Source organism: Caballeronia sp. LZ033, assembly GCF_031451265.1.
GTDB lineage: Bacteria > Pseudomonadota > Gammaproteobacteria > Burkholderiales > Burkholderiaceae > Caballeronia.
In genome coordinates, this window is sequence record NZ_JARUXQ010000001.1 from 335,470 (window position 1) to 393,140 (window position 57,671).

At 63.4% G+C, this 57,671-nt stretch carries 46 protein-coding genes (2 of these 46 only partly in view); 34 read left to right on the forward strand and 12 right to left on the reverse strand.

The window, feature by feature from the left end:
- Nucleotides 1-2,048 carry the 5' portion of an excinuclease ABC subunit UvrA gene (gene uvrA / locus QCE62_RS01675; protein WP_309913566.1) on the reverse strand. Its footprint begins 826 nt before the window's first position, so 2,048 of the gene's 2,874 nt are visible here — the first part of the coding sequence; it begins with the start codon at nucleotides 2,046-2,048; the stop codon falls past the left edge of the window.
- Nucleotides 2,049-2,454: 406 nt separating this feature from the next.
- Here uvrA and QCE62_RS01680 point away from each other — a divergent pair, with 406 nt between their 5' ends.
- The 6 genes from QCE62_RS01680 to QCE62_RS01705 all read left to right on the forward strand — a co-directional run bounded on the left by QCE62_RS01680 (nucleotide 2,455) and on the right by QCE62_RS01705 (nucleotide 10,234).
- Nucleotides 2,455-3,657 carry an MFS transporter gene (locus tag QCE62_RS01680; RefSeq protein WP_309913569.1) on the forward strand — a complete coding sequence of 401 codons (1,203 nt, stop codon included), beginning with the start codon at nucleotides 2,455-2,457 and terminating at the stop codon, nucleotides 3,655-3,657.
- 122 nt (nucleotides 3,658-3,779) lie between these two features.
- Nucleotides 3,780-4,307 carry a single-stranded DNA-binding protein gene (locus tag QCE62_RS01685; protein WP_309913572.1) on the forward strand — a complete coding sequence of 176 codons (528 nt, stop codon included), beginning with the start codon at nucleotides 3,780-3,782 and terminating at the stop codon, nucleotides 4,305-4,307.
- Between the two features lie 571 nt (nucleotides 4,308-4,878).
- The gene (locus tag QCE62_RS01690) at nucleotides 4,879-5,526 is read left to right on the forward strand and encodes a response regulator transcription factor (protein ID WP_309899011.1); all 648 of its coding nucleotides are present in this window, start codon (nucleotides 4,879-4,881) and stop codon (nucleotides 5,524-5,526) included.
- Between the two features lie 67 nt (nucleotides 5,527-5,593).
- Nucleotides 5,594-6,370, forward strand: coding sequence for a response regulator transcription factor (locus QCE62_RS01695; RefSeq protein WP_309913575.1), 777 nt, complete (start codon nucleotides 5,594-5,596; stop codon nucleotides 6,368-6,370).
- Between the two features lie 87 nt (nucleotides 6,371-6,457).
- The gene (locus QCE62_RS01700) at nucleotides 6,458-7,108 is read left to right on the forward strand and encodes a response regulator transcription factor (RefSeq protein ID WP_309913578.1); all 651 of its coding nucleotides are present in this window, start codon (nucleotides 6,458-6,460) and stop codon (nucleotides 7,106-7,108) included.
- A 237-nt stretch (nucleotides 7,109-7,345) separates the two neighbouring features.
- Nucleotides 7,346-10,234: an ATP-binding protein gene (locus tag QCE62_RS01705; RefSeq protein ID WP_309913581.1), complete on the forward strand. Its 2,889-nt coding sequence runs from the start codon at nucleotides 7,346-7,348 to the stop codon at nucleotides 10,232-10,234.
- 29 nt (nucleotides 10,235-10,263) lie between these two features.
- On the opposite strand, the gene QCE62_RS01710 is transcribed toward QCE62_RS01705, so the two are convergent.
- Nucleotides 10,264-11,208, reverse strand: a complete 945-nt coding sequence (locus QCE62_RS01710) for a LysR family transcriptional regulator (protein WP_309913584.1) — start codon at nucleotides 11,206-11,208, stop codon at nucleotides 10,264-10,266.
- Between the two features lie 484 nt (nucleotides 11,209-11,692).
- On the opposite strand from QCE62_RS01710, the gene QCE62_RS01715 reads away from it, so the two are divergent.
- The 3 genes from QCE62_RS01715 to QCE62_RS01725 all read left to right on the forward strand — a co-directional run bounded on the left by QCE62_RS01715 (nucleotide 11,693) and on the right by QCE62_RS01725 (nucleotide 14,452).
- Nucleotides 11,693-12,865 (forward strand): porin, encoded by a 1,173-nt coding sequence (locus QCE62_RS01715; RefSeq protein ID WP_309913587.1) that lies wholly within the window; start codon nucleotides 11,693-11,695, stop codon nucleotides 12,863-12,865.
- 203 nt (nucleotides 12,866-13,068) lie between these two features.
- Nucleotides 13,069-13,515, forward strand: coding sequence for a CHRD domain-containing protein (locus QCE62_RS01720; protein WP_309913590.1), 447 nt, complete (start codon nucleotides 13,069-13,071; stop codon nucleotides 13,513-13,515).
- Between the two features lie 10 nt (nucleotides 13,516-13,525).
- Nucleotides 13,526-14,452, forward strand: a complete 927-nt coding sequence (locus QCE62_RS01725; RefSeq protein ID WP_309913594.1) for an alpha/beta hydrolase — start codon at nucleotides 13,526-13,528, stop codon at nucleotides 14,450-14,452.
- Here QCE62_RS01725 and QCE62_RS01730 read toward each other — a convergent pair.
- Entirely contained in the window at nucleotides 14,422-15,270 is an 849-nt protein-coding gene (locus QCE62_RS01730) for an EcsC family protein (protein WP_309913597.1), read from the reverse strand. The genes QCE62_RS01725 and QCE62_RS01730 overlap by 31 nt on opposite strands.
- Nucleotides 15,271-15,380: 110 nt before the next feature.
- Between QCE62_RS01730 and QCE62_RS01735 the strand changes: the two genes are divergently transcribed.
- On the forward strand, nucleotides 15,381-16,976 hold the full coding sequence (locus QCE62_RS01735; protein WP_309913600.1) for an MFS transporter: 1,596 nt from the start codon (nucleotides 15,381-15,383) through the stop codon (nucleotides 16,974-16,976).
- 16 nt (nucleotides 16,977-16,992) lie between these two features.
- Complete coding sequence (locus tag QCE62_RS01740; RefSeq protein WP_309913602.1) at nucleotides 16,993-17,463, forward strand: MarR family transcriptional regulator; 471 nt, start codon at nucleotides 16,993-16,995, stop codon at nucleotides 17,461-17,463.
- On the opposite strand, the gene QCE62_RS01745 is transcribed toward QCE62_RS01740, so the two are convergent.
- Entirely contained in the window at nucleotides 17,460-18,734 is a 1,275-nt protein-coding gene (locus QCE62_RS01745; protein ID WP_309913606.1) for an amino acid deaminase, read from the reverse strand. The genes QCE62_RS01740 and QCE62_RS01745 overlap by 4 nt on opposite strands.
- A gap of 141 nt (nucleotides 18,735-18,875) precedes the next feature.
- Here QCE62_RS01745 and QCE62_RS01750 point away from each other — a divergent pair, with 141 nt between their 5' ends.
- Genes QCE62_RS01750 through QCE62_RS01760 form a run of 3 tightly spaced genes read left to right on the forward strand, consistent with a single transcriptional unit; the run spans nucleotide 18,876 to nucleotide 21,659 of the window.
- On the forward strand, nucleotides 18,876-19,763 hold the full coding sequence (locus tag QCE62_RS01750; protein WP_309913609.1) for a MurR/RpiR family transcriptional regulator: 888 nt from the start codon (nucleotides 18,876-18,878) through the stop codon (nucleotides 19,761-19,763).
- Nucleotides 19,764-19,765: 2 nt separating this feature from the next.
- Nucleotides 19,766-21,244: a D-aminoacylase gene (locus tag QCE62_RS01755; protein WP_309919537.1), complete on the forward strand. Its 1,479-nt coding sequence runs from the start codon at nucleotides 19,766-19,768 to the stop codon at nucleotides 21,242-21,244.
- 28 nt (nucleotides 21,245-21,272) lie between these two features.
- Nucleotides 21,273-21,659, forward strand: a complete 387-nt coding sequence (locus QCE62_RS01760) for a RidA family protein (RefSeq protein ID WP_309807160.1) — start codon at nucleotides 21,273-21,275, stop codon at nucleotides 21,657-21,659.
- 116 nt (nucleotides 21,660-21,775) lie between these two features.
- Here QCE62_RS01760 and QCE62_RS01765 read toward each other — a convergent pair whose 3' ends face one another.
- The 7 genes from QCE62_RS01765 to ilvA form a co-directional block, all read right to left on the reverse strand.
- Entirely contained in the window at nucleotides 21,776-23,326 is a 1,551-nt protein-coding gene (locus tag QCE62_RS01765) for an FtsK/SpoIIIE domain-containing protein (RefSeq protein WP_309913612.1), read from the reverse strand.
- A complete protein-coding gene (dndD, locus tag QCE62_RS01770) occupies nucleotides 23,307-25,391 on the reverse strand; it encodes a DNA sulfur modification protein DndD (protein ID WP_309913615.1) in 2,085 nt (694 codons plus the stop codon). The genes QCE62_RS01765 and dndD overlap by 20 nt, the downstream gene beginning before the upstream one ends.
- Before the next feature lie 11 nt (nucleotides 25,392-25,402).
- Nucleotides 25,403-25,621, reverse strand: a complete 219-nt coding sequence (locus QCE62_RS01775; protein ID WP_309913618.1) for a DNA modification system-associated small protein — start codon at nucleotides 25,619-25,621, stop codon at nucleotides 25,403-25,405.
- The gene (dndC, locus tag QCE62_RS01780; protein ID WP_309913621.1) at nucleotides 25,608-26,753 is read right to left on the reverse strand and encodes a DNA phosphorothioation system sulfurtransferase DndC; all 1,146 of its coding nucleotides are present in this window, start codon (nucleotides 26,751-26,753) and stop codon (nucleotides 25,608-25,610) included. The genes QCE62_RS01775 and dndC overlap by 14 nt, the downstream gene beginning before the upstream one ends.
- A gap of 194 nt (nucleotides 26,754-26,947) precedes the next feature.
- Nucleotides 26,948-27,772 carry an NADPH-dependent 7-cyano-7-deazaguanine reductase QueF gene (gene queF, locus QCE62_RS01785; RefSeq protein WP_309807162.1) on the reverse strand — a complete coding sequence of 275 codons (825 nt, stop codon included), beginning with the start codon at nucleotides 27,770-27,772 and terminating at the stop codon, nucleotides 26,948-26,950.
- Nucleotides 27,769-28,704 (reverse strand): 5'-nucleotidase, encoded by a 936-nt coding sequence (locus tag QCE62_RS01790; RefSeq protein ID WP_309913624.1) that lies wholly within the window; start codon nucleotides 28,702-28,704, stop codon nucleotides 27,769-27,771. Before QCE62_RS01790 ends, queF begins: the two co-directional genes overlap by 4 nt.
- 5 nt (nucleotides 28,705-28,709) lie before the next feature.
- Complete coding sequence (ilvA, locus tag QCE62_RS01795; RefSeq protein WP_309919540.1) at nucleotides 28,710-30,233, reverse strand: threonine ammonia-lyase, biosynthetic; 1,524 nt, start codon at nucleotides 30,231-30,233, stop codon at nucleotides 28,710-28,712.
- Nucleotides 30,234-30,755: 522 nt separating this feature from the next.
- Between ilvA and QCE62_RS01800 the strand changes: the two genes are divergently transcribed.
- The 18 genes from QCE62_RS01800 to QCE62_RS01885 all read left to right on the forward strand — a co-directional run bounded on the left by QCE62_RS01800 (nucleotide 30,756) and on the right by QCE62_RS01885 (nucleotide 53,271).
- On the forward strand, nucleotides 30,756-34,862 hold the full coding sequence (locus tag QCE62_RS01800; RefSeq protein ID WP_309913627.1) for an FAD/FMN-binding oxidoreductase: 4,107 nt from the start codon (nucleotides 30,756-30,758) through the stop codon (nucleotides 34,860-34,862).
- A gap of 35 nt (nucleotides 34,863-34,897) precedes the next feature.
- On the forward strand, nucleotides 34,898-35,332 hold the full coding sequence (locus QCE62_RS01805) for an HIT family protein (RefSeq protein WP_309807165.1): 435 nt from the start codon (nucleotides 34,898-34,900) through the stop codon (nucleotides 35,330-35,332).
- Nucleotides 35,333-35,341: 9 nt separating this feature from the next.
- A complete protein-coding gene (locus tag QCE62_RS01810; RefSeq protein ID WP_309913630.1) occupies nucleotides 35,342-35,752 on the forward strand; it encodes a DUF971 domain-containing protein in 411 nt (136 codons plus the stop codon).
- A 91-nt stretch (nucleotides 35,753-35,843) separates the two neighbouring features.
- Nucleotides 35,844-36,575 carry a bifunctional demethylmenaquinone methyltransferase/2-methoxy-6-polyprenyl-1,4-benzoquinol methylase UbiE gene (ubiE, locus tag QCE62_RS01815; RefSeq protein ID WP_309913633.1) on the forward strand — a complete coding sequence of 244 codons (732 nt, stop codon included), beginning with the start codon at nucleotides 35,844-35,846 and terminating at the stop codon, nucleotides 36,573-36,575.
- 25 nt (nucleotides 36,576-36,600) lie between these two features.
- Entirely contained in the window at nucleotides 36,601-37,617 is a 1,017-nt protein-coding gene (locus QCE62_RS01820; RefSeq protein WP_309913636.1) for a Tim44-like domain-containing protein, read from the forward strand.
- Between the two features lie 149 nt (nucleotides 37,618-37,766).
- Nucleotides 37,767-38,483, forward strand: a complete 717-nt coding sequence (locus QCE62_RS01825) for an SCP2 domain-containing protein (RefSeq protein WP_409017769.1) — start codon at nucleotides 37,767-37,769, stop codon at nucleotides 38,481-38,483.
- 22 nt (nucleotides 38,484-38,505) lie between these two features.
- Nucleotides 38,506-40,083, forward strand: coding sequence for a ubiquinone biosynthesis regulatory protein kinase UbiB (ubiB, locus tag QCE62_RS01830; protein ID WP_309913640.1), 1,578 nt, complete (start codon nucleotides 38,506-38,508; stop codon nucleotides 40,081-40,083).
- 38 nt (nucleotides 40,084-40,121) lie between these two features.
- On the forward strand, nucleotides 40,122-40,739 hold the full coding sequence (locus tag QCE62_RS01835) for a methyltransferase domain-containing protein (protein ID WP_309913643.1): 618 nt from the start codon (nucleotides 40,122-40,124) through the stop codon (nucleotides 40,737-40,739).
- Between the two features lie 149 nt (nucleotides 40,740-40,888).
- Nucleotides 40,889-41,278, forward strand: coding sequence for a zinc ribbon domain-containing protein (locus QCE62_RS01840; protein ID WP_309919542.1), 390 nt, complete (start codon nucleotides 40,889-40,891; stop codon nucleotides 41,276-41,278).
- Nucleotides 41,279-41,456: 178 nt separating this feature from the next.
- Nucleotides 41,457-42,119, forward strand: a complete 663-nt coding sequence (locus tag QCE62_RS01845) for a DUF502 domain-containing protein (RefSeq protein ID WP_309913646.1) — start codon at nucleotides 41,457-41,459, stop codon at nucleotides 42,117-42,119.
- Between the two features lie 93 nt (nucleotides 42,120-42,212).
- On the forward strand, nucleotides 42,213-44,015 hold the full coding sequence (gene aspS / locus QCE62_RS01850; RefSeq protein ID WP_309913649.1) for an aspartate--tRNA ligase: 1,803 nt from the start codon (nucleotides 42,213-42,215) through the stop codon (nucleotides 44,013-44,015).
- Nucleotides 44,016-44,126: 111 nt separating this feature from the next.
- Nucleotides 44,127-44,603, forward strand: coding sequence for a dihydroneopterin triphosphate diphosphatase (nudB, locus tag QCE62_RS01855; protein WP_309913654.1), 477 nt, complete (start codon nucleotides 44,127-44,129; stop codon nucleotides 44,601-44,603).
- A 44-nt stretch (nucleotides 44,604-44,647) separates the two neighbouring features.
- Nucleotides 44,648-45,883, forward strand: coding sequence for a phospholipase D-like domain-containing protein (locus QCE62_RS01860; RefSeq protein ID WP_309811364.1), 1,236 nt, complete (start codon nucleotides 44,648-44,650; stop codon nucleotides 45,881-45,883).
- A gap of 269 nt (nucleotides 45,884-46,152) precedes the next feature.
- The gene (locus QCE62_RS01865; RefSeq protein ID WP_309913656.1) at nucleotides 46,153-46,824 is read left to right on the forward strand and encodes a TetR/AcrR family transcriptional regulator; all 672 of its coding nucleotides are present in this window, start codon (nucleotides 46,153-46,155) and stop codon (nucleotides 46,822-46,824) included.
- Between the two features lie 75 nt (nucleotides 46,825-46,899).
- Nucleotides 46,900-48,687, forward strand: coding sequence for an acyl-CoA dehydrogenase C-terminal domain-containing protein (locus QCE62_RS01870; RefSeq protein WP_309913659.1), 1,788 nt, complete (start codon nucleotides 46,900-46,902; stop codon nucleotides 48,685-48,687).
- 94 nt (nucleotides 48,688-48,781) lie between these two features.
- Entirely contained in the window at nucleotides 48,782-51,208 is a 2,427-nt protein-coding gene (locus tag QCE62_RS01875) for a 3-hydroxyacyl-CoA dehydrogenase/enoyl-CoA hydratase family protein (RefSeq protein ID WP_309913662.1), read from the forward strand.
- Between the two features lie 36 nt (nucleotides 51,209-51,244).
- Complete coding sequence (locus tag QCE62_RS01880) at nucleotides 51,245-52,444, forward strand: acetyl-CoA C-acyltransferase (RefSeq protein ID WP_309913665.1); 1,200 nt, start codon at nucleotides 51,245-51,247, stop codon at nucleotides 52,442-52,444.
- Nucleotides 52,445-52,506: 62 nt separating this feature from the next.
- Nucleotides 52,507-53,271, forward strand: a complete 765-nt coding sequence (locus QCE62_RS01885) for an enoyl-CoA hydratase (RefSeq protein WP_309913668.1) — start codon at nucleotides 52,507-52,509, stop codon at nucleotides 53,269-53,271.
- A gap of 6 nt (nucleotides 53,272-53,277) precedes the next feature.
- Here the strand turns inward: QCE62_RS01885 and fdhD are convergent, their stop codons facing one another.
- The gene (fdhD, locus tag QCE62_RS01890; protein WP_309913671.1) at nucleotides 53,278-54,105 is read right to left on the reverse strand and encodes a formate dehydrogenase accessory sulfurtransferase FdhD; all 828 of its coding nucleotides are present in this window, start codon (nucleotides 54,103-54,105) and stop codon (nucleotides 53,278-53,280) included.
- Nucleotides 54,106-54,293: 188 nt separating this feature from the next.
- Between fdhD and QCE62_RS01895 the strand changes: the two genes are divergently transcribed.
- Together QCE62_RS01895 and QCE62_RS01900 are read left to right on the forward strand one after the other, a co-directional pair.
- Entirely contained in the window at nucleotides 54,294-54,773 is a 480-nt protein-coding gene (locus QCE62_RS01895) for a nitrate reductase associated protein (RefSeq protein ID WP_309913675.1), read from the forward strand.
- Between the two features lie 194 nt (nucleotides 54,774-54,967).
- On the forward strand, nucleotides 54,968-57,671 hold the 5' portion of the coding sequence (locus tag QCE62_RS01900) for an EAL domain-containing protein (protein WP_309913679.1). It continues 410 nt past the right edge of the window; the window shows 2,704 of its 3,114 coding nt (coding positions 1-2,704); its start codon is at nucleotides 54,968-54,970; its stop codon lies beyond the right edge, outside the window.

The window sequence follows — 57,671 nt, forward strand, 5'->3', positions numbered from 1 at the left end:
TACGGCGCCGGCTCCGTCGCCGAACCGTACAGATGCTGCGCCACCGCATGCTGGAGCGTGTCGTTGATGAGCGTGGACTTGCCCGAGCCCGACACGCCGGTCACGCAGGTCAAAAGACCCACGGGCAGATCCAGCGTCACGCGTTTCAGATTGTTGCCATGCGCCTCGACGATGCGCAGCCGCCGTTCGTCCGGCACGGCGCGCTCGGCCGGATAGCCGATCGTCCGTTTGCCGGAGAGATACTGGCCGGTGATCGAGTTCGGATCCTTCTGCACCTGGACGGGCGTGCCCTGCGCGACCACCACGCCGCCGTGCACGCCGGCGCCCGGTCCCATGTCGACGACGTAGTCCGCCATGCGGATCATGTCCTCGTCGTGCTCGACGACGATCACCGAATTACCGATGTCGCGCAGATGCTTGAGCGTATGGATGAGGCGGTCGTTGTCGCGCTGATGCAGCCCGATGGACGGCTCATCGAGCACGTACATCACGCCGGTCAGTCCCGAGCCGATCTGCGAGGCCAGCCGGATGCGCTGGGCTTCGCCGCCGGACAGCGTTTCCGCGCTGCGCTCCAGCGACAGGTAATCCAGCCCGACGTTGTTCAGGAACGAAAGCCGCGCGACGATCTCCTTGACCACCTTGTCCGCGATCTCGCCCTTTGCGCCTTCGAGGCGCAGCGTCTGGAAATAGCCGAGCGTGTCGCGCAGCGGCCAGCCGCTGATTTCGTAGATGCCGCGCGCCTGATCGTCGGCGCCGACCTTGACGAAGCGCGCCTCGCGGCGCAGCCGGGTGCCGTCGCAGGCCGGGCAGGGCTGGTTGTTCTGGTACTTGGCGAGCTCCTCGCGCACGGCGGCCGAATCCGTTTCGCGGTAACGCCGTTCGAGGTTCGGGATGATGCCCTCGAACGCATGCTCGCGCACCGAGGCGCGCCCGCGTTCGTTGATGTACGAGAACGGAATCGACTGCTTGCCCGACCCGTACAGCAGGATCTTGCGCACTTTCTCGGGCAGATCCTCGAAGGGCGCGTCGATGTCGAACTCATAGAACGCCGCGAGACTCTGCAGCATCTGGAAGTAGAACTGGTTGCGCCGGTCCCAGCCCTTCACGGCCCCCGCCGCCAGCGACAGCGACGGATGCGCGACCACCCGCTTCGGATCGAAGAAGGTGATCTGGCCGAGGCCGTCGCATTCGGGGCACGCGCCCATCGGGTTGTTGAAGGAGAAGAGACGCGGTTCGAGTTCCGGCAGCGAGTACGAGCAGATCGGGCACGCGAATTTCGAGCTGAAGAGTTTCTCCTTCTCGGTGTCCATTTCGAGCGCGATGGCGCGGCCATCGGCCAGGCGCAGCGCGGTCTCGAACGATTCCGCGAGCCGCTGCTTCATGTCCGGCCGCACCTTCAGGCGGTCGATGACGACGTCGATGGTGTGCTTGTCGGTCTTCTTGAGCTTCGGCAGCGAATCGACTTCATGGATCTTCGCAACGCCTTCGTTCGCGGTGCCGCCGCCGGAGCGGATCCGGAAGCGGATGAAGCCCTGCGCCTGCATTTCCTCGAACAGCTCGACGTGCTCGCCCTTGCGGTCCGCCACGACGGGCGCGAGGATCATCAGCTTGGTTTCCTCGGGCAGCGCGAGCGCGGCGTCGACCATTTGCGAGACGCTTTGCGCTTCGAGCGGGATCAGGTGATCCGGGCAATACGGCGTGCCGACCCGCGCGTACAGCAGACGCAGGTAATCGTGGATTTCCGTGACCGTGCCGACCGTGGAGCGGGGATTGTGCGACGTTGCCTTCTGTTCGATGGAAATGGCGGGTGACAGACCTTCGATCAGATCGACGTCCGGCTTTTCCATCAGTTGCAGGAATTGCCGGGCGTAGGCCGACAGGCTCTCCACGTAGCGCCGCTGGCCTTCCGCGTAGAGCGTGTCGAACGCCAGCGACGACTTGCCGGACCCGGACAGCCCGGTGATCACGATCAGCTTGTGGCGCGGCAAGTCGAGACTGACATTCTTCAAATTGTGGGTGCGGGCCCCACGAATGCGAATTTCTTCCACGAGTATGTTCCGGGGTTCTTCGAGTGGTCCAGCAGCGGGTTCAGCGTTCTCCGGCGGCCCGGGGCAGGCATGCGGGCAAGCCCTGGAGGACAAGCTGCGCAGGCGGCGCCGAGCGGAAAGAGAGGGGGGCCAAACCTGCTACTATAACGACTTTTGACGGGCGCGGCCCGGGCTCCCGGAGTGGGAAACTCGGGGAAAAGCCCCCGCCGGAAGCCCGCCAGCAGGCCAGGCAGATCAAGCAGGCCGGCGCGGGGATCTGCCGGACTGCAGCGCTGTTCAGCGCCCGCGACGGCAAGCAAAGCAAGCAATGCATTCCATATAGTGCCGTTTCAAGCAAGAACAAGGCGGCCATGCGTGGCCGCGCCCCGGGCCAGGCCAGACCCGACTCCTCACCTTTCCGTTCCTGATGTCCAATCCGTCTGCCACGTCCACACGTCTCTCCGCGCCGGAGCTGCGCGCGACCGTGTCGCTCGCCGTCATCTTCGCGCTGCGCATGCTCGGACTCTTCATGATCATGCCGGTGTTTTCGATCTACGCGAAAACCATCCCCGGCGGCGACAACGTGCTGCTCGTCGGCATTGCGCTCGGCGCCTACGGCGTCACCCAGTCGATGCTCTACATCTTCTACGGCTGGGTCTCCGACAAGCTCGGCCGCAAGCCGGTCATCGCCTTCGGGCTGCTGGTGTTCGCGCTCGGCAGCTTCGTCGCGGCGGTGGGGCATTCGATGGCCTGGATCATCGCGGGACGGGTGATCCAGGGGATGGGCGCGGTGTCGTCGGCGGTGATCGCCTTCATTGCGGACCTCACGCATGAAGAGAACCGCACCAAGGCCATGGCGATGGTCGGCGGCAGCATCGGCGTGTCGTTCGCGGTGGCGATCGTCGGCGCGCCGATCGTGTTCCATTGGGTCGGCATGAGCGGGCTGTTCACGGTGATCGGCGCGCTGTCGATCGTCGCGGTCGGCGTGGTGCTGTGGATCGTGCCCGATCCGCCCGCGCACCCCGTCCACGTCAAGGCGCCGTTCGCGGAAGTGCTGCACAACGTCGAACTGCTGCGCCTCAACTTCGGCGTGCTGGTGCTGCACGCCACGCAGACCGCGCTGTTCCTGGTGGTGCCGCGCATTCTCGAAGCAGGCGGGCTGCCGGTCGCGTCGCACTGGAAAATCTACCTGCCGGTCATGGGGCTCGCCTTCGTCATGATGGTGCCCGCGATCATCGTCGCCGAGAAACGTGGAAAAATGAAAGCCGTCATGCTGAGCGCGATCAGTCTTATCCTGATCGGCCAATTGTTATTGGGCGTGGCTCCGCATACGCTGTGGTCAGTGGCCGCCATTCTGTTCGTGTACTTCCTCGGCTTCAACGTGCTGGAGGCCTCGCAGCCGTCGCTGGTGTCGAAGCTCGCGCCGGGCACGAGGAAAGGCGCGGCGGCGGGCGTGTACAACACCACGCAGTCCATCGGGCTCGCGCTGGGCGGCGTCATCGGCGGCTGGCTGCTGAAGCTGGACGGGCCGAGCGCGGTGTTCTTCGCGTGTTCCGCGCTGGTGTGCGCCTGGCTGCTGGTGGCGGCCTGGATGAAGCCGCCGCCGCGCCGGAACCAGCAGGCGGCCTGAGCGCAGTAACGTATCGAAGAATCATCGAATCTGGCCGGCGCGCGGCAACCGGATCCGCCTGAAGCGGAATTGCCCGGTGCAGTGCGCGGCCGACAGCAAGCAAGGTATCTACCGGAGAAATCATGGCATCAGTCAACAAGGTTATTCTCGTAGGCAATCTGGGCGCCGACCCCGAAACCCGCTACCTCCCGAGCGGCGACGCCGTGGCCAACATCCGTCTCGCCACGACGGATCGCTACAAGGACAAGACATCCGGCGAGTTCAAGGAATTGACGGAATGGCACCGCGTCGCGTTCTTCGGCCGGCTGGCGGAAATCGTCAACGAGTATCTGAAGAAGGGCTCATCGGTGTATATCGAAGGGCGCATCCGCACGCGCAAGTGGACCGATCAGGCGGGCCAGGAGCGCTATTCGACCGAGATCGTCGCCGACCAGATGCAGATGCTCGGCGGACGCGGCGGCGCGGGTGGCGGCGATGACGGCGGCTACAGCCGCAGCGCGCCGGCAGAGCGCTCCGGCGGTGGTGGTGGTGGCGGCGGACGTGCGCCTGCGGGCGGCCGCGCGGGCGGCGCCGGTGGCGGCGGCGCGGGCCGTTCGGGTGCGCCGGCCGGCGGCGGCTTCGACGACATGGACGACGACATCCCCTTCTGACATCGCGTCGCCCATCTGCAAAAACAAACCCCGCCTGGTGCGGGGTTTTCTTTTTTTAAACGCCGCTTCGCGCAAGCCGCAATGCGCCGCGGATACACGCGGTATGGCCGTTACCTGACGAATTCGCTTGAGAAATGGCAAGTCATTCGCTTGAGAAATGGCAAGTCGCCAGGGCGCGGCTTTTTGTATTTTTGCGCCGTCTTCTGAATTTAGGCCGGACTTCTCCCTTTTTTTATCGGGCCGTATTAATCTGTAACTCGTCGACGATCACGCGACACACATTGCGCCAATAGCGGAAAGTAAATGCGGTCAATCGGAATAATCTGATGGTCGTTGGGATATCCGCACTCTATCTTGAAAGCTGACACGCTGAAAGAACCGAAGAAATAGACATGCATGCTCTCAATGCGGCTATTCAGCGCTGTTTGCATGAAGAGCCGTGGCTAATAGTTTTTTTAACAGGCAATGACTTCGGATTGATTCCGAAAATCAGGTAAGGCATTGACTTTGATGCAATTCAAAAGCTCGTTCAGACATGAGCCGTTAATCAGATAAACAGTATGAGGGCCCTTTGAAACTTCGCGTAATGCTGGCCGACGATCATCCCTTCGTCCTTGTCGGGATGAAAGCGTTGCTTGATTCAGACGAGGCAATCGAAGTCGTCGGTCAGGCGAATAACGCGAGCACCTTATTGGCTGAACTCAAGCGTGTCGCGTGCGACGTGCTCGTCACCGACTTCGCCATGCCGGAACACGGCGCGGATGCCAAGGACGGGCTTCGTCTCATCCGCACCGTGCGGGACGACTTTCCGCAAGTCAATGTCGTCGTGCTGACGAGCGTCACGAACGTCGCCATTCTGCGTTCCATCCTGAACGCCGGCGCGATGGGCCTCGTGAACAAGGCCGAGCCTATCGAATACGTGGCGAGCGCCGTGCGTCATGCAAGCGTCGAACGGCGCTATGTGAGCGCCTCGTTTGCGGCGTCGCTTGCGGAAGCGGGAGCCGAGACGGACTTCCCTTCCGAAACCTTGCCGCTTTCGCCGCGGGAAATCGAAGTCGTGCGCCTGTTCGCGCAAGGTCATTCGATCACCGAGATCGCCCGGGAACTCGACCGCGACGTCCGCACGATCAGCCGGCAGAAGCGCGACGCCATGAACAAGCTCGGCGTGCGCAATGATCCCGGCCTGTTCGCCTTCGTGCGCGCACGCGGTTTGAACTGACCGCGCGGCTTTTCCGTTCGGCCTTCCCGTTCGGCCTTTCTGTTCGGCTCTCCCCCTGGAGGTTCAGATGCACTACTCCTATCACAATGCTCCGGCATCTGATGCAGGAATCCCGGCGCGTGCAGCGGAGGCGGACCTGCGCGATGCAAGGACGTCGGTCGCGAAGCATTTCGCGGAAGAAGCGCAGGTGTTCGCGCATGGCGGCCGCATCCGTCTCGCGATTGCAGACGACCATCCGCTCGTCATTCTCGCGGTCGAGCGGCTTGCCGGGCAATTCCCCAACGTGGAGGTGATGAGCCGCAACGCGAATTCCACCCAGCTCGACGAGTCGCTCGCACGCACCCGCTGCGACGTGGCGATCGTCGACTTCTACATGCCAGGGGGACGCTTTGGCGAGGGCGTCGAAATGATCCGGCATCTGGCGCAGCGCTATCCGGCGGTGCATCTCGTCGTCCTGTCGCGCAACGGGGACGCGGCGCTCGTCAAGCAGGCGCTGGAGGCCGGCGCGCACGCCTTCCTCAGCAAGGAAGACCGGCTCGACCTCATCTACCTGGCCATCGTGTCGGTGCTGGCCAACGAGACCTATCTCGGGCCCACGATCCGTCGCATGCTGACGCTCGCCGATACCGGGAAGCAGGCGCGCTTCATCCGGCAGCGCCTGACGAACCGCGAGCTCGACGTGATCGAGCGCTATGCGCGCGGCGCGAACATCACCGAGATCGCGAGAGATCTGGAGCGCAGCGTGAAGACGATCAGTGCGCAGAAATGCGCGGCCATGCGCAAACTGGATCTGTCTTCCGACGCCGCGCTGTTCCGCTTCATCGCGGACAGCGGCCTGATCTGAAGTCCGGCGCGCCTCAGTGACGCGCGCCGGGACAGGCATTCGTCCTCAAGGCGTGCGCCGGAGGTCCTCAAAATATCGCTGGAAACTATGGGAATCACCACGCCGATCCGAGCGATCGTTGCGGACGACCATCCGGTCGTCGTGAAGGGCGTTCAGGCATTTCTCGAACGGGATGGGCGATTCGAAGTCGTCGCGACCGCACATGACACGCAGGAGCTGGCGGAGCGGCTGGACGCAACGCCATGCGACTACGTGCTCTCGGACCTCGGCATGCGCGGGATCGCGGGGGAGAGCAATGCCATCGGCTTCCTGAAACATCTCTTCTGGCAGAAAGCACGGCCGAAGGTCATCGTGATGACCATGATTTCGCAACCACGCATGCTGGCAGGACTCCTCCATCTCGGCGTGGACGGCGTGGTCGACAAACGGGACGGGCTGCCGTGCCTGAGTCTGGCCATCGCCACGGCCGCGACGGGAAAGCGCTTTCTGTCGCCGGGCATCGAAGCCGCGCTGCGCGGCGTGCCGGTCGCCGCGCCCGCCCGCGCGGGCGTGCTGAGTTGCCGCGAATGGGAGGTCTTCCAGCTGGTTGCGCGCGGGCTGCTGGTACACGAAATCGCCGCACATTCCGGACGCAGCCGCAAAACCATCGCGACTCAGAAACGCAGCGGCATGCGCAAGCTCGGGCTGGAATCCGAAGCGGACCTCACCGCGTTTCTCCGTCAGGTGGGACTGGTCTGAATCCTTGAACAATGCATGCGCGGCGCATGCCGCACATCATTTGGGAGGGTTCTGATTCGGTGCATGGCGAATAGCCGTCAGACTAGAAGGGCATTGTTCCGACGCCGCGCCAACATCGAGCATCGGCGGGAAAAGTGCCTGGCCGTGGCGTGAACCAGCCGGCCTGTTTGAGAGAGGATTGAATTGAGAGTGCCGTCAGTGTCGTTTGCCCGTTGTTTGGTGCTCCTGTGTTCATTGATGCCGCTGGCCAGCCATGCCGCGGACGCCGGCCTGAGCATCACCGACCTGCGTCTGTTGCCCATGCTCATCGGCGTCGTGGCGGTGTTTTTCGTGACATTGCGTGCGCTCATCCTCCTGCAACGGGAAATGGCGAAGCGAATCGAAACCGAGCAGCGGCTCGGCACCCAGCTCAGCTTCCAGCAAACCATGATGGAAGTCGTGCCGTACCCGCTCGTCGTGAAGGACATGGAGAACCGCTACATCGCGGTGAACCGCGCTTTCGAGCAGGCCCTGGGCGTGCGGCGCGGAGACATTCTCGGTCACACCAGCCTGGAAGTCGCGGCGTGGGGACATGAACAAAGCAAGGTGCTGCATGAACTCACCAGCACCACGCTCGCCACGGGCCAGCGTCAGGAACTTGAGGCCCAGTTTTGCGACAACCTGAAGAATCCGCGCTGCGGCCTGTTCTGGGCGGGCGCCTTCGCGGCGTCGAACGGCGAATGGGCCGGCGTGATCGGCACCATGATCGACATCACGGACATCCGCAACGCCGAAACGCGCGCGCGGCAGACCGAGCGGCGCCTGCATGACGTCACGCGTTCGCTGCCGGCCGTCGTGTTCCAGCTGCGGCGCGCGAGCCGGGGCAAATACAGTCTTCCGTATATCGACGGCGACACGCGGCAACTGCTCGGTCTGGACGTCGCGGTGCTGGCCGACGAGCCCATTCACGCACTGACCCACGTGCATGCGGAAGACAGTGCGCGCCTGCTCGAGGAAATCGAGATGTCGGCGCGTACGCTCGAACCGCTGCATACCGAGTTCCGGTCCACCGTGCAGGGCGTCACGCGCTGGATTCGCGCCGACCTCGTCGCGCACCGCGAGGAAGACGGCGCGGTGGTGTGGAGCGGCTATTGGGCCGATGCCAGCGTGGAGCATGCGCGGGCCGAGGAGCTCGCGCGGGCGCGTGATATTGCCGAAGCGGCCTCGCGTGCGAAGGACGACTTCCTGGCCATGATGAGCCACGAAATCCGCACGCCGATGAACGGCGTGCTGGGGCTCGTAGAGGTGCTGGAAAACACGCCGATGAATTCGGACCAGTCGCAGATGCTCGGCATGATCCAGGACTCGGCGAGCGCGCTCCTGCACATTCTCGACGACCTGCTCGACTACTCGAAGATCGAAGCGGGACGCCTGTCGATCGAATCCACGCCCATCGACCTGCGCGAGCTCGTGGACAGCGCGGTCGGCCTGCTTGCCACCCGTGCGCATGAGAAAGGCTTGCGGGTGCGCGTGGACGTCGCGCCGGAGGTGGCGGCCATCGTCCGCGGCGACAGCGTGCGTCTGCGGCAGATTCTCTTCAACCTGATGAGCAACGCCATCAAGTTCACGATCAAGGGCGATGTCTCGCTGCATGTGTACACGGTCGAGCAGCGCGAGACGGAGCAGGTGATCGAGTTGTGCGTGAAGGACACCGGCATCGGCATTGCAGCCGAAGCGCAGGAAAGCCTGTTCGAGCCGTTCGTGCAGGCCGAGACTTCCACCACGCGGCGTTTCGGCGGAACCGGGCTCGGGCTCACCATCTGTAACCGGCTGGTCGAACTCATGGGCGGCACGATGACGCTCAAGAGCGCGGTCGGCGTGGGCACGGCCATGACGGTGCGCCTCGCCATGCCGGTCGACACCCGGCAGTATCAGGTAGGAGGGCTGCGCGGCAAGCGCGGGATCGTGGCCATCGACGACGACCGGCTGGCACAGGCGCTCCTCAACTATGGCCAGGCGCTCGGCCTGCAGTTGCAACGGCGCGCGCCGGCGGAACTCGTGGCGTCCGGGTTCGAGGCGTGCAGGAACACGGACATCGTCTTCCTCAGCGACGCGCACAGAACGGCCATGCCCCTGGGCGCCTGCGTGATCCACCTCACCGAGAAGCCCAAGCCCACCGGCTACCGCATTCTCGACGACGACATTCGCGTGAGCGTGAACCCCATCTCCTGGCACGGGCTCGGCGCGGCTTGTGTGGCGGCCTTCACGGGCATGCCGCAAGTCGCCGTGCGCGCCCAGGCGCATGCCGCTCACGCCGTGTTCGGCGGCGTGTCGAAGATGGCGGCCCCGGACCGCGCGGATGCGCTGCGCAGCGGCAAGCTCGTGCTCGTGGCCGAAGATCATCCGGTCAACCAGGAATTGATCCGGCATCAACTGGCGTTGCTGGGTTTCGCCTGCGACGTCGTGCATGACGGGGTGGAAGCCTTTGCGGCGCTCGCGGACACGCGCTATGGCTTCCTCATCACGGATTGCCACATGCCGAACATGACGGGCTACGAACTGGCGCGACGGGTTCGGTCGGCAGAGCGCGAGACGGCTTATCGCCTGCCTATCCTCGGCATCACGGCGAGCACCGCGCCCGACGAGTTGCGACGCTGTCGTGAAGCCGGCATGGACGACTGCCTCGTGAAGCCCACGCGGCTGGCCACGCTGCGTGAGCATCTGAATCGCTGGCGCGTGTCGGGCACCGTGATCACCGAGACACAGACGCTCGCGCCACCGAGCCGCGGCGTCCCGCTGGAAGACAAGGATGAACTGGATCTTGCCGCCATGGCGCAGGTATGGGGCAGCGAAGTCACCGTACGAGCGCTGCTCGATGCATTCGCTTCCTCATTCCGCGAAGATCTGCTCGCGCTGCGCAAGCTGCTGTTTCACGGCACGGTGGATGAACTGCGCGACTGGCATCATCGGGTTGTCGGCGCCGCCAGCGTATTGCAGTATCGGCCGCTGCTCGATGCGCTCGAAGTGTTCCGTCGCGACCTGCCTGCGCAGTCGGCCGAAATTCGTCAACGGGAAGGCCTTGCATTGATCGAACGATGCGAGCAACTCGTCGAGCGCATTCATACGCAGGGCGCAGCGCTGATCTGACGGTTCCGGTCCGCAACAGGCGCTGATGCTCAAGGACCGGACGGCAACACCTCGTCGCGCTTTTCACCCGATGCTTCATGGCTGCGAAAGTAGTCCAGCGCGAAATCGACGAAAGAACGTGTCTTGGCCGAAACGTGACGACGCCCGGGATAAACAATCGACACTTCCTTGTCGGCTTCCCTGATTGCGTAGTCCGGCAACAGGCGCAGCAGCGAACCGTCGCGCATGTCCTGTTTGACATGGCTCTCCGGCAGCACGGCGATGCCCATGCCGAACAGCGCCGCTTGTCGCAGCATGGTCATGCTGTTCACCGTGTAGGTAGGATCGAGCGCGACATTTTCCACTGCGCCCGAAGGGCCGGAAAACGACCAGGTCGAGCCGTGAATGTCCGCGGACGGCGCAAGGAACGCGTGCCGGCTCAACGCGGCCGGCCGGTCCGGAACGCCGGCCCTGCTCAGATAAGCCGGCGAAGCCACCAGCGTTGCGCCGATCCTGAACAACGGCCGGTTGATCAGCATGCCGCTATTGACCTGGTGCGCGGTCACGATGCCGACATCGAAACCTTCGGCGACGAGATCCACCGGACGATGCAGCAGGGTGAGCCGAAGCTTCACGCCCGGAAAGCGGTCGTGAAAATGTCCGAGCATCGGTGTGAGACCGAGCAGGGCGAACGAGGCCGATGCCACGAGCTTCAGCGTGCCCGACAGATCGGCGGAACTGTTCGTTACCGAAGCCTCGACGCCTTCCACCTGTTCGATGACCGCGCGGCATCCTTCCGCGTAGAGACGGCCAGCCTCGGTCAAGGACACGCTGCGCGTGGTCCGGTTCAACAGGCGCGTATTCAGATGCGTTTCCAGTAATGAAACATAACGGGTGACCACGGCATTGGAGAGATCCAGCGCGGCGGCGGCGCGTCCGAACGATTCGGTTTCCGCGACCTTCGAGAAAACGCGCATGGCGTGGAGAAGATTCATGACAGGAAGAGCAAGCGGTCGAACGCGGAACGAGTGTCGAATCAACGAGAAACCAGCGCGCTGATTGATTCGGTTCCGCGCTTACCGGCGTGATAAGCGTGCGCGATGTTATGAGCGTGATTCAGCGCGACGCAATCGGATCAATCCGAAGCTATGGCGGTGTGTCCTTATGACCACTGCGCAGCGAAAGCCCGACCACTGTCGCATGCGCGCAACTTCAAGACACCAAAGTGTCGTGGCGCTTCAGACAACGCCTTGGATAAGTGCGCGCAACCCAAGGGTTTTCCCATATCGAAAATGGGCTTTTCGAATTATTCGAAAAGCCTTTTGCGATTCCTTTGCCGGCTTCTCAAAAAAACCGGGCCATAAACTTTGCCGTGCCGAATTTCGGACAGAGGCTAAACGAGCAATGTGTTGATCCGCTCGACAAGCGTTCAACCGAAGCAACCCATCGGGTCCGCAGGACTCACACAAAGGAATACGCATGAAAAAGAATCTCATCGGAGCGGCCGTGGCGGCCATCGCTGCATCTTTTGCGACGGCGGCGAGCGCGCAAAGCAGCGTTACGCTGTACGGTGTGCTCGACGTGGGCATGACCTTCGTGAACAACGTCGCCACCGGCGCGCCTGCCGGCCAGCCGCAGAAGGGCAGCTTCCGCGGTCTCACCAGCGGCAACCTGCAGGAAAGCCGTTGGGGTTTGCGCGGCTCTGAAGATCTGGGCGGCGGCATGAAGGCCATCTTCACGGTGGAAAGCGGCTTCAGCGTCAACAACGGCCAGTCGAACGACAGCGGCGCGATCTTCGGCCGCCAGGCATGGGTCGGGATGCAGTCGGGCTTCGGCACCATCACGCTCGGCAAGCAGTTCGACTCCGTCGTCGACTATCTCGGCCCGCTGAGCGCGGCAGGCACGTGGGGCGGTACGTATTTCGGTCACGTCGGCGGCAACGACAACCTGAACAGCGACTTCAGCATCGCCAACTCCATCAAGTACCAGAGCCTGAACTACGCCGGCCTGACGTTCAGCGGCCTCTATGGCTTCTCGAACAACGCGAACGGCTTTGCTGACAACCGGGCCTACAGCTTCGGCGCCGGCTACACGAATGGTCCGCTGAAGCTCGGCGCGGCCTACATGCAGGCCAACGGCGTGAACTCCACGACCAATGGCGCCGTGACCGGCGAGCAGTTCACCAACACGTTCGGCTTCGGTCCGGCCACGGGTCAGCGTCAGCGCACGTTCGGCGCGGGCGCTGCGTACTCGATCGAAGCCATGACGTTCGGCGGCGTGTGGACGCAAAGCCGTCTCGACAACACGGCGCTGGAAAGCGGTTCGCTCGTCATCAACAACTACGAAGTGAACGGCCGCTATCTGCTGACCCCGGCGCTCGCGCTCGGCGCGGCCTATACGTTCTCGACGGCCAAGGCCAGCGGCTACGGCAAGAGCACGGACACGGTCAAGTACCATCAGTTCGGCGTGCAGCTTGACTACGCGCTGTCGAAGCGCACGGACTTCCACGTCGAAGGCGTGGCGCAGATCGGCTCGGGCGGTGCGGAAGGCTTCTACCCGACCGCGGCAATCGCCAACTACAACAACTCGTTCGGCGCGTCGTCGAGCAGCCGTCAGGTGCTCGTGAACACGGGCATCCGTCATCGCTTCTGATATCCGCGCGAAGTAACGCGGCGCGCCGCGAGCGCGGCGCATTGTCAAAAGGCACCTCGCGGTGCCTTTTGTTTTTGTCTTGCCTGGCATCGCGCCGCGTGGCCACCTGCGCCGTCAAGCCGAATTGCACTACCATGGCATGCACCGGGCGCAGGAGCGAAGATCATCGATGCGCCTCACGGGCCGCCACCAGGAGCGCAAACATGATTTCGACATGCCGATCCGCTGTCCGCTGGACCGCTGCATGGGTTTTGCTGTTGCTTGCATCGGGCGCGGCTCATGCCGATGCCGTCGCGCTGAAAGCCAACCTGCAACCCTCGAGCGAAGTTCCGCCGCGCGTGAGCAAGGGCCATGGCACGCTCGACGCGACCTTCGACACCGACACTCACGTCCTTGCCTGGACCGCGACCTACGCAGAGCTGTCAGGTCCGGCGACGATGGCGCATTTTCATGGCCCGGCGCCGGTCGGGCAGAACGCCAAGGTGCAGGTGCCGGTCGACAAGAAATCGCTTGCCAGTCCCATGAAGGGCCAGGCGACGCTCAACGAACAACAGGTCGCGGACCTGATGTCCGGACAGTGGTACTTCAACATTCACACGCAAGAGAACCCGACCGGTGAGATACGCGGTCAGGTCATGCCGTCGAACTGAGCGCACGCCGATGAGCTGGCAACGCGCGCTAGCCTGCTGGGCGTTGCGCACGCGGATCCGGCCGCATACCGCGCGGCCTGAACTCGACGTCGAACTGGCCCGGTCCTATGCGTCGCGTCGAGTGTGGACGCCGCGCGTGCCGAAGGGCTGGCGGCTCACAGTCAGCGCACCCGGTGACGAATGGCTCACGAAGGAGACGCACACGCCGCGGACGATTCTGTATCTGCACGGCGGCGGCTATTACTTCTGCTCGCCGCGCAGTCATCGTGCGATTACCTTCAGGCTCGCGTCGCAGGCGCGCGCCAACGTGCTGTCGCTCGATTACCGGCTGGCGCCCGAACATCGCTTTCCCGCTGCGATCGACGATAGCGTCGCGGCATATCGGCGCTTGCTCGACGAAGGTACGCCCGCGCAGGCGATCGTCCTTGCCGGCGACTCGGCGGGCGGCGGCCTGGCGCTCGCAACCTTGCTCGCGTTGCGTGACGCCGGCACGCCGCTGCCGGCAGCGGCGGTCCTGTTTTCTCCGTGGACGGACCTGACCTGCGGCGGCGCGTCGATGCGGACGAACGAAGGCCGCGATCCGATGTATCACGCCGCAGTGTTTCCGCGCGTCGCCGCGCAGTATCTCGGCGGCGCCGATGCGCGCCATCCGTATGCGTCGCCGCTGTTCGGCGAATTTGCCGGCCTGCCGCCGCTGCTGATCCAGGTCGGCGACACGGAACTGCTTCTGGACGACTCGACGCGCGTCGCCGGGCGGGCGCGCGCCGCAGGCGTCGCGGTGCAGCTGGATGTCTGGCGCAGCGTGCCGCACATCTTCCAGATCTGGGCGCCGTTCATGCCGGAGGCCAGCGAGGCGCTGGCCCGCGCGGCGGCGTTCATCGAACAGGCAACGGCTTCACGCGAAGCTCACCGGCCGCCCATCACCTCGATGGTCTGATACGCGCGCTCGACGGCCGCGCCGCCATAACGGCGTTCCAGTCTGCGCACGGTGAAGTGTCCGTGCGCCATCTGCTGGAAGTGATCGATGAACACGGTATTGACCATGGCGCCGAGTACCGCGCCGATCGCCGGGATCGACTTGGCGGCCACTTGCTCGCTGACCTGCACAGAGAAGCGCGACGCGATGGTCTGCAGGAACTTGAGGAGCGCCGTGGAGCCGTGGCTGCCCAGGCCCTTCGCCGCGATCTCGCTGGTCGCGCGCGAGACCGACTGCGCCAGTGCGCCGCGCACGATGAAGTAGCCGAGATCGGCGTTGTCGTCGCTGGCTTTCGTGCCGCCCATGCCGAGCACCATCAAGCATTGCAGCTGCGTCTCGACACGCTGCAGGTCCTCGCCCTCGCTGCGCGCGATGTCGCAGATCGAGCGGAACATCAGCGTCGTCGTGACGGGCAGTTCCACGGGCAGCGCGAACAGGCCGAACGCACCGCCAGCGGCGCCGGTCGTCGCGACGGCGAGCTTGTGCATCAGATTGTGCGGCTTGTCGGGCGGCGGCGCGAGCAGCGAACCAGAGGGCGTGCTCTTGCCGATCGTCCGCAATGCGAGTTGCAGGCACTTCCGGAGCGCGAGCTGCGTCGCTTCGTCGACTTTTTCCTGCGCGGCCCCCGGCAAGCGTCCGAGCAGCTTCTCGATCGGCGCGCCGACGACGCTCGCCAGTTTCATGGTGAGTGACGGACTCTCCAGCAGCTCCTTGGCGTGGGACAGAGCGGCGAAATCGTCGGTGGAAAGCGGGGAGGTGATGATCGGCGTCGGTTCCATTGGGATATGTTCGTTACGTAGCGTAAGCATTAGAGTGCCACGCGGATTGGATGATCACAGCATGCTATGATTCCCGTTCCGTTGACTAGTCAATCGTTGCGCTTACAAAGATGGCCGTACATACCGCCGCGCATCATTCCAGCGGACAGGTTCTGCCTTTCCGCGAATCGCTCATGGCGATGCTGGGCGTCTCTTTCGTCACCATGCTGGTGGCGCTCGATCAAACCGTGGTGGGCACCGCGCTGCCGACCATCGTCGCTGAACTCAAGGGCTTTGACCTCTACGCCTGGGTCGCCACCTCCTACTTGCTGACCTCCGTCATCACGGTGCCGATCTTCGGGCGGCTCGGTGACTATTACGGGCGCAAGCCGTTCGTGATTGCATCGATCGTCGTGTTCACGGTCGCCTCGGTCCTGTGCGGGCTCGCCAACAGCATGATGTTCCTGGTGCTCGCGCGCGGCCTGCAGGGGATCGGCGGCGGCATGCTGGTGGGCACCGCGTTCGCCTGCATCGCGGATCTGTTTCCGGACAACGTCGTGCGCTTGCGCTGGCAAGTGCTGATGAGTTCGGCGTTCGGCATCGCCAATGCGGTCGGGCCGTCGCTCGGCGGCTTCCTGACGCAGTACTACGGCTGGCGCTCGGTGTTCTACGTCAACCTGCCGGTGGGCGTGATCTCGCTGTTCTTCGTGTGGCGCTTTCTGCCGCATCTGCGTCACGTCGTCCACCAGGGCAAGATGCGGCTCGACTGGCCCGGTGCGCTGCTGATCGCGGCGTCGCTGGGCGCGCTGCAACTGTTCGTCGAGATGTTGCCCAAGCACGGCTTCGGCGTGGCAACGGCGGGCCTGCTGGTCATCGCCATCGCGGCGGGCTTTGGCTTGTGGCGCTGGGAAAAGCGCTGCGACTACGCGATCCTGCCGATCGACATGTTCCGCAACCCGGCGCTCGCCGCGCTCTTCACGCTGGCGATCCTCGGCGGCTTCACGATGTTCTCGCTGCTGTTCTACGCGCCGCTGCTGTTCCAGGGCGGCTTCGGCATGTCGCCGAAGGATGCGGGCGTGATGATCACGCCGCTCGTGGTGTTCATCACGATAGGCAGCATCGTGAACGGACGCATCGTGACGCGCCTGAAGAACGCCAACCTGATGCTGTATGCCGGCTTCTCCCTGCTGGCGCTGTCGTGCCTGGGTGTCGTCGTGGCCACGCACAACATGCCGCGCTCGCTGTTGCTGGTGGTCATGCTGCTCGGCGGCCTGGGCCTCGGCTTCGTGATGCCGAACCTCACCGTGTTCGCCCAGCAGACGGCCGGTCGCGCGCATCTCGGCATCGCAACCGCGCTGCTGCAATCGCTGCGCATGATCGGCGGGATGATCGGCACGGCGCTCACCGGTACGCTCGTGAGCCAGCTGTACGCAAGCGGCGTGAACCTCGCGCTCGACAAGGCGCATGCGCTGCGCTGGGCCGGCGATCTCTCGGATCCGCAGATCCTCATCAATCAGGACGGGCAACAGGCGCTGCTCGCGCAACTGAGCGCCGCGGGCCACGACGGCGCGATGCTGCTCGAGTCCGCGCGCGAGTCGCTGGTGGCGGCGATCCACATCGGGCTGGCGCTGGCGGCGCTGATCGCGGTGGTATCGGTATGGCAGTCGCGGCGTGTTCCTCCGGTGCGCCTGAAAGGGCCGCAGGAACCGGTCATCCTCGCCGAATGAGCACGGGAAACACAGCATGAACGAACAAGACCGTATCGCCGTCATCCAGCAGTTCGGACGCACCTATCGGGCGTTCATGTCGGCGTTCGAGACGGCCGTCGGTCAGCCGATGCCCCGCTGGCGCATCCTGCTCGCGCTGCACGAGCATGCGGGCGTGCTGTCGCAGAAGAAGCTCGTCGAGCACTTGAAGGTCGATCCCGGCGCGCTGACGCGACAGCTGAAGACGCTCGAAGGACTCGGCTGGATCATGCGCAGCGTGGATGCGCGCGACAATCGCGTGTCGAATGTCGCGCTGACGGCGCAAGGCCGGGCGATCGCGCAGGAAGGCCTGCCGCGCCGCAATGCGTTCCTGCATGACACGATGGCGTCGCTGCCCGACGAGGCCATCGAGGCGCTGTCGAGCGCTTTGCACATGTTCGAGGGACGCATCCAGGACGTGGCGGCCGCCAATGCATCGCAGGCGGCCGCGCTCGAGGCGAAGATTTAAAAGAACGTCTCGATGACTTCGGTGACGCGATACTTCGGATCGACGACGAGAATCTGACGCCACTTGTCGAAGGTCAGGCAGGGGTGCGAGATGTCGAACGCGATCATGTCGCCCACTTTCAGATCGTCGCCCGGACGGATGCGCAGATACGCGTGCTGATCCATCAAACCAAAAATTTCCCAGCCTTCTTCAGCCGCGATGTCGCGTGGCGCGTCGTTGCCCGGACGATAGTGCTTCGCCGGTTCCGGCATGCCGGCGTCGAAGGCCGAATCGCGCTTGCCGAGCCCGATGATCGCGCGGTCCGGCTCCGGAATCGACTGCACGTACGCCCACAGTTGCAGCGCCGGTTTCAGTCCCTGGCCCATTTTCTTCGCGATCGGATTGCGCGCGAAGATCTCGTTCTGGGCCTTCTTGTAGATGCCGACATCGTGCGTCAGATAGCAGCCCGGACGCAGCACGACTTCGATGGCGTCGCTATGGGCCTTGGCGAATTCGTCGGCGACCACGTCGTACCACGCGGAGCCCGCGCCGGAGAGGATCGCCGGCTGGCGTTTGATCTTGCCGTCGGCGATCAGCGCGCGCGTGACATCGACGGCGCTTTTCAGGAACTCGCGCACCCGCGCTTCGTCCTGCAGCACGCCTTCATACAACTCGATGCCCGCCAGTTCGATCGTGCCCGGCCAGCGCGCGATGGCGGCGAGCACGGCGTCGCGCTGGGCGTCGTCACGCACGCCGGTGCGCCCGCCCGGCACGCCGAGTTCGATCAGCACATTGAGCTTCTTGCGCACCGAGCTGAAGAATTCACCGAGCTGATCGACGCCGTCGGCTGAATCCACCAGGCAGAAGAATTCGAAATTCGGATCGGTGAGCAACTCGGCGATCATGCCCATGTTGCGCTTGCCGACCAGCTGGTTCGCCATCAGCACGCGATGCACGCCGCCGCGATACGCCGCGCGCACCTGATGCGCGGTGGCCAGCGTGATGCCCCACGCACCGGTTTCCAACTGACGGCGGAAGAGTTGCGGCGCCATCGTAGTCTTGCCATGCGGCGCGAGCTTCACGCCGTATTCGCCGACGAATGCCTGCATCCACTTCAGGTTGTGCTCGATGCGGTCCGCGTACAGCACGGCGGCGGGCAGGCTGACATCTTCCTCGAGCAGGTTCCATTGCAGGCGCGCCGCGTCCTGCAACTGGATGCCCGTGCCCGGCACCATGCCGAGGCCCTTGCCGAACGGGTCGATCGCGGGGCTTTGATAGTTTGTAACTTTCATGCGCTGCTGCTCCATCGTCCATTTAAATAGATTCGGGCGCCGTCTCACGTGCTCCGATGTTGACGCTACGATAGTAACCAAAGTAGCATCCGGGATGGAAATGTTATTTAGTAACATCATCGCGAGTCAACCGCGCACCTCATGAACGGCCCGTCTCATTCCATCGGTATCGACATCGTCGCACGCATTGCGGAGCGCGCGCCCGAACTGCGCGACGCGGAACGCAAGGTGGCGGCGCTGATCCTCGACGACATCGTGGCCGCGTCGCGCGCGAGCATTGGCGCGCTGGCGGACAAGGCGGCGGTGAGCGTCGCGACGGTCACGCGTTTCGCGAAGGCGGTCGGCTGCGAGGACGTGCGCGAATTGAAGCTGCGGCTTGCGCAGGCGGCGGGTGTCGGCCAGCGCTTCCTGACGCGCGATGCCGACGCCGTGCCGGCTTCGCTGGCGGCGCGCATCTTCGAGGAAGTGCAGGGCACGCTGGCGCAGAACCAGGGCGCGCTCGCGGCAGCGCCGGTGGCCGAGGCCGCCGACGCGCTTGCCGCCGCCGCGATGATCTACGTGTTCGGGATGGGCGGCGGCTCGACCGCGCTCGCCGATGAAATGCGCTTTCGCCTCGTGCGGCTCGGCCGGCCGGTGGCGTCGTATCAGGACGGCCTGCTGCAACGGATGGTGGCGTCGACCTTGTCGAAGGAACACGTCGTGGTTGCGCTCTCGGTGACCGGGCAGACGCCGGAGATGGTCGAAAGCTGCCGGCTCGCGAAGCAGTACGGCGCGCGCGTGATTGCGCTGACCGCGCCGGCGTCGCCGCTGGGCGTGCTGGCCGACTGGCTGATCCCGGTCATCGCAATGGAAAGCGACTTCATCTACAAGCCGTCGTCGTCGCGCTACGCGATGATGATGGCGCTCGACCTGCTCGTCACCGAACTGGCCGTCAAGCAGGCCGACACCAGCCGCGAACTGCTGCGCCGCATGAAGCATGCGCTCGACGCGCATCGCGGCGGCGGCGAGCGTCAACCCTTGGGAGACTGATGATGGAACTGGCCGATACGCTGATCGTCGGCGCGCGGGTGATCGACGGCACGGGTGCGCCCGCCGTGGCGCGCGATGTCGCGGTGCGCGACGGACGCATCGTCGCGATCACGGCGCCCGGCGGCTTGTCCGCCTGGCGCGCCGACGACACCTTCGATGCCGAGGGCAAGGTGCTCGCGCCGGGCTTCATCGACGTCCATACGCACGACGACACCCACGTGATCCGCGTGCCGCAGATGATGCCGAAGATCACCCAGGGCGTGACGACGGTGATCGTCGGCAATTGCGGGATCAGCGCGTCGCCGGTGACGCTGAAAGGCGCGCCGCCCGACCCGATGAACCTGCTCGGCGATGCCGCCGCGTTCCAGTATCCGACCTTTGCGGCCTATGTCGATGCAGTGAACGGCGCGCGCCCGGCGGTGAACGTCGGCGCGCTGATCGGCCACACGGCGCTGCGCAGCAATCACATGGACAGGCTCGACCGCGCCGCCACCGGCGACGAAATCGCCGGCATGCGCGCGCAGCTTGAAGAGGCGCTGGCGCATGGCGCGCTCGGTTTGTCGAGCGGTCTCGCCTATGGTTCGGCGTTCAGCGCGCCGCCCGAGGAAGTGCAGGCGCTCGCCGAACCGCTGGCGCAGGCGGGCGCGCTCTACACGACGCACATGCGCACCGAGTTCGACGCCATTCTCGATGCAATGGACGAGGCCTATCGCGTCGGGCGCCATGCGCGCGTGCCGGTGGTGATCTCGCATCTGAAGTGCGCGGGGCCGTCGAACTGGGGGCGCAGCACGGAAGTGCTGAAGTCGATCGACACCACGCGCGCGGGGCAGCCGGTCGCGTGCGACTGTTATCCGTACAACCGCAGTTCGTCGACGCTCGATCTCAAGCAGGTCACGGGCGACATCGACATCACGATCACCTGGTCGACGCCGCATCCGGAGATGGCGGGCAAGCTGATCCGCGAAGTGGCCGACGCGTGGCAGGTGACGCAGCAGGAAGCCGCGAAGCGCTTGCAGCCGGCGGGCGCGGTGTATCACAACATGTCGGAAGACGACGTGCGGCGCATCCTCTCGCATCCCGCGACGATGGTCGGCTCGGACGGTTTGCCGAACGATCCGTTGCCGCATCCGCGTCTGTGGGGCGCGTTTCCGCGCGTGCTCGGGCACTATGCGCGCGACACGTCGCTGATGCCGCTCGAGGAAGCGGTGCGCAAGATGACGGGTCTGACAGCGCGGCGCTTCGGTTTGACGGAGCGCGGTGAGGTGAAGGTGGGCCATCACGCGGATCTGGTGGTGTTCGATCCTGAACGCGTGCGCGATGCCGCGACGTTTGCGCAGCCGCAGCAGGCGGCGGACGGCATCGACGCGGTGTGGGTGAATGGGGTGCTGACGTATCGCGAGCGGGCCATGACCGGTGCGCGCGCGGGACATTTCGTTGCGCGCGGCGCGGCATCGAAGCTCGATGCGCGCGGTGCGTTCTAAACCTGTATTTGAATCAAGGAGTGAAGCGATGAAGCGTTATGGCGTGGAAGGCGGCAAGGGACAAGGCGGCGCGCATATGCCGTTCGCACGCGCGGTGGAGGCCGATGGCTGGCTGTTCGTGTCGGGCCAGACGCCGATGGAAAACGGCGAGGTGATCAACGGCGGCATCGTCGAGCAATCGCACAAGGCGATTCAGAACGTGCTTGCGATCCTGCAGGAAGCGGGCTACGGCACGGAGCACGTGGTGCGTTGCGGCGTGTGGCTGGACGATCCGCGCGACTTCGCGTCGTTCAACAAGGTGTTCAAGGAGTATTTCGGCGCGAACCCGCCGGCACGGGCGTGCGTGGTGTCGTCGATGGTGATCGACTGCAAGGTCGAGGTGGATTGCGTGGCTTATAAGAAGGCGGCTGCGTGAGTTGAGCCCATTGGTCGGTCACTTACGCGGAGAAGTGCGGCCTCATACGAATCTGAAGTGACGAGTCGAGCGGCTCGCCACTTCAAGTTCGAGTGCTTTCCGCGAGGCCGATCAGTTCAAGGCAACCGGCCCTGCACGACTGCGTTGATGTCCTGGGGTGAGATCATCGGTCCGTGCGCTCGAACAAGCGCTTTTCCAGGAAGTTTGACTAGCATGTCTCCTGCTCCCGTCAACGATTCCGCGCCAGCCTCGTCGATGACGATGATCGATTCCGACGTTTTCTGAACTGTGAGAGCGATTCGCGCTGGAACATTGCTGCGAATCAGACCGGAAAAAGTCTTCGCATCCGGGCGTTGTGTTGCGAGAATCAGATGAATTCCTGCTGCCCGAGCCTTCTGAGCGAGTCTTATGATAAGAGGCTCGATCTTCTTGCTCTGCAGAACGAGGTCCGCGAGTTCCTCAACCACGACAACGACGTACGGAAGCTCTGCGCCTTTTTTTAAAGCCTGAGCAATATCGGAAACTCCCAAGCCTGCGAATGTAGCGTAGCGCGTGTCCATTTCAACCACGAGACGTTGCAGGAGCTTCAGAGCTCCTGCAACGTCCGGCACAACTTCCCCGCCAAAGAGGTTGTCGAGAGCGGCATATGGTGCAAACTCGACCTGCTTCGGGTCGATGAGTGCCAGTTGCAACGTCTCTGCGGATCGACCGAGCAGAAGCGAGAGGACAAGCGTGTGCAGACACACGCTTTTGCCCATCCCCGTTGCCCCACCAACTAGCAGATGGGGTGCAGTGCGCAGATCGAACGAGACGTTCGCGCCGTCAAGATCAAGTCCGACGAAAACCGGTAGCGATCCAGAGCCCAAGCGGTTATCGCTCCAATGCTTCAGTTCTGAAAATCCGATTTGCGTCCACTGATCGCGTGGTCTGGCAATGTCGATCAACACGCTTTTCGCTTCCCGGCCGGGTGACATGCACGGAACGGAATCTCTTAGCCCCAGGCTGAGAGCAAGTTGGTTGAGGCTTTTCCTGAGCCGATCAAACTGACTCACGTCGAGTAAGCCGATTTCATGACGCGTCAGGCGGGGACCAACGAAAATGCCCCGAGCTTCTGCGGAAATGCCTATCTCTGAAAGAGCTTGTACGAGATCGATTTGATCTGAGCCGGCAATAGGCGGTGCGCCGAGATTATCGTTACGGTGAGGGGGCGCACAAGACGCAGGTCGCTCGGTCAATGAAGCTCTGCGCATGATCAGAACTTGTACGAATCGGTCGTAGTTCTGTTCACAGTCGTGCCAGTCTGCCATTAGCAACTGTGCACCTCTGTGCCAGTGAAAACGCACAGCAGCCTTGAATGCATCAAGATCTTCTATAACTTTGCCGTACAGGCGTGCATGCGTCACAACCAATCCGATCCATGCAGCGATGTCGTGGACGTTGAACAAGGTCTGACCTTGAACTTCAACACCTTTCGCATCGATCGAAGATTTGTGATCGTCGCTGATTTCACTGTTCGGAATCGACAGAGATCTTCCAATGGCTAACCGGGCTGCCGCTGCGCGCGTCGAAAGCTCAAGCGCCTCCATAATCACCGTATTGTGCCGGTCGGCCTGAGCGCTTGTGCGATATCTGGAACTCAATGCATGCTCAATGACTATGTTCGTCATCGCGAGCTCCTGAGAAATAGGAATCTTCTTTCGCGCTGGTCCGTCCAATGCCGTGGCCAACGTTCACATGTTCAAGCAAGTAGGACTTGCACACGCGACCCTCTAGTCGCTTGAAAAACTCAGGATCGATTTCTTCGTCTTGTGAAAGCAGGATGACCTGACGTCTGGGATCACTGGTCCAAAACCTCAATATGTTCTCCCGGTGTTTGCTGTCAAGACGACCCAAGGGCGTATCAACGACAAGGGGCGCCGCGATACGTGACACTCGCGCTAGACCCGCTATCAAGGCGGTGGCGAAGATCTGATTCTCGCCGGCCGAACGGTCAGCCATGATTTCTTTTCCTGAGCCATCCAGTAGTCGAGTTCTGCCGTCATCGTGGATATCGATTCGGTCGACGATGTCTTTATGCGCGAGTGCCTTATAGATTTTTGTCATCTCCCGGGCCAATTCTTGCACTTTGAGAGGAAACAGCTTTGGTATCACCTCGTTGATGACTCGACGAACCCGTTCTGATTTCTCAATGAGCGAACGCGCCGGGTTTGACTTGTCCGAGTTCTGTCGTTCACGTTGATAGGTCGGGCGCAGTGAACGGATTTGATGATCCAAGGCTCCCTGCCTGCGTTCGCTTGCACGCATGGCCTCTTGCAGTCTTTCCCAAGGCAGGCTCAAATCATCAATGCTCCGCTTCAGTGCCGCCAAGGTTCCATCACGGTCAAGGCCCTCGAGGCGATTTATCTGGCGCTCAAGGTCCTCAATGCGTCGCTGCAGCGACTCCTGCTCTTGCAAGAGTTCGTCTATATCTCTTCGACTAAGGTCGAGCGAATCCAGGAACTGCAGTGTTTCCTGTCGGGCTTCCTTTCTCAGATACTTATGCTCAATTTCCGACGCGGCGTCTGGCGGTGGCGGATGGAACAAGCTTGTCCAGGCGCGAGTGATGCCCTCGCGTACTTCGGCGCATTGAGACGCGGTGAGCGGAGGCCGAATTACCGTTGCAGTGGAACTGAAGAATGCTTCCTCGAATGCGGCGATTCGCGGCTCCAAAGCTCTCCTGTCTGCTTCCCACTCATACCAACGCGCTTCCCCGTGGATCTGGGTTCGATACTCGGAAAGCAGATCGGGACCGGTAAGATGAAACGGGAGCTTGCCAGCGAGCACGGCCTCAAGCTTCTGATGACATTTACCTAGTTCGTTTCGGAATTGCTGTCTTTCTTCGATGAGACTGCCCAGCGATGAGACGTCCGCGCTTCCTGCGCCAAGCGCCGTCATGCGGCTGATCAGATCTTCGCGCTCATTTCGAATCCTGTCGGCTTCAGACTGCATCGACTTCAGCTCGACTTGAGCTTCCTCAAGTTCTGTTTCCAAGCGACTCAGTTCAATTCGAGCGAGTTCCAGTTTGTCTTGGTCGACATTAATGACCCCGCTGCGCTTTATCGACTCAAAATTCTTGAGGCGGTCGGAGAGCGCTCGCAGCAGCACTACGCCGAGCAGGCCCTCAAGCCCTTGTTTGACTTGTTCCACACGAGACTGATCCGCGAGCTTCTTAACCTCCTCCCCATCGAAGAAGAAAAACGGCGCAATATGAGCAGGAAGGAAAAACTCGTCCAGCAACTCGGTAAGGCTGAAGTTGTTTTGCCCGTCTATACGTGGCGAACCTGGAATGTCGCGAGTGACCAAACGAGCGAGTGCCTCGTCTTCGGCCCAGCTTCCGTTAGGTTTGAAGAACCACTTTCGCGTTACATCCAGTGCTTGCAATTTTGTGCGATGGATTCTTACTCTCACGGACATGAAGCCCGCGCCAGCATGACGCGCCTCTCCGTTGAAGGCCCGTTCGAGAAAGGTTGGGTAGCCGAAACTATCGTCGGCTTTGAGGCCCGCGCGCGCAAGATGCACCAAAGCATCCTTGCCGTAAAGACAAAGATACAAAGCTTCCAGAATGGTTGTCTTGCCAAAGCCGTTGAGACCGCCAATGAGCACAAGATTGCGATCCTCAGAGGGGCTCGGAAACTCAAAGGTTTCGCGTCGGTAGGACTTGAAGTTGGTGAGCTCGATATTTGATATCCACATACTCTGTCGCTCTAAGCCTCCGTAACCCGACCGAGGATTTCTTCGATGCGCGCGTTAATGCCGTGAGCACGCTCTTGATGCTGGCGCTCTCGTTGCAGGACGACCAGTTCTGCAAGCACATCAGTTTCGATCCCATACTTGCTTCCGACCTCGCTTAGTACCTGCATTGCGTCCTCGTCGGCCCACAGCGGGAGGTCGGACAAATGGCGTTCCATTTCAGTGCGTTCCATCGGCTACTCCTCGTTGTTGTCTTAGTTCTTCGGCCCATATCTGGTGGATGAGGTCAATCTCGTCCATCGAGATCAGCGTTTCTCCGAACACTCGCTGGGTCTCAAGCAGACGCTCCAGAATCTCCATGCGCGCCTTGACAGTGAAAGGGCCGGGGATATGTCTCCCGTCTGTGCCGAAAGTGAGCCTTCCATTGCGTCGAAGCACCTGCCGCTTGGCGGGATCATTCCTGTTCGTGCGAAGCCAGTCGCGAAAGCGAATCAACGGAAGGTAGCGGTGATGTCCAGAGTCGACATAGCCTTGCAGGCTTTTGTCCTTTTCGACGACCGTGCATGTCCAGCAGCCGAAGCGGCTATTTGGTGTGCCACAACCGGGAGCCTCCTCACTACTCAGGACGACAGGACACTCACCGCCTTCCGCTTCACGGTAAAGCGTAAAGAGGTCCGAATGCGAACCTCCCCACGGGGCGTCAAATGTGCCGAGGGCTTCCCATACCTCGTCCGTCGATAGATCGACGATCGGGCGGTAGATGTAGGCCCCCTTGAGTTCGCTGTGTTCGTGCAGACGCGAGTTTGCTTGATTTTTATAGCCGTCGACGACACGTTGACGCGTGCTGCTTTCCAGACGTCTTACTCCCAATACGACGATTGCTGCGCCGAATTCCGAGATGTTGTTTTTTATGTACGCGCTAGTAGGCATGATTTTTAGTCTGTCCGTGCACCAGCGCATACTCTGATTGGGACTCGGATATCCCTTTCCAATGAGCAGCGTCCAAAATGTCTTGTCCAGCGGTGGTTGCGTGCGTGCCACGACAACGGGTAACCCCAAGTCACTTGCCGAAGCTGCAATTTTTTTGCATACCTTATTCAGATGCAGCATGACGAACGGACTTTCAACCAGAGTATCGTTTGAGACTACGTGTACAGGCCTGGTTCTTTGCGATGGAGGAATTGTCAGAAGCGCTTCGAACGCAAGGTGCGCAACCAAGGTGGAATCCTTACCGCCAGAGAATCCAATGATCCAAGGAAAATCTTGTGCAGGAGATAGATACTCCGATCTTATATCCCAGATAACTCTTTCCCAGAGTTCCTCAATCGAGTGGTGTTCGTCTCCCACTTGAAATATCTTGCTCATGCTCAACTTTCTTTGCAGCGGCGATACTTTAAAATCTTATACGGTTTGCTAATCAATGACCATGTGGAATGTGAAAATAAAAACCCGAAATAAATCGGATTTCTCTGATTTATTTCGGGTTGCCTTGGTGCTTAAGATGTGCGGCTTCAGCTCAGTAAGAAAATTCCATCGGCTTTCGTTGAGAAAATTCTTTATCACTGCCGCGCCAGCCGCGCATTATCCGGCATCGGCAGATTGAAGTTGGTGCGGAACGGGTTGATATCCAGCCCACCGCGCCGCGTATAACGCGCATACACCGCGAGCCGTTCCGGCTTGCACTCCCGCATGATGTCCATGAAGATGCGCTCGACGCATTGCTCATGAAACCCCGTGTGTCCGCGATAGGACACGATGTAACGCAGCAATCCCGCGTGATCGATCTGCGAGCCATAGTAGCGGATCTGCACGCTGCCCCAGTCCGGCTGGCCCGTCACTGGACAGTTCGATTTCAACAGGTTCGAGAACAGCGTCTCGTCGACGGGCGTCTCACCGTGCGCCGCGCTCAGCAATGACGGATCGGGCGAATACACGTTGCAATCGAGGTCGAGCCGGTCGAGCGACAGGCCATCGAACTCTTCCATCACGAGCTTGCCGAAATCCGCGGGCGCGCTGAGCTGCACGGACACCGTCGCCCCGCAGATCGCCGACACGTCGCGCTTGATGGCGGCGCGCACGTCGTCGATGGAATCGAACGGCGTCTGCGCGAACGATCCCAGATACAGCTTGAACGACTTCGACTCCACGATGTTCGGCGCATCCGCCGGCACGAAGAACGTGGCGACCGCAATCTGCGGCTTGCCGTTACGGTTCAGCCAAGAGAGTTCGTAGGCATTCCAGATGTCGGTGCCGAAGAACGGCAGCCGCGCAGGGACGCCGATCGCATCGCGCGCGCGCTTGCGGTCGATCGCGAACAGCAGCGACGCATCGTACTGTTCGGTGTAGTGGACGGGCTTGCCGAGCGGAGATTGATCGGGTGTCATGTGGCGTTCGCTATGCCGCTGAGAACGTGCCCCGTGACGGTGACGTCGCGGGCCGATTCGCAATGGCGAATTTGATCGTCGAAGAAAAAGTCGGGCTCGAATTCTCGCAGGAAGTCGCCCTTGTCGAGGCCGCCGAGGAACATCGCTTCGTCGATCTCGATGTTCCAGGCCATCAGCGTCCGGATCGCACGCTCGTGTGCAGGCGCGGAGCGGGCGGTGACCAGCGCGGTGCGGATGTGCATCGGCGGGCTGCCGTTCGCGGGCGTCGTTCCTTCGCGCTCGCCTTGCGCGGCAATGCGCTGGAGCTTGTGAAGGGCGGCGAGCAGCGGTTTGAGCGGTCCGCCCGGCAAGGGCGAATCCTTCTTGTCGAGTTCGTGGCCAATGAACGCCGGCAGGCCGCTCTCCTGAAAGACGCGCTCGGCTTCGTCGGAAAAGATCACGGCGTCGCCGTCGAAGGCGATGCGAATCTCATGGGCGTAATGGCTCGCCGCGACGACCGTTTCGGGCAGAACGCTGGCGGCGGGGAAGCCGGCGTCGAGCGCCGCACGCACATCCTCCGGATTCGCCGACAGAAACAGCGAAGCGCGCAGCGGCCGCAAATAGCGGAACGGCGAGCGCCCGCGCGTGAAGACGCCGCGCTCGATCGCCAGGCCATGCTCCTTGCACGAGCGAAACGCGCGCAGGCCGCTGATGGGATCGCTGCGCGACAGGATCACCACCTCGACACGCTGTTCCTGTGTGTTCAGCGCAAGCAGCTTGCGGATCAGGCTGAATGCCACGCCGGGTTTCGCGGGCGTATCGAGCCGCGAGCGCTGCAAGGCCTCGTAACGCGCGAGATCACCGGTTTCGAAGACGCCGTTCTCTTCTTCGAAATCGAACAGCGCACGCGACGAAATCGCGACGACGAGCTTGTCTTCGAGCGTGAAAGACATCTTGGTCAGCCGAGGAACAGGCGGTACACCGGATTCGCGCCTTCGTCCCACCACGGATAGCCGAGCGTCGCGAGGAAACGCTCGAACTCCGCGTTGTCCGTCTGCGGCACCTGGATGCCGACCAGAATCGAGCTATAGTCCGCGCCCTGGTTACGGTAATGGAACAGGCTGATGTTCCAGTCCGGCGCCATCGACGACAGGAACTTCATCAGCGCGCCCGGCCGCTCCGGGAATTCGAAGCGCAACAGGCGTTCGTCGCGCGCGAGCGGCGAGCGGCCGCCCACCATGTAGCGGATGTGCTGCTTCGAGAGTTCATCGTGCGACAGATCCACGGTCGCGAAACCATGTTCGACGAAGGCCGTCATCATCTGCGCCGTTTCCTTGCGCGACTTGATCTGCACGCCGACGAAGATGTGCGCGGCTTTTTCGTCCGCGATGCGATAGTTGAACTCGGTCACACTCCGGGTGCCGACCAGTTCGCAGAAGCGCCTGAAACTGCCGCGCTCCTCGGGAATCGTCACGGCGAACACCGCCTCGCGCGCCTCGCCCACTTCGGCGCGTTCGGCGACGAAGCGCATGCGGTCGAAGTTCATGTTCGCGCCCGAGGTCACCGCGATCAGCGTCTTGCCCTCGATGCTTTCGCGCTCCGCATACAGCTTCGCGCCCGCCACCGCGAGCGAGCCCGCCGGTTCGAGCACCGAGCGCGTGTCCTGGAACACGTCCTTGATGGCGGCGCAGAGGGCGTCGGTGTCGACGGTGATGATGTCATCGAGCAGTTCCCGGCACAGGCGGAAGGTTTCCTCGCCGACCAGCTTCACCGCGGTGCCGTCCGAGAACAGGCCGACCTCGCTCAACGTGATGCGCTCGCCCGCCTTGACCGACTTCGCCATCGCGCAGGAATCCTCGGTCTGCACGCCGATCACCTTGATCTCCGGACGCACCGCCTTGATGTAGGCCGCCACGCCCGCCGCCAGACCGCCGCCGCCGATCGGGCAGAAGATCGCGTGGATCGGGCCCTGATGCTGGCGCAGGATTTCCATCGCGACGGTGCCTTGCCCGGCGATCACGTCGGGATCGTCGAACGGATGCACGAAGGTCAGGCCGCGTTCTTCCTGAAGCTGCACGGCGCGCGTGTAGGCGTCGCTATAGGATTCGCCCGCCAGCACGATTTCGACCGTCGGGCCGCCATGCGTGCGGATCGCGTCGATCTTGACCTGCGGCGTAGTGGTCGGCACCGCGATCACCGCGCGGCAGCCGAGCCGCGCCGCCGACAGCGCCACGCCCTGCGCATGATTGCCCGCCGAGGCCGTAATCACGCCGCGCGCGAGTTCGTCGGCGGAGAGGTTCGCCATCTTGTTATAGGCGCCGCGAATCTTGAAGGAGAACACCGGCTGGTTGTCCTCGCGCTTCAGGAACACGGCATTGCGCAGGCGCGCCGACAGATTGTTCGCGGGTTCGAGCTCGCTTTCCCGCGCGACGTCGTACACACGCGCGGTCAGCACTTTCTTCAGGTAGTCGGGATGTGTCATGCGGAAAATCGTCACGCGGCACGCATGCGTGCGGGTTTTGAGGGCGAAAGCATCCATGATAGCGCCTGTCGCGCTCGTCGCCGCACCCCCATATGTTCCGACCGTCCGGACGGTCGTGCAAAAAAGCGTCGAAAATGCCATGAACGCGTCGCGAATGTACTAGCAAAAAGCCCTTCCGCCTGCTAGCGCCCGGCAACGCGCGTCATGATCCTGGGTTAGAATTTCCTTTTACGTATCAGCAATCAGGATCGGCAGATGCACCGGCAGCTTCGGATCGATTTTCTGGCGCATGTCCCCCGCGCGTCGCACGCGGCGGCCGAGCGGCATGCGCGTCACGCGCGATCGTGGCGTTGATCCCGGGCACACCGAAGGCGTCTTGATGACGTCCGCCTCGCAGCGCGTTGCGCAGGGCGGTTCCGGCGGCCTTCGCCAAGATAAGTCTCACTCGAAAATTTGCGCCCCCACGCGCATCGCCGGCGTTCCGCTTAGCAGAGCGCCCGCCGGCACACCGAACCGTCGAACATGAACGCACCTCAAGCCTTCGATCCGAACGGCGCCCATGCCGCCTTGGCGCTCGATATTGAACCCCGTCTGCGCGAAATTCCCTATAACTACACGTCGTTTTCCGATCGTGAAATCGTGATGCGGCTCCTGGGCGACGAAGCCTGGGCCGTCCTCGACGAACTCCGCAACGAGCGCCGCACCGGCCGCTCGGCGCGCATGCTGTACGAAGTGCTCGGCGACATCTGGGTCGTGCGCCGCAATCCGTATCTCCAGGACGACCTGCTCGACAACCCGAAGCGCCGCGGCATGCTGGTCGACGCGCTGAATCACCGTCTCGCCGAAATCGAGAAGCGCCGCAGCGCGGACCTGTCCGCTCACCATGACGAAGCCGGCAGCCAGGAACGCGCCGGGCGCGTGCAGTTGCTGGTGGCCGCAGCACGCCGCGCCGTCGACGACTTCGCCGCCGAATTCGCCCGCATGGCCGACCTGCGCCGCCGCGCGTCGCGCGTGCTGGGCCGGCAGACGCAGAAGGACAACATCAAGTTCGACGGCCTGTCGCGCGTCGCGCACGTCACCGACGCCACCGACTGGCGCGTCGAGTATCCGTTCGTCGTGCTCACGCCGGACACCGAAGCCGAGATCGCCGGTCTCATCAAGGCGTGCTTCGAACTCGGGCTCACGGTGATTCCGCGCGGCGGCGGCACCGGCTACACCGGCGGCGCGATTCCGCTGACGCCGTTCTCGGCCGTCATCAACACGGAAAAGCTCGAACAGCTGGGGCCGGTCGAGATGACCAGCCTGCCGGGCGTCGAGCACAAGGTCGCGACCATTTTCTCGGGCGCGGGCGTCGTCACGCGGCGCGTGACCGAAGCGGCGGAACAGGCGGGCTTCGTGTTCGCAGTCGATCCCACTTCGCTGGACGCGTCCTGCGTCGGCGGCAATGTGGCGATGAACGCGGGCGGCAAGAAGGCGGTGCTGTGGGGCACGGCGCTGGACAATCTCGCGTGGTGGCGCATGGTCGATCCGGAAGGCAACTGGCTCGAAGTCACGCGCCTGGATCACAACTGCGGCAAGATCCACGACATCGAAGTGGCGCGTTTCCGGCTCGACTGGTTCGACGGCAATCGTGCGCCGGGCGAGAAGCTGATCCGCACCGAGAATCTCGACATTGCCGGCCGCACGTTCCGCAAGGAAGGACTCGGCAAGGACGTCACCGACAAATTCCTCGCCGGCCTGCCCGGCGTGCAGAAGGAAGGCTGCGACGGCCTCATTACGTCGGCGCGCTGGATCCTGCACAAGATGCCCGCGCACACGCGCACCGTCTGCCTCGAATTCTTTGGCCAGGCGCGCGATGCGATTCCGAGCATCGTCGAGATCAAGGACTATCTGTTCGAAACGTCGAAGCAGGGCGGCGCGATCCTCGCCGGCCTCGAGCACCTGGACGAACGCTACCTGCGCGCGGTCGGCTATGCCACCAAGAGCAAGCGCAACGCGTTCCCGAAGATGGTGCTGATCGGCGACATCGTCGGCGACGACGCCGATGCCGTTGCCGCCGCCACGTCCGAAGTCGTGCGCATGGCGAACGGCAAGAGCGGCGAAGGCTTCGTCGCGGTCAACGCCGAGGCGCGCAAGCGCTTCTGGCTCGACCGCTCGCGCACGGCCGCCATCGCCAAGCATACGAACGCGTTCAAGATCAACGAAGACGTCGTGATTCCGCTCAATCGCATGGGCGAATACACGGACGGCATCGAGCGCATCAATATCGAGCTGTCGATCAAGAACAAGCTGGAACTCGTCAATGCGCTCGAAGCGTTCTTCCGCACCGGCAAGCTGCCGCTCGGCAAGACCGACGACGCCAATGAAATCCCCAGCGCCGAGCTGCTCGAAGACCGCGTGCAACAGGCGCTGGATCTGCTGAAGCGCGTGCGCGAGCGCTGGACTTTCGTCGGCGAGCACCTCGACATGCCGCTGCGCGAGGCCCAGCACCAGTTGCTTCAGCTCGGCTACGAAGCGCTCGCGGAGAAGTTCGCGGACCGCGTCGACGTGCAACCGGATGCCAACGTGTTTCACGTCGCGCAAGACCGCACGGTGCGCATCTCGTGGAAGCAGGAGATCCGCGCCGAGTTGCGCCAGATCTTCAACGGCGGCGAATTCAAGCCGATCCTCGACGAAGCGCAAGCCATCCACAAGCAAGTGCTGCGCGGCCGTGTGTTCGTCGCGCTGCACATGCATGCCGGCGACGGCAACGTGCACACCAACATCCCCGTCAACTCCGACAACTACGCGATGCTGCAGGACGCGCATCACGCGGTGGCGCGCATCATGAAGCTGGCGCGTTCGCTCGACGGCGTGATCTCGGGCGAGCACGGCATCGGCATTACGAAGCTGGAGTTTCTGACGGAAGAGGAAATCGGCGATTTCCGCGCCTACAAGCAGCGCGTCGATCCGCACGGCCGCTTCAACAAGGGCAAGCTGTTCGACGGTGCCGATTTGCGCAACGCCTATACGCCGTCCTTCGGGCTGATGGGCTACGAGTCGCTCATCATGCAGCAGTCGGATATCGGCGCGATTTCCGAGTCCATCAAGGACTGCCTGCGCTGCGGCAAGTGCAAGCCGGTATGCGCGACCCACGTGCCGCGCGCGAACCTGCTCTACAGCCCGCGCAACAAGATTCTCGCCACGTCGCTGCTGGTCGAGGCGTTCCTGTACGAAGAGCAGACACGTCGCGGCGTGTCGATCAAGCACTGGGACGAGTTCAACGACGTCGCCGACCACTGCACCGTCTGTCACAAGTGCGTGACGCCGTGCCCGGTGAAGATCGACTTCGGCGACGTCACGATGAACATGCGCAACCTGCTGCGCAAGATGGGCAAGAAGAAGTTCAACGCGGGCAATGCGGCGGGCATGTTCTTCCTGAACGCGACCAATCCGCAGACCATCAATCTCGCGCGCACCGCGATGATGGGCGTCGGCTACAGGGCGCAGCGCCTCGGCAACGACGTGCTGAAGAAGTTCGTCAGGAAGCAGACGGCGAAGCCGCCCGCAACCGTCGGCAAGCCGCCGGTCGTCACGCAGGTGATCCACTTCGTCAACAAGAAGATGCCGGGCAACTTGCCGAAGAAGACGGCGCGCGCGCTGCTGGATATCGAGGACAACAAGATCGTCCCGATCATCCGCAATCCGCAGACAACCACGGTCGATTCCGAAGCGGTGTTCTACTTCCCGGGCTGCGGCTCGGAGCGGCTGTTCTCGCAGGTCGGCCTCGCCACGCAGGCCATGCTGTGGGAAGCGGGCGTACAGACCGTGCTGCCGCCGGGCTATCTGTGCTGCGGCTATCCGCAACGCGGTTCCGGCCAGTTCGACAAGGCCGAGAAGATCGTCACCGACAATCGCGTCCTGTTCCACCGCGTCGCGAATACGCTGAACTATCTCGACATCAAGACCGTGGTGGTATCGTGCGGCACCTGCTACGACCAGCTCGCGGGCTATGAATTCGAGAAGATCTTCCCGGGCTGCCGGATCATCGACATTCACGAGTTCCTGCTCGAGAAGAACATCAAGCTCGACGGCGTGAGCGGCACGCGCTACATGTATCACGACCCGTGTCACTCGCCGATCAAGACCATGGATCCGGTCAAGCTGGTCAACCAGCTGATGGGTTCCGAGAACGACGGCTACAAGATCGAGAAGAATGACCGCTGCTGCGGCGAGTCGGGCACGCTCGCGGTGACGCGGCCGGACGTCTCCACGCAGGTGCGCTTCCGCAAGGAAGAAGAGATCCGCAAGGGCGCGGCCAAGCTGCGCGGCATTCCGCTCGTCGCGGAAGCGGGCGCGAACGCGATCAACATCGCGAACGCGTCGGCGGGTGCAGCGGGCGCGCAGCCCGGCTCCGTGCTCAAGGCCGGCGACGGCCCGCAGCCGGTCAACGGCGCCGCGCCGCAGGACGTCAAGATCCTGACGAGCTGCCCGTCGTGCCTGCAAGGCTTGTCGCGCTACAACGAGGACGCCAACGTCGAGGCGGACTATATCGTCGTGGAAATCGCGCGCAAGGTGCTCGGCGAGAACTGGATGGAACAGTACGTCGAACGCGCGAACAATGGCGGTATCGAGCGCGTGCTGGTGTAATAGCGACATCGAGGACGATTCGCCAGAGGTTCGAGATGGACTGTGTGTTTTGCCGTGAAGACGGCGGCGAAGTACTGTGGCAGGACGGCGCGTTGCGCGTCGTCCTTGCCGATGAGCCCGACTGGCCCGGCCTGTGCCGCGTGATCTGGGGGGCGCATGTCGCCGAGATGTCGGATTTGCCGGACCCGGATCGCGTGCGTGTGATGGCCGCCGTGAATGGCGTCGAGCGCGTGATGCGCCGCGTGCTGGTGCCCGAGAAGATCAATCTCGCGAGCCTCGGCAACCAGGTGCCGCATGTTCACTGGCACGTCATCCCGCGCTTCTCCAACGACTCGCGCTTTCCGCTGCCGATCTGGGCGCCGCGCCAGCGCACCGTGTCCGAATCGCAGCTGTCGAAGCGGCGCGCGCAGGCAACGCTCCTGCGCGAGCAGGTACGCAACGAACTGAACCAGCAGTTTGGTCATCCATAAGACGAGATCATGAGCGGACTCACTTCAACGACGCCGATTCCCACCGGCGTCGTCGTGCATTCGAAATCACACGTGCTGGAACTGCAATACGTCGACGCGTCGTATCGTGTGCCGTTCGAGCTGCTGCGCGTGTATTCGCCATCGGCGGAAGTGCAGGGCCACGGGCCGGGACAGGAAACGCTGCAGACCGGCAAGCGCGAGGTGACGATCATCGGCATCGATCCGGTTGGGCACTACGCGCTGCAACTCAATTTTTCAGACGGCCACAACACGGGTATCTACTCCTGGGACATCCTTCATGATCTCGCGACGCGCCAGGACGAACACTGGCGCGACTATCTGGCGAGACTGGAGGCGGCGGGCGTCGACCGCGACACGCCGATGGCCGTCAAGACCTCCGGTGGCGGCCATTGCCACTGAAATCAGTCGATATGCAGCTGCGGCATATCGCCGCGCACCCGGCGCGGCAATTGCGCGGCTTGGAAAGAACAACAGGTGAGGAAAGAGCGCGATGAGCAAGACCCACTTCGGATACGAAACGGTCGACGAGCAGGACAAGGCGAAGAAAGTGGCGGGCGTGTTTCACTCTGTCGCGAGCAACTACGACTTGATGAACGACCTGATGTCCGGCGGACTGCATCGGATCTGGAAGCATTTCACGATCGGGCAGGCGAAGGTGCGGCCGGGCTACAAGGTGCTGGACATCGCGGGCGGGACCGGCGACCTGGCGATGGCGTTTGCCCGACAAGCCGGCGAAACGGGTGAAGTCTGGCACACGGACATCAACGAATCGATGCTGCGTGTGGGCCGGGATCGCCTGGTGGACAAGGGCGTCATGACGCCAACGCTGCTGTGCGATGCCGAGAAGATTCCGTTCCCGGACAATTATTTCAACATCATTACTGTTGCCTTCGGTCTTCGTAACATGACCCACAAGGACCGCGCGCTCGCCGAGATGACGCGCGTGCTGAAGCCGGGCGGGCGCTTGCTGGTGCTGGAATTCTCGAAGGTGTGGGATCCGCTCAAAAAGCCGTACGATCTATACAGTTTCAAGATTTTGCCTTGGCTGGGCGAGAAAGTGGCCAAGGACGCGGAGAGCTATCGGTACCTGGCAGAGTCCATCCGGATGCATCCCGACCAGGAAACTTTGAAAACAATGATGGAACAAGCGGGCTTGGATCGAGTCGAATATTACAATTTGTCAGGTGGCGTGGTAGCGTTACACGTCGGGACCAAATTTTAGTGTTCCACTCTTCAAAGGATTCGAAATGTCCGATTCGCGCATACCCCAACCCCGGGGTTTCCTGAACGTCTTCTTCAGGAAGGCCGGAATACTGGCGCTCGCTGGCGTTATTGCGGCCGGCGCACTCTTCGCGGAAACGGCGGACGCCAAGCGCATGGGCGGCGGCCGCAGCATGGGCCGTCAGTCGGCCACCGCCACGCAGCAACATCAGGCGACGCCGCCGTCGCAATCCATGCAGCAGGGCCAGGCCGCGCAGGCACAACGGGCGCAACCCGCGCCCGCCACGCCGGCCGCCGCCGCGCAACCGGCGCGCAACCGCTGGCTCGGACCCATCGCCGGTCTGGCGGCGGGTCTCGGCATCGCGGCGCTCCTGTCGCATTTCGGCCTGGGCGAAGCCTTCGCCGGCGCCATGGCGAACATGATCATCATCGCGCTCATCGTGCTGGCCGCGGTCATGCTGTTCCGCTTCATCATGCGCAAGCGTCAGGGCGCCCAGGGCGGCAACACGCCGGCTTACGCCGGTGCAGGCTCGTCCTCGGGTTCGCCGTACGGCGCAAGCGCGCGCACGGGTCTGGACCCGGCGCCGGCGCAAGTGCCGCAGCAATCGGGCGGTTACGGCGCGACGTACATCGAATCGGCGCCGCAGCAGCAAGCGGTCAATCCGAACGTGCCGGCGGGCTTCGATACCGAAGCGTTCGTGCGTAACGCAAAGGTCTACTTCGTGCGCCTGCAGGACGCCTGGGATCGTGGCAACACGAACGACATCCGCGAATTCACCACGCCCGAAATGTTCGCGGAAGTGAAGCTCGACGTCGAAGCGCGCGGCAGTGCGCCGAATCGTACCGATGTCGTGCAGCTCAACGCCGACGTCCTCGGCGTGGAAGACCGCCCGCAGGAATATCTGGCGAGCGTGCGCTTCCATGGTCTGATTCGCGAGTCGGAAGGATCGGCGGCCGAGCCATTTGTCGAGGTGTGGAACCTGTCCAAGCAGAAGTCCGGCAACGAAGGCTGGCTGCTGGCCGGCATCCAGCAGGTCAGCTGAGCGCCACCGCGCGCCGGACGCGTCCAGCGCGTCGCGGCGCCGGCGCACCCGCCGGAAACCGGCAAGCGTCAGTGTGATCGCCGGTGGCGGCGGTAGAATATGAACCCGCGCGAGAAGCGTCTCGCGCGGGTTTTTTCATCTCACAGCCGATGACGAACGCAGACGAATTCGCCCGTCCCGCAGCAAACCCTGCCTTGAAGACCGCCTCCGGCGCATTCGCGGCCGCCGTGAATCATCTGCTCGTGCGCGAGCCGTGGGCGCTCGAGCGCCTGAAACCCTATGCCGCCAAACGCGTGAAACTGTCGTGCGCGCCGGTTTCCATCGCCCTCTTGGTGCAACCGGACGGCCTCTTCGCCGCGACCACCGAAGCCGAAGCCGCCCAGTTCGACGTCACCATCGCCGTGCCGCTCGACGCGCTGCCGGCCTTCGTGCAGGGCGGCCAGGCGGCCGTGATGAAGCATGTGCGGATCGAGGGCGACGCCGAATTCGCCACCACGCTGGCGAAACTTGCCGAACATCTGCGCTGGGATCCGGAGGAAGACCTGGCGCGCGTGATCGGCGACGCGCCCGCGCATCGGCTGGGCATCGTCGCGCGGTCGGTGCAGGAGCAGGCGCAGCGCACCGGGCGCAACCTGCTGGACACCTTCAGCGAATTTTTCCTCGACGAACGTCCGCAGCTCGTGCGTCGCAGCGCGCTCGCGGCCTTCGACGCCGAGTTGTCGCAAGCGCGCGATGCGCTGGCGCGTGTGGAGAAGCGCATCGAAAGAATCGAACGTGCCGGCGTGAACGCAGGCGAACCCAAGCATCCGGCAAGCGGCGCTTCAGCGCGACCCGGCGGCGAGTCAGTGCGCGACTCGCACGAATAACGAGCTGAAGCGAATCCGAACCATGCGTTTTCTGCGTTTTCTCAAGATATTTTTCACGATCGTCCGCTTCGGGCTCGACGAGCTCGTCATGAGTGGCATCAACGATCGTCGCGTGCGCTACCTGATGCGCATCACGACGTTCGGCCGCCGTTTCGATATCGAACGCGGCATCCGCCTGCGTCTCGCGCTGGAAAGTCTCGGGCCGATTTTCGTGAAGTTCGGCCAGGTGCTCTCGACGCGCCGCGATCTGCTGCCCGTCGATGTTGCCGACGAACTCGCCAAGCTCCAGGATCAGGTGCCGCCGTTCGATTCGGCGCTCGCGGTGGCGATCATCGAGAAATCGCTCGGCGCGCCCATCGACGCGTTGTTCGACGATTTCGAGCGCGTGCCGGTGGCGAGCGCGTCGATTGCGCAGGTTCATTTTGCCAAGATCAAAAATGGCGAGCACGCGGGCAAGGCGGTGGCGGTGAAGGTGCTGCGCCCGGGCATGTTGCCGGTGATCGATTCGGACCTCGCGTTGCTGCGTGACGTCGCGATCTGGGCCGAACGGCTGTGGCCGGACGGCCGGCGCCTGAAGCCGCGCGAGGTGGTGGCCGAGTTCGACAAATACCTGCACGACGAGCTCGACCTGATGCGCGAGGCCGCCAACGGCAGCCAGTTGCGCCGCAATTTCCAGGGCCTCGATCTGCTGCTGGTGCCGGAAATGTACTGGGACCTGTCCGCGCCGACCGTGCTGGTCATGGAGCGCATGGTCGGCGTGCCGATCAGCCAGGTCGAGACGCTGCGCGCGGCGGGCGTGGACATTCCGAAGCTGGCGCGCGAAGGCGTCGAGATCTTTTTCACGCAGGTGTTCCGTGACGGCTTCTTTCACGCCGACATGCATCCGGGCAACATCCAGGTGAGCCTCGATCCGGCAACGTTCGGCCGCTATATCGCGCTGGATTTTGGCATCGTCGGGGCGCTGTCGGACTTCGACAAGAATTACCTCGCGCAGAACTTCCTCGCGTTCTTCAAGCGCGATTACCACCGCGTCGCCACGCTGCACCTCGAGTCCGGGTGGGTGCCGCCGAGCACGCGCGTCGAGGAGCTGGAGAGCGCGATCCGCGCCGTCTGCGAACCGTATTTCGATCGCGCGCTGAAGGACATCTCGCTCGGCCAGGTGCTGATGCGGCTGTTCTCCACCTCGCGCCGCTTCAACGTCGAAATCCAGCCGCAGCTCGTGCTGCTGCAAAAGACGATGCTGAATGTCGAAGGGCTCGGGCGTTCGCTCGACCCGGAACTCGACCTGTGGAAAACCGCCAAGCCGTATCTGGAACGCTGGATGAACGAGCAGATCGGCTGGCGCGGCTGGTACGAGCGCCTGCAGATGGAGGCGCCGCAGTGGAGCAAGACGATTCCGCAACTGCCCCGCCTGATCCATCATCTGCTGGCGGAACATCACGACGCGCCCAAGGGCGGCAATGAAGAAACGATGCGCCAGCTGCTGGCCGAGCAGAAGCGCACCAATCGTCTGCTGATGACGCTTCTGGGCGTCGGACTGATCGCGATTGCGGGTGCGGGCATCGTGATCGCGCAAATGTTGTGGCTCGGCCATCCCTGATCGATTCTCCGGCGCACCCTTTTCAGCGAGCCCCCAACATGAGCGATCCGACCCAGCCCGCCGTCCCGGACTTCGACAACCGCGATCCGAATTCGCCCGGTTTCTGGGACGAGCGTTTCGCCGAGCGCTTCATGCCGTGGGACCAGTCCGGCGTCCCTGAGGCGTTCAAGACTTTCGTCGCGGCGCGCGATGCGCAGAACGTGCTGATTCCGGGCTGCGGCAGCGCGTATGAAGTGCTGTACCTCGCGGAACGCGGCTGGCCGGTCCGGGCGATCGATTTCGCACCGGGCGCGGTCGAGGCCGCGCGCAAGCAACTTGGCGCGCACGCGGCGGTGGTGGAACAGGCGGACTTCTTCGCGTATCAGCCGCCATTTGCCATCGACTGGATGTACGAGCGCGCCTTTCTCTGTGCCTTGCCGCGCGATCGCTGGCGGGATTACGCCGAACGGATGGCAACGCTGCTGACGCCCGGTGCGCTGCTCGCCGGCTTCTTCTTCATTGGCGCGACGCCGAAAGGGCCGCCGTTCGGCATCGAGCGCGGCGATCTGGATGCGCTGCTTTCGCCGCACTTCGAGCTGATCGAGGAGCGCGAGGTCGGCGACTCGATTCCCGTATTCGCGGGCCGCGAACGCTGGATGACCTGGCGGCGTTCCTGATCCTCGCCCCTTGAATTCACCGTAACGGCCCAGACCTATGAGCCAGTTCACGTCGCGTCCCGGGTTCCTGAAAATCGCGGGGCAATATTGGTTTGCGGCTATAATTCAAGGCTTTGCAAGCGTCGAAAGATCATTGTAGGAACAGTGCCATGCCGATTTACGCCTACCGCTGCGCAGACTGCGGCCACGAAAAAGATGTGTTGCGCAAACTGAGCGATCCGCCGCTCACGCAATGTCCCGCGTGCGGAAAGGAATCGTTTTCGAAACAAGTGACTGCCGCCGGTTTCCAGCTGAAGGGCTCGGGCTGGTACGTCACCGATTTCCGCGGCGGAAACAGCAACGGCAATGGCAATAACGGCAAGGCCGGCAACGCTGAATCGAACGCTGCGGGTGCGAACGGATCGGATGCTGCGGCGTCGAAAGCGGAAGGCGGCACGGTATCCGGCGGCGGCACGACGGCTCCGGCGAGCGCCGCTCCGGCATCGGAAGCGGCCAAGCCTGCGGCGGGCACGTCCGCTTCGTCGGGCAGCGCCGCCTGAGAACGCTACCTGATAACGCTACCTGAGAACGCCGTCTGCACCGCCCGAGCGGCCCGAACGGCCCGAACCTGATGGGCCTTGCAGTGACCTCGCCGAGCGCGCTCCATCGGGCGCGGCTCGCCCGCCAAGCCGAATCTCCCCTGTTTTCGAGAGCCGGCGCAGCCTTCGCCCCGTGTAAATGACGACGAAAAAGACTACGCTGAAATCCGTGTTCCTCACCGGCCTCCTGGTGCTGGTCCCGCTCGCCATTACGCTCTGGGTGCTGGGCCTCGTCATCGGCACCATGGACCAGACGCTGTTGCTGCTGCCGCAGGCCTGGCAGCCGGAGCGCATCGTCGGGTTCCATCTGCCGGGCGTGGGCGCGGTGCTGACGCTGGCCTTCATCTTCATCGTCGGGCTGCTGACGCAGAACTTCGTCGGGCAGAAGCTCGTCGGATGGTGGGACGCGGTCCTGCGGCACATTCCCGTGGTCGGCCCGCTGTACACCAGCGTGAAGCAGGTGTCGGACACGCTGCTGTCGTCGAGCGGCAATGCGTTCCGCAAGGCGCTGCTGATCGAGTATCCGCGCAAGGGCTCGTACACCATCGGTTTTCTTACCGGGATTCCGGGCGGCGACGTGCTGAATCATCTCGATGAAGAACACGTGAGCGTCTATGTCCCGACCACGCCGAACCCGACATCCGGCTTCTTCCTGATGATGCCGAAAAGCGAGGTCGTCGAACTGGACATGACTGTCGACGCCGCACTGAAGTACATCGTCTCGATGGGCGTGGTGGCCCCCGCGCCGAGCGCGTCGGCGCAGGTAGCGCCAGCCCGCCGCCCCACCGAGCCGCCGATGTAATGCCGGCGCGCGCGTCCCGTGAGTCCGCCGAGCGAAAGAGCGAGACCCGAACGCGCGAGCCGTTGATCAACGAACAACGAAAGACACAACATCATGTCGATGCGATCTGAATACTGCGGTCTGGTGACCGAGGCCCGTCTGGGTCAAACCGTCTCGCTGTGCGGCTGGGTGCATCGCCGTCGCGATCACGGCGGCGTTATCTTCATCGACTTGCGCGATCGCGAAGGGCTCGTCCAGGTCGTCTGCGACCCGGACCGCGCCGACATGTTCAAGGTCGCCGAAGGCGTGCGCAACGAGTTCTGCGTGCAGGTCAAGGGCGTCGTGCGCAACCGTCCCGAGGGCACGGTCAACGCGAACCTGACGAGCGGCAAGATCGAAGTGCTGTGTCATGAGCTGACGGTGCTGAACGCGTCGGTGACGCCGCCGTTCCAGCTCGATGACGACAATTTGTCGGAAACCACGCGCCTCACGCATCGCGTGCTCGACCTGCGCCGTCCGCAGATGCAGAAGAACCTGCGCCTGCGCTATCGCGTCGCGATGGAAGTGCGCAAGTATCTCGACGAGCAAGGCTTCATCGACATCGAAACGCCGATGCTCACCAAGAGCACGCCGGAAGGCGCACGCGACTACCTGGTGCCGTCGCGCGTGAACGCGGGCCAGTTCTTCGCCCTGCCGCAGTCGCCGCAGCTGTTCAAGCAGCTGCTGATGGTCGCCAACTTCGACCGTTACTACCAGATCACCAAGTGCTTCCGCGACGAAGACCTGCGCGCCGACCGTCAGCCGGAATTCACGCAGATCGATTGCGAAACGTCGTTCCTTTCGGAACAGGAAATCCGCGATCTGTTCGAGAACATGATCCGCCACGTCTTCAAGGAGACGATGGACGTCGCGCTGCCGGAGCAGTTCCCGGTCATGCTGTACTCGGAAGCGATGCGCCGCTTCGGCTCGGACAAGCCCGACCTGCGTGTGAAGCTCGAATTCGCGGACCTCACGGATGCCGTGAAGGACGTGGATTTCAAGGTGTTCAGCATGCCGGCCAACTCGAAGGACGGCCGCGTCGCGGCGCTGCGCGTGCCGAAGGGCGGCGAGCTGTCGCGTGGCGATATCGACGGTTATACGGAGTTCGTGCGCATCTACGGCGCGAAGGGTCTCGCGTGGATCAAGGTCAACGACACGACGCGTGGCCGCGACGGCCTGCAAAGCCCGATCGTCAAGAACCTGCATGACGCGGCGCTGGCCGCCATCATGGAGCGCACGGGCGCGCAGGACGGCGACATCATTTTCTTCGCGGCGGATCGCGCGAAGGTCGTGAACGACAGCCTCGGCGCGCTGCGCCTGAAGATCGGTCATTCGGAATTCGGCCGCACGACGGGCCTGCTCGAAACCGGCTGGAAGCCGCTGTGGGTCATCGACTTCCCGATGTTCGAATACGACGAGGAAGAGAACCGCTACGTGGCCGCGCATCACCCGTTCACGAGCCCGAAGGACGAGCATCTCGAGTATCTGGAAACGGATCCGGGCCGCTGCCTTGCGAAGGCCTACGACATGGTGCTGAACGGCTGGGAAATCGGCGGCGGTTCGGTGCGGATCTTCCAGGAAGACGTGCAGAGCAAGGTGTTCCGCGCGCTGAAGATCAGCGCTGAAGAAGCGCGCCTGAAGTTCGGCTTCCTGCTCGACGCGCTGCAGTACGGCGCGCCGCCGCATGGCGGTATCGCGTTCGGTCTGGATCGTGTGGTCACGCTGATGTCCGGCGCCGATTCGATCCGCGACACCATCGCCTTCCCGAAGACGCAGCGCGCGCAGGATCTGCTCACGCAGGCGCCGAGCGAAGTCGACGAGCGCCAGCTGCGCGAGTTGCACATCCGTCTGCGTCAGCCCGAGCAGAAGACGCACTAAGCACATCGGCTTGTCGGTGTGATGAAAAAGGCGCTCAATGCGCCTTTTTCGCTTTTTGCGTTACAGTCTTTGGGCCAAAGACAAAACAGAGCAACACGCGTTCACACCGACATGCAGAAGCCGCCCAAAATCCCCGAATCCGTGTTGGTCGTCATTCATACACCGGAGCTCGATGTGCTCGTCATCGAGCGCGCGGATCACAAGGGTTTCTGGCAATCGGTGACGGGCTCGAAGGACCGCATCGACGAACCGATCGCGGAGACCGCCGCGCGCGAAGTGGCGGAAGAGACGGGCATCGTGATCGGTGGAAGTCTCGTGCCGGAGCAGGCGCTGCTCGACTGGCATCACAGCATCCAGTACGACATCTATCCGCAGTGGCGGCATCGCTATGCGGACGGTGTCGTGCGCAACACCGAGCATCAGTTCAGCCTGCTCGTGCCGCATTGTCTCGAAGTGATCCTCGCCCCGCGCGAACACACCGCGCACCGCTGGCTGCCATTGCGCGAGGCCGCCGACGCCTGCTTCTCGTGGTCGAACCGGGAAGCGATCCTGCAATTGCCCGAACGCCTCGCGGCGCATAACCGATGATCGGCATGCGTCCCACGCGCAGTTTCAAACGGCTGCGCCAGGCCATGTTCTCCGGCCGTCGTCCGCCGCGCTTCTGCTTCACCGCCGGCAACCACGTGCGCATCTTCAAGGGCGGCGTGCAGTTCTTTCCGGCGCTGATCGAACGGATCGATGCGGCGCGCCAGTCGGTCTCGCTCGAAACCTACATCTTCGCCAACGACGACATGGGCCGCGCCGTGTCCGACGCGCTCATCCGCGCCGCGGACCGCGGCGTCAAGGTGCGCGTGATCACGGACGGCATCGGCACCGAAAGCAAGCTGCCGATGTTCACGCTGTGGCAGGAACGGAGCGTCGAGCATCGCATCTACAACCCGCATCTGCTGTTCGGGCCGCAGGGCTGGTCGCGTACCCATCGCAAGCTCGCGCTGATCGACGACACCTACGCGTATTGCGGCGGCATCAACATCGTCGACGATTACGACCAGAACGGCACGCAACTGGAACGTCCGCGCTGGGACTTCGCGATGGAAGCGCAAGGGCCGGTGGTGAAGGACGTGCGCGAGGCCTTCGAGACGCAATGGCAGCGTATCCGGCTCGGCGTGAAGCCGCCGCAAAAGGAAACGCCGCCGGGCTGCGAACCCGAGGCGCAGCCGACCCGCTGGAGCGCGAAGCGCGCGATGGTGGCGCGCCGGCGGGCGCGTCTCGGCGAAATCCACGCGGTGGACCGGCCATGCGTGGCGTTCGTCGCGCGCGACAACCTGCTGAACCGGCGCGCCATCGAAAAGGCTTATCTGCGCGCCATCGCCCATGCCGAACGCGAAGTGTTGCTTGCGAATCCTTATTTCATGCCGGGCCGCCGGCTGCGCCGCGCGCTCGTGTATGCGGCCAGGCGCGGCGTGCGCGTGTCGCTGGTGATCGGGCGCAAGGAATTCGTCGCGCTGGACTACGCAACGCCGTTTCTCTACGGCAATCTGCTGAAGCACGGCGTGCGGATCGCCGAATACGAGAAGACCATGCTCCATGGCAAGGTGGCCGTGGTCGATGCGGACTGGGCGACCATCGGCTCATCCAATCTCGATGCGCTCTCGCTCGTGCTCAACAACGAGGCCAACATGGTGCTCGTCAATCATCCTGAAATTGCCGGATTGCACGATGCCATTCTGAAAGCCTTCGATGAAGGCCGGCGCATCGATGAAAAGCATTATGTGGCGCGTCCCGTTACGGAGCGGGTGCTTAATTGGTTTGCGTATAACACGTATCGTCTGATGATGAAGGTCATCACCATTGGGCAGTACGATTAATCTGTCATTTCGCAACGATTGCGCAAGAATAACCATTTTAGACACGCGCACGTGGCTCCCACGAACTGGGAAGTCGGGCAGTCACTTACAGGCAGTCCGTAATTAAAACGCGACAATGTGCGCGGGCAATGTTGAGACTTATCCTAAAGACATTGTTCGACTATTTTTAGATACGCGTTTCTAAAAAATTGCTTGTTTCACCTTGGTCCGGCCATAATAATAGAACGGCCGTTCGATTTCACGGGTCACATAAGAACGGTAGGGACATCATGCGAAAAGGCGAACAGACGCGGGCCGCGATTCTCGACGCAGCGCTGGACTTGGCAAGTCGGGACGGTCTGGAAGGGCTGACCATCGGCCTTCTGGCCGAGCGGATGCAGATGAGCAAGAGCGGTGTGTTTGCGCATTTCGGGTCGCGCGAGGATTTGCAGGTGGAGGTGGTGCGCGAGTACCACCGGCGCTTCGAGGACGAGGTGTTCTTTCCGAGCCTGCGCGAAGCACGCGGCCTGCCGCGCTTGCGCGCGATGATGAATCGCTGGATGGAGAAGCGCATCCAGGAAGTGACCACGGGTTGTATCTATATCAGCGGGGCGGTCGAGTACGACGACCGCGCCGCGAGCGCGGTGCGCGAGCAGCTGGTGCACAGCGTGAGCATGTGGCGCGAGGCGTTGCTGCGCGCGATCCGCCAGTCGAAGGACGAGGGGCATCTGAAAGCGGAGACTGATCCGCAGCTGATGCTTTTCGAGCTGTACAGCTTTACGCTCGGCCTGCATCACGACGCGCGCTTCCTGCATCTTCCGGAAGCCGTGCAACTGACGCGGGACGCGCTGGAAAAGACGATCGTCTCGTATCAGTTGCCGCGTACGGCCGTCGAAACCGGCGTGTCGCCGGTCGCGAATGGGACGGTCAATCTGACTTCGCAACATACCGACACGCGTTAGCGGCGCCGCCCAAAAGTCACAGGCTGGAGCGGTCAGGCGGCGCGCAACGAGAAGCCTGGAAACCTGGAGAGACTCATGGGACAGTACGCCGCCCCCCTTCGCGACATGCAATTCGTCCTGCACGAGGTGCTGAACGTCGAAGCCGAACTGAAAAGCATGCCCAGCCATGCGGACCTCGACGCCGACACCATCAACCAGGTGCTCGAGGAAGCCGGCAAGTTCTGTTCGGAAGTGGTGTTTCCGCTCAACCAGAGCGGCGATCGCGAAGGCTGCACCTACGAGGGCGACGGCGTCGTGAAGACGCCGTCCGGCTTCAAGGAAGCTTACCGGCAGTATGTGGAGGCCGGCTGGCCGGCACTGGGCTGCGATCCCGAGTACGGCGGCCAGGGCCTGCCCGCGTTCGTCAATAACGCGCTCTACGAGATGCTCAACTCCGCGAATCAGGCCTGGACGATGTACCCAGGCCTGTCGCACGGCGCGTATGAATGCCTGCACGCGCACGGCACGCCGGAGCAGAAATCGGTGTATCTGGCGAAGCTCGTCTCGGGCGTGTGGACCGGCACGATGTGCCTGACCGAACCGCAATGCGGAACGGACCTCGGCATTCTGCGCACGAAGGCCGAGCCGAACGCCGACGGCTCCTACGCCCTCACCGGCACGAAGATCTTCATTTCGAGCGGCGAGCACGACATGGCCGAGAACATCGTCCATCTGGTGCTGGCGCGTCTGCCGGGCGCGCCGACGGGCACCAAGGGCATCTCGCTCTTCATCGTGCCGAAGTTCGTGCCGGATGCGCACGGCGCGCCGGGCGCACGCAACGGCATCAAGTGCGGCTCGATCGAGCACAAGATGGGCATTCACGGCAACGCGACCTGCGTGATGAATCTCGACGGCGCGCATGGCTGGCTCGTCGGAGAAGCAAACAAAGGCTTGAACGCGATGTTCGTGATGATGAACGCCGCGCGTCTGGGTGTCGGCATGCAGGGGCTCGGTCTCACCGAAGTCGCGTATCAGAACTCGCTCGTGTACGCGAGGGAGCGTCTGCAGATGCGCTCGCTGACCGGGCCGAAGGCGCCGGACAAGCCCGCCGATCCGATCATCGTGCATCCCGACGTGCGCCGCATGCTGCTCACGCAAAAGGCCTATGCCGAAGCGGGCCGCGCGTTCAGCTACTGGGCGGCGCTGAACATCGACAAGGAGCTCTCCCATTCGGACGAAGCCGTGCGCCGCGAGGCCGCGGATTTCGTCGCGCTGCTGACGCCGGTCATCAAGGCCTTCCTGACCGACAACGCCTTCGAAGGCACGAACATGGGCATGCAGATCTACGGCGGCCACGGCTTCATTTCCGAGTGGGGCATGGAGCAATACGTGCGAGACGCGCGCATCAACATGATCTACGAGGGCACGAATTCGATCCAGGCGCTGGACCTGCTGGGCCGCAAGATCTTGGGCGACATGGGCGCGAAGCTCAAGCGCTTCGGCAAGCTGGTGGCGGACTTCGTCGAGCAGGAAGGCGTGAAGCCGGAGATGCAGGAGTTCATCAACCCGCTCGCGGATATCGGCGAGAAGGTGCAGAAGCTGACGATGGAAATCGGCATGAAGGCGATGCAGAACCCCGACGAAGTGGGCGCGGCCGCGGTGCCGTATCTGCGCACGGTCGGCCATCTGGTGTTCTCGTACTTCTGGGCGCGCATGGCGCGCGTCGCGCTGGACAACGCCGCATCAGGCGATGCCTTCTACAAGGCCAAGCTCGCCACTGCGCGCTTCTATTTCGCCAAGCTCCTGCCGGAAACGGCTTCGACCATCCGCGCCGCGCGCGCCGGCGCCAAGCCGATGATGGACTACGACGAAGCGCTGTTCTGAGCGAGTCTCACGCACGCTGCGAGATCCATGATGGAACGCGGCGTGCGCCACGCCTTTCATTTCGAAGCAAACCCGTAATCCCGGAGGCTTACCCGTGAGCACCCTCAACATTCGCAAAGTCGCCGTGCTCGGCGCGGGCGTGATGGGCGCGCAGATTGCCGCGCACCTGATCAACGCGCGCGTGCCCGTCCTGCTCTTCGATCTTCCCGCGAAGGAAGGCCCGAAGAACGGCATTGCACTGAAGGCCATCGAGAACCTGAAGAAGCTGTCGCCGGCGCCGTTCGGCATCAAGGAAGACGCGCACTACATCGAGCCGGCGAATTACGACGACGACATCGCCAAGCTCGCCGAATGCGATCTCGTGATCGAGGCGATTGCCGAGCGCATGGACTGGAAGCACGATCTCTACAAGAAGGTGTCGCCGCACATCGCGCCGCACGCGATCTTCGCGAGCAACACCTCGGGCCTGTCGATCACGGCACTGTCGGAGGGCTTTTCGGACGAGCTGAAGGCGCGCTTCTGCGGCGTGCATTTCTTCAATCCGCCGCGCTACATGCATCTGGTTGAACTGATCCCGACCGCGGCGACGCAACCCGTCATTCTCGACCAGCTCGAAACCTTCCTGACGAGCGTGATCGGCAAGGGCGTGGTGCGCGCGAAGGACACGCCCAATTTCATTGCGAACCGCGTCGGCGTGTTTTCGATTCTCGCGGTAATCGCGGAAGCGGAGAAGTTCGGCCTGCGTTTCGACGAAGTCGACGATCTCACCGGCGCGCGTCTGGGCCGCGCCAAGTCGGCGACCTTCCGCACGGCGGATGTCGTCGGGCTCGACACCATGGCGCACGTCATCAAGACGATGCAGGACAACCTGCCGGACGACCCGTTCTTCTCCGTCTACAAGACGCCGCCCGTGCTGGAAGCGCTGGTCAAGAACGGCGCGCTGGGCCAGAAGACGGGCTCGGGTTTCTATCGCAAGGAAGGCAAGTCGATCAAGGTGCTCGATCCGAAGACGGCGCAATACGTCGAGGGCGGCGCAAAGGCCGACGAACTGATCGGCCGCATTCTCAAGCGTCCGCCCGCCGAGCGCTTCAAGCTGCTGCGCGAGACCGACAACAAACAGGCGCAATTCCTGTGGGCGATCTTCCGCGACGTGTTCCACTACATCGCGGTGCATCTGGAATCGATCGCGGACAACGCGCGCGACGTCGATCTCGCCATCCGCTGGGGCTTCGGCTGGAACCAGGGGCCGTTCGAAAGCTGGCAGGCAGCGGGCTGGCAACAGGTCGCGCGCTGGGTGCAGGAAGACATCGACGCGGGCAAGGCGCTCTCGAACGCGCCGCTGCCGGCATGGGTGCTCGACGGTCCCGTCGCGGAGAAGGGCGTGCATTCGGACGAAGGATCGTGGTCGCCCGCTGAACGCCGCTTCGTGCCGCGCTCCACTCTGCCGGTCTACGGCAAGCAGGTGTTCCGCGCGCCGCTGGTCGGCGAGACCGGCGCGGATCCGAAGACCTCCGGCAAGACGCTGTTCGAAACCGAAAGCGTGCGCGCATGGCTCGACCGCGAGCAGGGCGACATCGTGATCGTCTCGTTCAAGACGAAGATGAACACGATCGGGCCGGGTGTGATCGACGGCCTCACGCAGGCCATCGAACTCGCCGAGAAGGAGTATCGCGGCGTGGTGATCTGGCAGCCGACCTCGCTGCAACTCGGCACGCCGGGCGGCCCGTTCTCGGCGGGCGCGAATCTCGAAGAGGCGATGCCCGCGTTCATGATGGGCGGCGCCAAGGGCATCGAGCCATTCGTCGCGAAGTTCCAGCAAGGGATGCTGCGCGTGAAGTACGCGAACGTGCCGGTCGTGTCGGCCGTGTCCGGTCTCGCGCTGGGCGGCGGCTGCGAGCTGCTGTTGCAGTCGGCGAAGCGCGTGGCGCACGTCGAAAGCTATATCGGGCTGGTTGAAGTGGGCGTCGGCCTGGTGCCGGCGGGCGGCGGCCTGAAGGAAGCGGCGTTGCGCGCGGCGGAGGCAGCGGCCGCCGTCAATGCCACCAGCGACCTGCTCAAGTTCCTGCAGAAGCCGTTCGAGAACGCGGCGATGGCGAAAGTCTCGTCCTCCGCCTTCGATGCCCGCGCGATGGGCTACCTGAAGCCCACCGACACCATCGTCTTCAACGTCCACGAACTGCTCGACATCGCGAAGAACGAAGCGCGCGCGTTGAGCGATGCCGGCTACCGGCCGCCGCTGCGCGTGAAGCAGGTGCCGGTGGCGGGCCGCTCGGCGATCGCGACGATCAAGGCGTCGCTCGTCAACATGCGCGACGGCCGCTTCATCAGCGACCACGACTATCTGATCGCGAGCCGCATCGCGGAAGCGGTGTGCGGCGGGGAAGTGGAGGCGGGCAGTCTCGTCGACGAGGAATGGCTCCTCGCGCTGGAGCGCCGCGCCTTCGTCGAGCTGCTCGGCACGCAGAAGACGCAGGAGCGGATCATGGGCATGTTGCAGACCGGCAAGCCGGTCCGCAACTGACGCGCGCGACATAGCGACATACAGGAGCTGCACACAATGAGCAAACAACTGCAAGACGCATACATCGTCGCCGCGAGCCGCACGCCGATCGGCAAGGCGCCGCGCGGCGTGTTCAGGAACACGCGCCCGGACGAGTTGCTGGTCCACGCGATCAGGAACGCCGTCGCGCAAGCGCCCGGACTCGACACCAGCGTGATCGAGGACGCCATCATCGGTTGCGCGATTCCCGAGGCCGAGCAGGGCCTCAACGTGGCGCGCATGGGCGCGTTGCTGGCGGGCCTGCCGAACACGGTCGGCGGCGTCACGGTGAACCGCTTCTGCGCGTCGGGCCTGACGGCGCTCGCCATGGCAGCCGACCGCATTCGTGTCGGCGAGGCCGATGCGATGATCGCGGGCGGTTGCGAATCGATGAGCATGGTGCCGATGATGGGCAACAAGCCTTCGCTGTCGCCGCATATCTTCGAGCGCAATGAGGACGTCGGCATCGCGTACGGCATGGGCCTGACGGCGGAGAAGGTCGCGGAGCGCTGGAAGGTGAGCCGCGAGGCGCAGGACGCGTTCGCGGCGGAGTCGCATCGGCGCGCGCTGGCCGCGCAGCAGGCAGGCGAATTCGCCGACGAGATCGCCGCCTATACGCTCAACGAGCGCTTTCCGGATCTCGCCTCGGGTCAGGTGCGCACCAACACGCGCGAGATCGCCCTCGACGAAGGTCCGCGTGCCGAGACCTCGGTGGAAGGACTCGGCAAGCTGCGTCCCGTGTTCGCCAATAAAGGCTCGGTCACGGCCGGCAACAGTTCGCAGACGTCGGACGGCGCGGGCGCGTTGATCGTCGTGTCGGAGAAGATCCTGAAGCAGTTCAACCTGACGCCGCTGGCGCGCTTCGTCAGCTTCGCCGTGCGCGGCGTGCCGCCGGAGATCATGGGCATCGGGCCGAAGGAAGCGATTCCGGCCGCGCTGAAGGCCGCGGGCCTGAAGCAGGACGATCTCGACTGGATCGAGCTGAACGAGGCCTTCGCGGCGCAGGCGCTCGCGGTGATCGGCGATCTCGGTCTCGATACCGCGAAAGTCAATCCGCTCGGCGGCGCGATCGCGCTGGGCCATCCGCTCGGCGCGACCGGCGCAATTCGCGCGGCGACCGTCGTGCACGGCCTGCGCCGGCGCAACCTGAAGTACGGCATGGTGACGATGTGCGTCGGCACCGGCATGGGCGCGGCGGGGATCATCGAACGGCTTTGACGCGAACGGTGCGCGAGCCGGCGTTCTGCAACGGCTCGCGCGCCGGTACAAGGAGGCAGCGCATGGAGATTCAGATCGAACGCGCGGACGGCGTGCTGAGCATCGTGCTCAATCGTCCGGACAAGAAGAACGCGATCACCGCGCCGATGTATCAGGAAATGGCCGACGGCCTGTACGAAGCCGAGATGGACCCGACCGTGCGCGCGGCGCTGATTCGCGCGAACGGCGGCGTCTTCAGCGCGGGCAACGATCTCGACGACTTCCTGAACGATCCGCCCAAGGGCCTCGATGCGCCCGTGTTTCAGTTCCTGCGGCGTCTGAGCGGCTTTCCCAAGCCGCTGGTTGCGGCGGTGGGCGGCACGGCGGTGGGCATCGGCACGACGATGCTGCTGCATTGCGATCTCGTCTACGCCAGTCCGGACGCGAAGTTCTCGCTGCCGTTCGCGCAGCTCGGCTTGTGTCCGGAAGCGGCGTCGAGCCTGCTGTTGCCACGTGTGGCGGGTTATCAGCGCGCGGCGGAAAAGCTGCTGCTGGGCGAGGCGTTCGACGTGAACGAGGCGATCGCCATGGGCTTCGTGAACGGCGCGCTCGATGCCGCGCAACTCGATTCCTACGCCTTCGAAAAGGCTCGGCGGCTCGCGTTGCTGCCGGCGTCGTCGCTGCGTGTGACCAAGTCGCTGATGAAGGGTGCGCAGTCCGGCGAAGTGACCGCGCGCATGGCGGACGAGGCCGCGCACTTCGCCCGCATGCTGGCTGCGCCCGAGGCACGCGAGGCCTTCCAGGCGTTCTTCGAGAAGCGCAAGCCGGACTTCAGCAAGTTCGAGTGAGCCGTTTCACTCGACGTCGTATTCGACGAAGCTGTTCTCGCGCGCGAAGCTGACGAGCCGCAAGCCCGCCTGTTTCGCGATGGCGATGGCCAGTGACGTTGGCGCGGAGATGGTCGCGATCATCGGCACGCCGACGCGCGCCGACTTGCGTACGAGCTCGTAGCTCGCGCGGCTCGACAGGAACACGAAGCCTTGCGTCGTGTCCTGACGTTGCAGGACCAGATGGCCGATGAGCTTGTCGAGCGCGTTGTGACGGCCGACGTCCTCGAACGCGCAGCGGATCGCGCCCGTTTCATCGCACCACGCGGCGGCGTGCAGGCCGCCCGTCAGCTTCGACAGCACCTGATGCGCGGACAGGTCGCGCGCCGCGCGTTCGATGGCATCCGGCGCGAGACGCGCGAGAAAACCAGTGTCCGGCACGCGTTCGGGCTGCAGATCCAGCAACTCGATGCTTTCGATCCCGCACACGCCGCAGCCGGTCCGGCCGGCCATGGCGCGGCGCTTGTCCTTCAGCGCCATGAACGACTGCTGCACTACTTGCAGCTGCACTTCGGCATGCGGCAGCACGTCGCCGTGATCGTGAAACGTGACTTCGATGTCGTGAATGTCGCTGCCGCGTTCGATGATGCCCTCGGTCAGCGAGAATCCCACGGCGAACGCTTCGAGATCGCGCGGGGTACACATCATGACCGCGTGCGAGATGCCGTTGTACACCAGCGCGACCGGCCATTCCTGGCCGACCTGATCGGCCGCCACCGAGCTTGCGCCCGCGCGATGCCTGCGCACCGGACGCTTGACGAAGCCAGGTTGATCGTCGGTTTCGAGTTGACTCACTTTTACTGCTCCTGACCACTTCTTCGAGTAAAGTCGGGTATGCGACTTGCTGCTTCATTGTGCTGTGCGCGCGTTTTAAACATGTGCCCAGCGGCTCGTTTGCAACGGTTCCAGCCAGATCCAAGGCCCTACAATAACTTAAGGCGGCACTGCGCGTCGCGCACGCCCTCAATCCAACGAGGCTTGTTATGGGACTTTATGACGCCGCGCGACTCTTTGGATTCGAAGTCGAATCTTCAGAGAATCTGCGCTTCATTCCGCTTGCCGTGCGCTTCAATCTCGATCGCTTCGGCATGCGCATCACGCTCGACGAGTGGCAGCAGCTTCCGTATGACGATCGCGTATTGCTTGCGCGCTTTCCCATCGAAGACGAAGCCGAAGTCGAGAAGAACTTCGACCTCGCGCTCGAAGAGATGATGAAGACGCATGCGAACACCGCACCCGAGAAGATCGAGCGCGATCCGGATCCGGTCTGGGCTCACGCCGATGCCGTGCCCGAGACCGTCATCCGTCAAAGCAGCCTGTGCGGCGTGAGCGCGCCGAGTCTTTCCCATTGGGGCAAACTCGACCGTTTCCAGCGCTACGCGCTGGCGAAACTCTCGCGCAACACGGACAAGGTCAATCACGACTTCCTGCCGGCCATGCGCGAGTTCGGCCTCCTGGAATGACGAGCAGTGCTCGCAAACGTTTTGCTGACGCATTGATCATATTATTCGGCAACAAGCCCTAAATACGGGGCTGTTGCTGCCGATATTGGGCGTTATCCAATAGTCGCGATGTGAGCGTTTCTCACAACGCGCAACCGCGTGGGCGCGTCTCTTCGAGCCGCGTCCGACGCGCACCAAAGGGATACGCCCGCCGCATGACTCGTTTCCTCTCCAGGGGTTTGCTCGTCAACATCGCCGTGGTGCTGGCCGCGCTCGGCGCAAACGCTTTCGTCGCCTGCGAGCGCATTGGCGGACTGCGCGAAAGCGATGCGCGCACCCTGCGCTCGATGAGCCTCATGCGCGATCTGGGCGCCTACCGCAGCACGCTCGGCGAGGCGCTGCCCGAGCTCAGCCGCTTCGAGGCCACCGGCGTGGCCGAGACCGAAGCGCGGCACCTGGAGCGCGAAGCCCACCTCGATGCGCTCGAAAGCGGCCTGCGCGCGCAGCTCTCGATCGAGCCCGGCATGAGCGGCGCATTCGAGGCGCTCGCCACGCGCGCCTCCATGTTGCGGCGCGACGCCAATCAGGCGTTCGAACACGCCCGTCATGCACCGCCCGACGCTTCCCGCGCCTGGGCCGACGCCGCCTTCGTGACGCTCGGCGAAGACCAGCAGGCGGTGGATGAAGAACTGTCGGCGGTGCGCACGAGAATCGACAACGCGACCATTGCGGCGCTCGACGAATCCGCGCAGGCCTCCAGCGGCGCGATGCTGCTGCTGATCTTCACGATGCTCGCCGGCAGCGCGGTGCTCATCTATCTGTTCGCCAGCAACGAGCGCCAGTCGCGCGAGAAGCTCGGCATCGAGCGGGCGCGGCAGCGCAGCAACGAGCGCTTCCGCAGCCTGTTCGAGGCGCATCCGGTGCCGATGTGGATCGTCGATCGCGAGACCATGCGTTTCATCGCGGTTAATCCGGCGGCGCTCGCCCACTTCGGCTTCGATGAACCCGCGTTCCTCGGCATGACGCTGCGCGACCTGCATCACGCCGACGACTTCGACAGCTTCGCCGCCCGGCTCGCGCGCAGTGCGGGCGAGACCGGCGAGCGGGCGAATGCGGGACAGGCCTCGGCGGGCGTATGGCGCTATCGGCGCAAGGACGGTTCGATCGTCGCCGCCGATGTCTCGCATCACTCGCTCGTATATTCGAACCGGCCCGGCATCTTCATGCTGGCCAACGACGTGACCGACCGCATCAACGCGGAAGCCGAGGCGCGCCGTTCGAACGAGATGCTCGAAGCCGTCATCGACAACATTCCGCAGCGCGTGTTCTGGAAGGATCGCGACCTGCGCTATCTCGGCTGCAACAACGCCTTCGCGCGCGACGCGGGCCTGGCGTACAACGAGCAGGTCATCGGCAAGACGGATTACGAATTGCCGTGGGGCGCGCTTGCGGATGTCGTGCGCGCCGACGATGAAGAAGTCATCGTCACGACCGTGCCCAAGATGCACTTCGAGCGCGACATCGTGATCGGCGAGCAACTGCGCACGCTCGTCACCAGCAAGCTGCCGCTGCTCGACGGCGAAGGGCAGACCATCGGCGTGCTCGGCTCGTATCACGACGTCACCGACCACAAGCGCGCCGAACTGGCGCTGCGCCTGCAAAGCCGCGCGCTCGACGCCAGCGTCAACGCCATCCTGATCACGGGCGTGGTGGACGGCGCGAATGTCATCGAGTATGCGAATCCGGCGTTCAAGCGCATCACCGGCTATGACCCGAGCGAGGTCATCGGCCAGGACTGCCGTTTCCTGCATGGTCCGGACGGCGAGCAGGACGGCCTCACGGCGATCCGCCGCGCGCTCGATGTCAACCTCGAAGCGAGCGTCGTGGTGCGCAACTATCGCAAGGACGGCGCGCTGTTCTGGAACCAGCTGTTCGTCGCGCCCGTGCCGAATGCGCAGGGACTGACGACGCATCACATCGGCATCATCAACGACGTGACCGACCTGATGCGCTATCAGGAAGAGCTCGAATACCAGGCGAACTACGACACGCTCACGCGCCTGCCGAACCGCAATTTGCTGAAGGACCGCCTGCAGCACGCGATCGAAGCGGCGCGGCGGCGCGAGACCAAGATCGCAGTCGTGTTCATGGACCTCGACGGCTTCAAGAACGTCAACGACAGCCTGGGCCACAGCGTCGGCGACCGCCTGCTCGCGGTGATCGCGGAACGGCTCGCCCGCACGGCGCGCACCAGCGACACGGTGGCGCGCCATGGCGGCGACGAGTTCGTGATCGTGCTGCCCGACCTGACCGACGAAGCCGGCCTGATTGCGTGGATGGAGCGTACGCGCGCGGCCATCTCGGAGCCGGTGTGGATCGACGACACCGAGCTGTACGTGGGTTGCAGCATGGGTGCGAGTCTCTATCCGCAGGACGGCGACGACGCCGAGACCGTGATGAAGAAGGCCGACCTCGCGATGTACCGTGCGAAGGACATGGGCCGCAACACCTATCAGTTCTATCAGCCGGAGATGAACGCGAGCGTCGGCGCGCGCATGAATCTCGAACGCCGTCTGCGGCGTGCGCTGCGCGACGGCGAGTTCCTGCTGCACTATCAGCCGCAGGTGGACATGACGACGCGCCAGATTGTCGGCATCGAGGCGCTCGTGCGCTGGCACGACCCGGAACAGGGGCTGGTGTCGCCGGCGTCGTTCATTCCGGTCGCGGAAGAGAGCGGCTTGATCGGGCCGCTGTCGGAGTGGGTGCTGCGCGAGGCGTGCCGCCAGAACAAGGCCTGGCAGGACGCCGGCCTGCCGGCCGCGCGCGTGTCGGTGAATCTGTCGGCGCGCCATTTCCAGCAACGCGACATCGCGCGGCTGGTCACGTCCGTGCTGGATGAAACCGGACTGGAACCGCGCT

Coding starts and splice junctions, on each gene's coding strand:
- QCE62_RS01680 (WP_309913569.1), top strand. CDS start 2,455: ATGTCCAATCCGTCTGCCACGTCCACACGTCTCTCCGCGCCGGAGCTG.
- QCE62_RS01685 (WP_309913572.1), top strand. CDS start 3,780: ATGGCATCAGTCAACAAGGTTATTCTCGTAGGCAATCTGGGCGCCGAC.
- QCE62_RS01695 (WP_309913575.1), top strand. CDS start 5,594: ATGCACTACTCCTATCACAATGCTCCGGCATCTGATGCAGGAATCCCG.
- QCE62_RS01700 (WP_309913578.1), top strand. CDS start 6,458: ATGGGAATCACCACGCCGATCCGAGCGATCGTTGCGGACGACCATCCG.
- QCE62_RS01705 (WP_309913581.1), top strand. CDS start 7,346: ATGCCGCTGGCCAGCCATGCCGCGGACGCCGGCCTGAGCATCACCGAC.
- QCE62_RS01710 (WP_309913584.1), bottom strand. CDS start 11,208: ATGAATCTTCTCCACGCCATGCGCGTTTTCTCGAAGGTCGCGGAAACC.
- QCE62_RS01715 (WP_309913587.1), top strand. CDS start 11,693: ATGAAAAAGAATCTCATCGGAGCGGCCGTGGCGGCCATCGCTGCATCT.
- QCE62_RS01720 (WP_309913590.1), top strand. CDS start 13,069: ATGATTTCGACATGCCGATCCGCTGTCCGCTGGACCGCTGCATGGGTT.
- QCE62_RS01725 (WP_309913594.1), top strand. CDS start 13,526: ATGAGCTGGCAACGCGCGCTAGCCTGCTGGGCGTTGCGCACGCGGATC.
- QCE62_RS01730 (WP_309913597.1), bottom strand. CDS start 15,270: ATGGAACCGACGCCGATCATCACCTCCCCGCTTTCCACCGACGATTTC.
- QCE62_RS01735 (WP_309913600.1), top strand. CDS start 15,381: ATGGCCGTACATACCGCCGCGCATCATTCCAGCGGACAGGTTCTGCCT.
- QCE62_RS01740 (WP_309913602.1), top strand. CDS start 16,993: ATGAACGAACAAGACCGTATCGCCGTCATCCAGCAGTTCGGACGCACC.
- QCE62_RS01745 (WP_309913606.1), bottom strand. CDS start 18,734: ATGAAAGTTACAAACTATCAAAGCCCCGCGATCGACCCGTTCGGCAAG.
- QCE62_RS01750 (WP_309913609.1), top strand. CDS start 18,876: ATGAACGGCCCGTCTCATTCCATCGGTATCGACATCGTCGCACGCATT.
- QCE62_RS01755 (WP_309919537.1), top strand. CDS start 19,766: ATGGAACTGGCCGATACGCTGATCGTCGGCGCGCGGGTGATCGACGGC.
- QCE62_RS01760 (WP_309807160.1), top strand. CDS start 21,273: ATGAAGCGTTATGGCGTGGAAGGCGGCAAGGGACAAGGCGGCGCGCAT.
- QCE62_RS01765 (WP_309913612.1), bottom strand. CDS start 23,326: ATGACGAACATAGTCATTGAGCATGCATTGAGTTCCAGATATCGCACA.
- dndD (WP_309913615.1), bottom strand. CDS start 25,391: ATGTGGATATCAAATATCGAGCTCACCAACTTCAAGTCCTACCGACGC.
- QCE62_RS01775 (WP_309913618.1), bottom strand. CDS start 25,621: ATGGAACGCACTGAAATGGAACGCCATTTGTCCGACCTCCCGCTGTGG.
- dndC (WP_309913621.1), bottom strand. CDS start 26,753: ATGAGCAAGATATTTCAAGTGGGAGACGAACACCACTCGATTGAGGAA.
- queF (WP_309807162.1), bottom strand. CDS start 27,772: ATGACACCCGATCAATCTCCGCTCGGCAAGCCCGTCCACTACACCGAA.
- QCE62_RS01790 (WP_309913624.1), bottom strand. CDS start 28,704: ATGTCTTTCACGCTCGAAGACAAGCTCGTCGTCGCGATTTCGTCGCGT.
- ilvA (WP_309919540.1), bottom strand. CDS start 30,233: ATGACACATCCCGACTACCTGAAGAAAGTGCTGACCGCGCGTGTGTAC.
- QCE62_RS01800 (WP_309913627.1), top strand. CDS start 30,756: ATGAACGCACCTCAAGCCTTCGATCCGAACGGCGCCCATGCCGCCTTG.
- QCE62_RS01805 (WP_309807165.1), top strand. CDS start 34,898: ATGGACTGTGTGTTTTGCCGTGAAGACGGCGGCGAAGTACTGTGGCAG.
- QCE62_RS01810 (WP_309913630.1), top strand. CDS start 35,342: ATGAGCGGACTCACTTCAACGACGCCGATTCCCACCGGCGTCGTCGTG.
- ubiE (WP_309913633.1), top strand. CDS start 35,844: ATGAGCAAGACCCACTTCGGATACGAAACGGTCGACGAGCAGGACAAG.
- QCE62_RS01820 (WP_309913636.1), top strand. CDS start 36,601: ATGTCCGATTCGCGCATACCCCAACCCCGGGGTTTCCTGAACGTCTTC.
- QCE62_RS01825 (WP_409017769.1), top strand. CDS start 37,767: ATGACGAACGCAGACGAATTCGCCCGTCCCGCAGCAAACCCTGCCTTG.
- ubiB (WP_309913640.1), top strand. CDS start 38,506: ATGCGTTTTCTGCGTTTTCTCAAGATATTTTTCACGATCGTCCGCTTC.
- QCE62_RS01835 (WP_309913643.1), top strand. CDS start 40,122: ATGAGCGATCCGACCCAGCCCGCCGTCCCGGACTTCGACAACCGCGAT.
- QCE62_RS01840 (WP_309919542.1), top strand. CDS start 40,889: ATGCCGATTTACGCCTACCGCTGCGCAGACTGCGGCCACGAAAAAGAT.
- QCE62_RS01845 (WP_309913646.1), top strand. CDS start 41,457: ATGACGACGAAAAAGACTACGCTGAAATCCGTGTTCCTCACCGGCCTC.
- aspS (WP_309913649.1), top strand. CDS start 42,213: ATGTCGATGCGATCTGAATACTGCGGTCTGGTGACCGAGGCCCGTCTG.
- nudB (WP_309913654.1), top strand. CDS start 44,127: ATGCAGAAGCCGCCCAAAATCCCCGAATCCGTGTTGGTCGTCATTCAT.
- QCE62_RS01860 (WP_309811364.1), top strand. CDS start 44,648: ATGTTCTCCGGCCGTCGTCCGCCGCGCTTCTGCTTCACCGCCGGCAAC.
- QCE62_RS01865 (WP_309913656.1), top strand. CDS start 46,153: ATGCGAAAAGGCGAACAGACGCGGGCCGCGATTCTCGACGCAGCGCTG.
- QCE62_RS01870 (WP_309913659.1), top strand. CDS start 46,900: ATGGGACAGTACGCCGCCCCCCTTCGCGACATGCAATTCGTCCTGCAC.
- QCE62_RS01880 (WP_309913665.1), top strand. CDS start 51,245: ATGAGCAAACAACTGCAAGACGCATACATCGTCGCCGCGAGCCGCACG.
- QCE62_RS01885 (WP_309913668.1), top strand. CDS start 52,507: ATGGAGATTCAGATCGAACGCGCGGACGGCGTGCTGAGCATCGTGCTC.
- QCE62_RS01895 (WP_309913675.1), top strand. CDS start 54,294: ATGGGACTTTATGACGCCGCGCGACTCTTTGGATTCGAAGTCGAATCT.